The 55,696-nt window shown below is 69.5% G+C and carries 55 protein-coding genes (1 of these 55 cut by a window edge); 37 read left to right on the top strand and 18 right to left on the bottom strand.

The genetic code is table 11. The features are described 5' to 3' along the window. The 8 genes from VES41_RS03860 to VES41_RS03825 all read right to left on the bottom strand — a co-directional run. On the bottom strand, window positions 1–400 hold the beginning of the coding sequence (locus tag VES41_RS03860; RefSeq protein ID WP_324813232.1) for a ParB/RepB/Spo0J family partition protein. 560 nt of this gene lie to the left of the window's left edge; the window shows 400 of its 960 coding nt (coding positions 1–400); its start codon is at window positions 398–400; its stop codon lies off the left edge, out of view. A gap of 14 nt (window positions 401–414) precedes the next feature. Beyond that, window positions 415–972, bottom strand: a complete 558-nt coding sequence (locus tag VES41_RS03855) for an RBBP9/YdeN family alpha/beta hydrolase (RefSeq protein ID WP_324813230.1) — start codon at window positions 970–972, stop codon at window positions 415–417. A 49-nt stretch (window positions 973–1,021) separates the two neighbouring features. Continuing rightward, the gene (locus VES41_RS03850) at window positions 1,022–1,921 is read right to left on the bottom strand and encodes an AAA family ATPase (RefSeq protein WP_324813228.1); all 900 of its coding nucleotides are present in this window, start codon (window positions 1,919–1,921) and stop codon (window positions 1,022–1,024) included. A 9-nt stretch (window positions 1,922–1,930) separates the two neighbouring features. Beyond that, window positions 1,931–2,545, bottom strand: a complete 615-nt coding sequence (locus VES41_RS03845; protein WP_324813226.1) for a LysE family transporter — start codon at window positions 2,543–2,545, stop codon at window positions 1,931–1,933. A gap of 58 nt (window positions 2,546–2,603) precedes the next feature. Then, window positions 2,604–3,248: a 16S rRNA (guanine(527)-N(7))-methyltransferase RsmG gene (gene rsmG, locus VES41_RS03840; protein ID WP_324813223.1), complete on the bottom strand. Its 645-nt coding sequence runs from the start codon at window positions 3,246–3,248 to the stop codon at window positions 2,604–2,606. Then, window positions 3,245–5,221: a tRNA uridine-5-carboxymethylaminomethyl(34) synthesis enzyme MnmG gene (mnmG, locus tag VES41_RS03835; protein WP_324813221.1), complete on the bottom strand. Its 1,977-nt coding sequence runs from the start codon at window positions 5,219–5,221 to the stop codon at window positions 3,245–3,247. Before mnmG ends, rsmG begins: the two co-directional genes overlap by 4 nt. 206 nt (window positions 5,222–5,427) lie before the next feature. Continuing rightward, window positions 5,428–5,613, bottom strand: coding sequence for a hypothetical protein (locus VES41_RS03830; RefSeq protein ID WP_324813218.1), 186 nt, complete (start codon window positions 5,611–5,613; stop codon window positions 5,428–5,430). Between the two features lie 2 nt (window positions 5,614–5,615). Beyond that, the gene (locus VES41_RS03825) at window positions 5,616–5,801 is read right to left on the bottom strand and encodes a DUF1328 domain-containing protein (RefSeq protein WP_324813216.1); all 186 of its coding nucleotides are present in this window, start codon (window positions 5,799–5,801) and stop codon (window positions 5,616–5,618) included. Window positions 5,802–5,976: 175 nt separating this feature from the next. Between VES41_RS03825 and gstA the strand changes: the two genes are divergently transcribed. After that, window positions 5,977–6,585: a glutathione transferase GstA gene (gstA, locus tag VES41_RS03820; protein WP_324813214.1), complete on the top strand. Its 609-nt coding sequence runs from the start codon at window positions 5,977–5,979 to the stop codon at window positions 6,583–6,585. A 94-nt stretch (window positions 6,586–6,679) separates the two neighbouring features. After that, a complete protein-coding gene (locus VES41_RS03815; RefSeq protein ID WP_324813211.1) occupies window positions 6,680–7,783 on the top strand; it encodes an alkene reductase in 1,104 nt (367 codons plus the stop codon). On the opposite strand, the gene VES41_RS03810 is transcribed toward VES41_RS03815, so the two are convergent. Beyond that, entirely contained in the window at window positions 7,758–10,097 is a 2,340-nt protein-coding gene (locus tag VES41_RS03810; protein ID WP_324813209.1) for a heavy metal translocating P-type ATPase, read from the bottom strand. The genes VES41_RS03815 and VES41_RS03810 overlap by 26 nt on opposite strands. Window positions 10,098–10,209: 112 nt before the next feature. On the opposite strand from VES41_RS03810, the gene VES41_RS03805 reads away from it, so the two are divergent. Genes VES41_RS03805 through creC form a run of 4 tightly spaced genes read left to right on the top strand, consistent with a single transcriptional unit; the run spans window position 10,210 to window position 13,154 of the window. Beyond that, window positions 10,210–10,416, top strand: a complete 207-nt coding sequence (locus VES41_RS03805; protein ID WP_324813207.1) for a heavy-metal-associated domain-containing protein — start codon at window positions 10,210–10,212, stop codon at window positions 10,414–10,416. After that, entirely contained in the window at window positions 10,413–10,859 is a 447-nt protein-coding gene (cueR, locus tag VES41_RS03800) for a Cu(I)-responsive transcriptional regulator (RefSeq protein WP_324813205.1), read from the top strand. The genes VES41_RS03805 and cueR overlap by 4 nt, the downstream gene beginning before the upstream one ends. A gap of 40 nt (window positions 10,860–10,899) precedes the next feature. Then, on the top strand, window positions 10,900–11,688 hold the full coding sequence (gene creB, locus VES41_RS03795; protein WP_324813202.1) for a two-component system response regulator CreB: 789 nt from the start codon (window positions 10,900–10,902) through the stop codon (window positions 11,686–11,688). Then, window positions 11,685–13,154 (top strand): two-component system sensor histidine kinase CreC, encoded by a 1,470-nt coding sequence (creC, locus tag VES41_RS03790; RefSeq protein ID WP_324813200.1) that lies wholly within the window; start codon window positions 11,685–11,687, stop codon window positions 13,152–13,154. The genes creB and creC overlap by 4 nt, the downstream gene beginning before the upstream one ends. A gap of 15 nt (window positions 13,155–13,169) precedes the next feature. Here creC and VES41_RS03785 read toward each other — a convergent pair whose 3' ends face one another. Beyond that, on the bottom strand, window positions 13,170–15,635 hold the full coding sequence (locus tag VES41_RS03785) for a penicillin-binding protein 1A (RefSeq protein ID WP_414719016.1): 2,466 nt from the start codon (window positions 15,633–15,635) through the stop codon (window positions 13,170–13,172). 212 nt (window positions 15,636–15,847) lie between these two features. On the opposite strand from VES41_RS03785, the gene VES41_RS03780 reads away from it, so the two are divergent. Genes VES41_RS03780 through VES41_RS03770 form a run of 3 tightly spaced genes read left to right on the top strand, consistent with a single transcriptional unit; the run spans window position 15,848 to window position 19,485 of the window. Then, on the top strand, window positions 15,848–17,905 hold the full coding sequence (locus VES41_RS03780) for a VIT and VWA domain-containing protein (RefSeq protein ID WP_324813199.1): 2,058 nt from the start codon (window positions 15,848–15,850) through the stop codon (window positions 17,903–17,905). A 37-nt stretch (window positions 17,906–17,942) separates the two neighbouring features. Then, window positions 17,943–18,854 carry an exosortase Q gene (gene xrtQ / locus VES41_RS03775; protein ID WP_324813197.1) on the top strand — a complete coding sequence of 304 codons (912 nt, stop codon included), beginning with the start codon at window positions 17,943–17,945 and terminating at the stop codon, window positions 18,852–18,854. 37 nt (window positions 18,855–18,891) lie between these two features. Further along, window positions 18,892–19,485: a hypothetical protein gene (locus VES41_RS03770; RefSeq protein WP_324813195.1), complete on the top strand. Its 594-nt coding sequence runs from the start codon at window positions 18,892–18,894 to the stop codon at window positions 19,483–19,485. A 15-nt stretch (window positions 19,486–19,500) separates the two neighbouring features. Here VES41_RS03770 and VES41_RS03765 read toward each other — a convergent pair whose 3' ends face one another. Continuing rightward, the gene (locus VES41_RS03765) at window positions 19,501–20,457 is read right to left on the bottom strand and encodes a helix-turn-helix domain-containing protein (RefSeq protein ID WP_324813193.1); all 957 of its coding nucleotides are present in this window, start codon (window positions 20,455–20,457) and stop codon (window positions 19,501–19,503) included. A 194-nt stretch (window positions 20,458–20,651) separates the two neighbouring features. On the opposite strand from VES41_RS03765, the gene VES41_RS03760 reads away from it, so the two are divergent. The 19 genes from VES41_RS03760 (at window position 20,652) to VES41_RS03670 (ending at window position 40,293) form a co-directional block, all read left to right on the top strand. Continuing rightward, entirely contained in the window at window positions 20,652–21,866 is a 1,215-nt protein-coding gene (locus tag VES41_RS03760; protein WP_324813191.1) for an amino acid ABC transporter substrate-binding protein, read from the top strand. 15 nt (window positions 21,867–21,881) lie between these two features. Further along, window positions 21,882–22,769, top strand: coding sequence for a branched-chain amino acid ABC transporter permease (locus VES41_RS03755; protein WP_324813190.1), 888 nt, complete (start codon window positions 21,882–21,884; stop codon window positions 22,767–22,769). Then, a complete protein-coding gene (locus tag VES41_RS03750; protein ID WP_324813188.1) occupies window positions 22,766–23,683 on the top strand; it encodes a branched-chain amino acid ABC transporter permease in 918 nt (305 codons plus the stop codon). The genes VES41_RS03755 and VES41_RS03750 overlap by 4 nt, the downstream gene beginning before the upstream one ends. Before the next feature lie 31 nt (window positions 23,684–23,714). Next, window positions 23,715–24,464 carry an ABC transporter ATP-binding protein gene (locus tag VES41_RS03745; protein WP_324813186.1) on the top strand — a complete coding sequence of 250 codons (750 nt, stop codon included), beginning with the start codon at window positions 23,715–23,717 and terminating at the stop codon, window positions 24,462–24,464. Next, window positions 24,461–25,171 carry an ABC transporter ATP-binding protein gene (locus VES41_RS03740; RefSeq protein WP_324813184.1) on the top strand — a complete coding sequence of 237 codons (711 nt, stop codon included), beginning with the start codon at window positions 24,461–24,463 and terminating at the stop codon, window positions 25,169–25,171. The genes VES41_RS03745 and VES41_RS03740 overlap by 4 nt, the downstream gene beginning before the upstream one ends. Before the next feature lie 48 nt (window positions 25,172–25,219). After that, window positions 25,220–26,671, top strand: coding sequence for an aldehyde dehydrogenase family protein (locus tag VES41_RS03735; RefSeq protein ID WP_324813182.1), 1,452 nt, complete (start codon window positions 25,220–25,222; stop codon window positions 26,669–26,671). Between the two features lie 67 nt (window positions 26,672–26,738). Continuing rightward, window positions 26,739–28,088, top strand: coding sequence for a transglycosylase domain-containing protein (locus VES41_RS03730; protein WP_324813180.1), 1,350 nt, complete (start codon window positions 26,739–26,741; stop codon window positions 28,086–28,088). Then, entirely contained in the window at window positions 28,085–28,897 is an 813-nt protein-coding gene (locus VES41_RS03725) for a GNAT family N-acetyltransferase (RefSeq protein WP_324813177.1), read from the top strand. The genes VES41_RS03730 and VES41_RS03725 overlap by 4 nt, the downstream gene beginning before the upstream one ends. A 96-nt stretch (window positions 28,898–28,993) precedes the next feature. Further along, complete coding sequence (locus tag VES41_RS03720) at window positions 28,994–30,085, top strand: ABC transporter ATP-binding protein (RefSeq protein ID WP_324813175.1); 1,092 nt, start codon at window positions 28,994–28,996, stop codon at window positions 30,083–30,085. 70 nt (window positions 30,086–30,155) lie between these two features. Beyond that, window positions 30,156–31,445, top strand: coding sequence for an ABC transporter substrate-binding protein (locus VES41_RS03715; RefSeq protein ID WP_324813172.1), 1,290 nt, complete (start codon window positions 30,156–30,158; stop codon window positions 31,443–31,445). Window positions 31,446–31,608: 163 nt separating this feature from the next. Further along, window positions 31,609–32,526, top strand: a complete 918-nt coding sequence (locus tag VES41_RS03710) for an ABC transporter permease (protein WP_324813170.1) — start codon at window positions 31,609–31,611, stop codon at window positions 32,524–32,526. Between the two features lie 3 nt (window positions 32,527–32,529). Beyond that, window positions 32,530–33,438: an ABC transporter permease gene (locus tag VES41_RS03705; RefSeq protein ID WP_324813168.1), complete on the top strand. Its 909-nt coding sequence runs from the start codon at window positions 32,530–32,532 to the stop codon at window positions 33,436–33,438. A 22-nt stretch (window positions 33,439–33,460) separates the two neighbouring features. Beyond that, window positions 33,461–34,204 carry an aspartate/glutamate racemase family protein gene (locus VES41_RS03700; RefSeq protein ID WP_324813165.1) on the top strand — a complete coding sequence of 248 codons (744 nt, stop codon included), beginning with the start codon at window positions 33,461–33,463 and terminating at the stop codon, window positions 34,202–34,204. 83 nt (window positions 34,205–34,287) lie between these two features. Next, window positions 34,288–35,361: a flavodoxin family protein gene (locus tag VES41_RS03695; protein WP_324813162.1), complete on the top strand. Its 1,074-nt coding sequence runs from the start codon at window positions 34,288–34,290 to the stop codon at window positions 35,359–35,361. A gap of 126 nt (window positions 35,362–35,487) precedes the next feature. Further along, entirely contained in the window at window positions 35,488–36,387 is a 900-nt protein-coding gene (locus VES41_RS03690; RefSeq protein WP_324813160.1) for a pirin family protein, read from the top strand. Window positions 36,388–36,509: 122 nt separating this feature from the next. Beyond that, window positions 36,510–37,079: a Spy/CpxP family protein refolding chaperone gene (locus VES41_RS03685; protein ID WP_324813158.1), complete on the top strand. Its 570-nt coding sequence runs from the start codon at window positions 36,510–36,512 to the stop codon at window positions 37,077–37,079. Between the two features lie 228 nt (window positions 37,080–37,307). Beyond that, entirely contained in the window at window positions 37,308–38,036 is a 729-nt protein-coding gene (locus VES41_RS03680) for an endonuclease/exonuclease/phosphatase family protein (RefSeq protein WP_324813284.1), read from the top strand. A gap of 11 nt (window positions 38,037–38,047) precedes the next feature. Then, window positions 38,048–39,298, top strand: coding sequence for a cardiolipin synthase ClsB (gene clsB / locus VES41_RS03675; protein ID WP_414719018.1), 1,251 nt, complete (start codon window positions 38,048–38,050; stop codon window positions 39,296–39,298). Beyond that, entirely contained in the window at window positions 39,295–40,293 is a 999-nt protein-coding gene (locus tag VES41_RS03670; protein WP_324813154.1) for a lysylphosphatidylglycerol synthase domain-containing protein, read from the top strand. The genes clsB and VES41_RS03670 overlap by 4 nt, the downstream gene beginning before the upstream one ends. Here the strand turns inward: VES41_RS03670 and VES41_RS03665 are convergent. The 5 genes from VES41_RS03665 to VES41_RS03645 form a co-directional block, all read right to left on the bottom strand. Further along, window positions 40,275–40,901: an acyloxyacyl hydrolase gene (locus VES41_RS03665; protein ID WP_324813152.1), complete on the bottom strand. Its 627-nt coding sequence runs from the start codon at window positions 40,899–40,901 to the stop codon at window positions 40,275–40,277. The two genes, VES41_RS03670 and VES41_RS03665, sit on opposite strands and share 19 nt — an antisense overlap. Before the next feature lie 102 nt (window positions 40,902–41,003). Next, the gene (locus VES41_RS03660) at window positions 41,004–42,182 is read right to left on the bottom strand and encodes a metallophosphoesterase (protein ID WP_324813149.1); all 1,179 of its coding nucleotides are present in this window, start codon (window positions 42,180–42,182) and stop codon (window positions 41,004–41,006) included. A 66-nt stretch (window positions 42,183–42,248) separates the two neighbouring features. Beyond that, complete coding sequence (locus VES41_RS03655; RefSeq protein ID WP_324813146.1) at window positions 42,249–42,725, bottom strand: hypothetical protein; 477 nt, start codon at window positions 42,723–42,725, stop codon at window positions 42,249–42,251. A gap of 96 nt (window positions 42,726–42,821) precedes the next feature. Beyond that, window positions 42,822–43,307 carry a hypothetical protein gene (locus VES41_RS03650; protein ID WP_324813144.1) on the bottom strand — a complete coding sequence of 162 codons (486 nt, stop codon included), beginning with the start codon at window positions 43,305–43,307 and terminating at the stop codon, window positions 42,822–42,824. A 688-nt stretch (window positions 43,308–43,995) separates the two neighbouring features. Then, entirely contained in the window at window positions 43,996–45,630 is a 1,635-nt protein-coding gene (locus VES41_RS03645) for an AMP-binding protein (RefSeq protein ID WP_324813142.1), read from the bottom strand. A 300-nt stretch (window positions 45,631–45,930) separates the two neighbouring features. Here VES41_RS03645 and VES41_RS03640 point away from each other — a divergent pair, with 300 nt between their 5' ends. The 6 genes from VES41_RS03640 (at window position 45,931) to VES41_RS03615 (ending at window position 51,338) form a co-directional block, all read left to right on the top strand. Then, window positions 45,931–46,377 (top strand): CHRD domain-containing protein, encoded by a 447-nt coding sequence (locus VES41_RS03640; RefSeq protein ID WP_324813139.1) that lies wholly within the window; start codon window positions 45,931–45,933, stop codon window positions 46,375–46,377. Between the two features lie 96 nt (window positions 46,378–46,473). Next, window positions 46,474–47,595 (top strand): ABC transporter substrate-binding protein, encoded by a 1,122-nt coding sequence (locus VES41_RS03635; RefSeq protein WP_324813137.1) that lies wholly within the window; start codon window positions 46,474–46,476, stop codon window positions 47,593–47,595. Window position 47,596: 1 nt separating this feature from the next. Further along, complete coding sequence (locus VES41_RS03630; protein ID WP_324813135.1) at window positions 47,597–48,628, top strand: adenosine deaminase; 1,032 nt, start codon at window positions 47,597–47,599, stop codon at window positions 48,626–48,628. Further along, complete coding sequence (locus VES41_RS03625; protein WP_324813133.1) at window positions 48,625–49,455, top strand: ABC transporter ATP-binding protein; 831 nt, start codon at window positions 48,625–48,627, stop codon at window positions 49,453–49,455. The genes VES41_RS03630 and VES41_RS03625 overlap by 4 nt, the downstream gene beginning before the upstream one ends. Further along, window positions 49,455–50,294, top strand: a complete 840-nt coding sequence (locus VES41_RS03620; protein ID WP_324813130.1) for an ABC transporter permease — start codon at window positions 49,455–49,457, stop codon at window positions 50,292–50,294. Before VES41_RS03625 ends, VES41_RS03620 begins: the two co-directional genes overlap by 1 nt. Before the next feature lie 33 nt (window positions 50,295–50,327). Next, on the top strand, window positions 50,328–51,338 hold the full coding sequence (locus VES41_RS03615; RefSeq protein ID WP_324813128.1) for an isopenicillin N synthase family dioxygenase: 1,011 nt from the start codon (window positions 50,328–50,330) through the stop codon (window positions 51,336–51,338). 4 nt (window positions 51,339–51,342) lie between these two features. Here the strand turns inward: VES41_RS03615 and VES41_RS03610 are convergent, their stop codons facing one another. Further along, complete coding sequence (locus tag VES41_RS03610) at window positions 51,343–52,290, bottom strand: LysR family transcriptional regulator (RefSeq protein WP_324813126.1); 948 nt, start codon at window positions 52,288–52,290, stop codon at window positions 51,343–51,345. A gap of 148 nt (window positions 52,291–52,438) precedes the next feature. Between VES41_RS03610 and VES41_RS03605 the strand changes: the two genes are divergently transcribed. Genes VES41_RS03605 through VES41_RS03595 form a run of 3 tightly spaced genes read left to right on the top strand, consistent with a single transcriptional unit; the run spans window position 52,439 to window position 55,428 of the window. Further along, window positions 52,439–53,527, top strand: a complete 1,089-nt coding sequence (locus VES41_RS03605) for a TRAP transporter substrate-binding protein DctP (protein ID WP_324813123.1) — start codon at window positions 52,439–52,441, stop codon at window positions 53,525–53,527. 6 nt (window positions 53,528–53,533) lie between these two features. After that, window positions 53,534–54,106 (top strand): TRAP transporter small permease subunit, encoded by a 573-nt coding sequence (locus VES41_RS03600; RefSeq protein ID WP_324813121.1) that lies wholly within the window; start codon window positions 53,534–53,536, stop codon window positions 54,104–54,106. Further along, window positions 54,106–55,428, top strand: coding sequence for a TRAP transporter large permease subunit (locus VES41_RS03595; RefSeq protein WP_324813281.1), 1,323 nt, complete (start codon window positions 54,106–54,108; stop codon window positions 55,426–55,428). Before VES41_RS03600 ends, VES41_RS03595 begins: the two co-directional genes overlap by 1 nt. 36 nt (window positions 55,429–55,464) lie before the next feature. Here the strand turns inward: VES41_RS03595 and VES41_RS03590 are convergent. Next, a partial coding sequence (locus VES41_RS03590) for a methyl-accepting chemotaxis protein (RefSeq protein WP_324813118.1) occupies window positions 55,465–55,696 on the bottom strand: 232 nt, incomplete at its 5' end.

Genomic DNA, 55,696 nt, shown 5'->3' with positions numbered 1-55,696 from the left:
ACATCGCCGCGGCCGACTCGTCGGGCACGTCGCGCACCAGCACGGGCACCTCGGTCAGGCCGGCCAGGCGCGCCGCCCGGAAGCGCCGTTCGCCGGCAATGATCTCGTAGTCGGCGTTCTTGGCCCGCGCCGAATCCGCGTCGAGGCGGCGCACCAGGATCGGCTGCATGATCCCCTGCGCCTTGATGCTCTCTGCCAGCTCGTACAGGGCGCCCTCGTCCATGCGGGTGCGCGGCTGGTAGACGCCCGGCACCATGTTGTCGAGCGCCAGCGCGTGCGGCGTCTGTGCGGCTGCCGCGGCGCCCTCTGCCGACGTGCCGTCGTCGGCGCCGGCGCGCGCGGCCGGCCCCAGCAGCGCTTCGAGCCCGCGGCCCAGTCCCTTGGGTTTCTTCGTGACCATGTCTATTCCGTTCCTCAGTTCTTGTCGGTGGCGGACGCCGCGAGCAGTTCGTCGAGCAGCCGGCGGCCCTCGGGCCAGTCGCCCAGGCCGGACTCGGCGTTCATGTGGCCCAGCGGCCCGGCGTCCACGAAGCGCGCACCCCAGTCTCGGGCCATGGCACGCGAGCGGGCTGCGGCGCAGTAGGGGTCGTCCGTGGCCGCGACCATGCAGGCGGCGAACGGCAGGCGACGGCGCATGATGGGCGCCCAGCCGGGGATCATCTGGCGCAGGTCGTCACGCTCGGTGTCGCCGGGCGCGACGAGCAGCGCGCCGCGCACGCGGTCGACCAGGCGCGAATGGGCGGCCCAGGCGGCCACGAGGATGCAGCCCAGGCTGTGCGCCACCAGGGCCACCGGGCGGTCGGCAGCAAGCACCGCCTCTTCCAGCTGGATCTGCCAGTCGCCGCGCAGCGGACGCATCCAGTCGTGCTGCTGCACCCGCTGGTCGCCGTACAGCGCTTCCCAGCGGCTCTGCCAATGATCGGGCCCGCTGTTCTGCCAGCCTGGCAGCAACAGCACCTGGGTGTCGCGCATGTGCTATTTAATTTGTAGCAAACTTTGTCGATGCAGCAAGGCGTACCGGCTACTCGCGCGGCGCACCGGGCTGTGCCGGCGCGACTTCCGGCCCCGCCGCGTCCGCCATCGCTGCATCCGCGGGCGCGGCTGGCGGCACGGCCGCCCTTGCAGGCTCCGCGGCCTGTGCCGGTGGCATCTTCCGGATCATTTCCTGCGCGAAGGCGACGAAGGCCTGGCTGCCGCGCGCCGAGGGATCGAAGACCAGCCCGGGCAAGCCGTAGCTGGGCGCCTCTGCCAGGCGGACATTTCGCGGAATGACCGTGTCGAAGACCTTCTCGCCGAAGTGCGCCTTGAGCTGGTCGCTGACTTGTTGCTGCAGCGTGATGCGGGGATCGAACATGACCCGCAGCAGCCCGATGATCTGCAGGTTCTTGTTCAGATTGGCATGCACCTGCTTGATGGTGTTGACCAGGTCGGTGAGGCCTTCGAGCGCGAAGTACTCGCACTGCATCGGCACGATCACGCCGTGCGCTGCGCACAAGCCGTTGAGCGTCAGCAGGCTCAGGCTGGGCGGGCAGTCGATCAGGATGAAGTCGTACTCGGCGCCGACGGTGGCCAGGGCGGTGCGAAGGCGCTTCTCGCGCCGGTCGAGTTCGACCATCTCCACCTCGGCGCCGGCCAGCTCGCGATTGGCGCCCAGGACGTCGTAGGCGCACCCGGCCTCGACCAGGCGCTCCGGTCGCACCCTCGCCTCGGCGACCGAGGCGGATTCCAGGAGGACGTCGTACACGCTCAGTTCGAGCTGGCGCTTGTCCACGCCCGAGCCCATGGTGGCATTGCCCTGGGGATCGAGGTCGATCATCAGGACGCGCTGGCCCTGGGTCGCCAACCCGGCTGCCAGATTGACGGTGGTGGTGGTCTTGCCGACGCCGCCCTTTTGATTCGCGATGCAGAAGATGCGAGCCATGGCCGTCCGTCAGCTCGAGGCCGCCAGCTTGATGCCGAAGCCGAGCAGGAACACGCCCGCCAGCTTTTCCAGCGCGCCGGAAATACGGGGATTGGCGCGGATGCGTTCGGCCAGGAAGTGCGCCAGCAGTACCACCGTCAACGCATACAGGAAGGTCAGCACGGCAATGGTCAGCGCCATGACCGCGAAGGTCTGCAGGCCCTGGTGCTGCGCCGGGTCGATGAACAGGGGGAAGAAGGCCATGTAGAAGACGATGGCCTTGGGATTGAGCAGCGTGATGATGAAGGCCTGGCGGGTGTATTGGCGAGGCCGGATGTTGATCACCGGCGCCGCGCCCGGCCTGGCGCGGATCATCTTCAGCCCAAGCCATGCAAGGTACGCTGCCCCGAGCCACTGGACCGCATGAAAGGCAGCCGGGTAGGCTGCCAGCAGTGCGGCCACTCCGGCGACTGCCGCCCACATGAGGCATTGGTCGCCGACGATCAGGCCCGCGGTGGCCGCCATGCCGGCGCGAATGCCGCCCTTCCCGGTCGAGGTGATCAGCGCAAGATTCCCCGGCCCCGGAATGGCAAGGAAGAGAACAATGGCGGCGACGAACGCGCCGTAGTCAGCGATGCCGAACATGGGAAGGGACCAATTGTGTGAGAGCGTCGAGTCTACGCGAGCACGCCGCCGTGGCCGGTCAATTCGGCGCTTTTCTTGCCCACACGATGCAGCGTTCGGCGTCCAAACCCGGCACCGACAGTTGTTCCACGTGAAACACATCGACTCCGGAAGGGAGCGCCTCGATTTCGTCGGTCGGCACTTTCCCCTTCATGGCCAGCCAACAGCCGTCCGGCGCCAGGAGATGCGCGGAGCCATCGACAAAATCAGCCAGCGAGGCGAAAGCCCGGGAGCAGATCACGTCGAAGCGGCCGCCCATCGTTTCCACGCGAGCGTGCCGTCCGTTGAGGTGCGGCAGGTTCAGTTCTGCCGACACCTGGCGGATGAACGCAGCTTTCTTTGCGACCGCGTCCACGCAGGTGACCGACAAGTCGGGACGGACGATGGCGATGACCGCGCCCGGGAGGCCTGCGCCCGACCCCACGTCCAGGACGCGGGTGGCAGCGGGGCACTGCCGCTCAAGCGACGGAATCACCGACAAGCTGTCCAGCAGATGGTGCGTCAGCACCTGTTCAGGAGACCGCAGCGCCGTCAGGTTGTAGACCTTGTTCCACTTGAGAATCAGGTCCGCGTAGGCCTGCAGACCGCGGCATTGGTCATCGTCCAGCGTCAGGCCCAGGGCCTCCGCCCCCTGCCTCAGCAGGGCGTCGCGCGCCCCGCTCATCGGGCGCCGACTTCGGTCGTGCCTGCGTCCGCGTCCTGCGCCAGCGATTCTCCGGTGAAGGCGCGATACCCGCCCTTGCGCAGATGAATCATCAGCAGCGATACCGCAGCCGGCGTCACCCCGGAAATGCGCGAGGCCTGGCCTAGCGTTTCCGGGCGATGCTTGGCCAACTTCTGCCGGACCTCGAAGCTGAGTGCCGAAACCTGCGAATAGTCCAAGTCCTCGGGCAACTTCAGCTTCTCGAAATGGGCCGCGCGCCCGACTTCGTCCTGCTGGCGGTTGATGTAGCCAGCGTACTTGGCCGCAATCTCGAGTTGTTCGACTTCCACGCCGCCCAGACCTTCCCCGTCCTGCACGGCGAAGCGCCCGCCGTCCAACGACATCAGGTCCGAGTAGCTCACGCCAGGGCGGCGGAGCAGGTCCGCCAGGTTGTACTCGCGCTCGATGGCCTTGCCCAGTACCCGCTCCGATTCGGCCGCGGGCAAGTTGCGCGGATTCACCCAGATCGACTTCAGCCGCTCTGTTTCACGTGAAACACTGTCGCGCTTGCGGGAGAAGGCATCCCAGCGGGCGTCGTCCACCAGGCCCAGCTTGCGGCCGATTTCGGTCAGCCGCATGTCGGCGTTGTCTTCTCGCAGTTGCAGCCGGAATTCGGCCCGGCTCGTGAACATCCGGTACGGCTCTGTCACGCCCTTGGTGATCAGGTCGTCGACCAGGACACCGAGGTAGGCCTCATCCCGCTGCGGAACCCAGGGCCCTTCCCCGCGCACCTGCAATGCTGCATTGATCCCGGCAAACAACCCCTGGGCCGCCGCCTCTTCATACCCGGTGGTCCCGTTGATCTGCCCCGCGAAGAAAAGGCCCCGGATGGCCCGGGTCTCGAAGTGACTGGTCAGGCCGCGCGGGTCGAAGTAGTCGTACTCGATGGCGTAGCCCGGCCGCAGAATGTGGGCCTGCTCCAGCCCGGGAATCGAGCGCACCAGCGCGTACTGGATGTCGAACGGCAGGCTGGTGGAAATCCCGTTCGGGTAGTACTCGTTCGTGGTCAGCCCCTCCGGCTCCAGGAAGATCTGGTGGCTGTCCTTGTCCGCGAACCGGTTGATCTTGTCCTCCACGCTCGGGCAATAGCGCGGGCCCACGCCCTCGATCTTGCCGGTGAACATGGGGCTGCGGTCGAAGCCGGAGCGAATGATCTCGTGCGTGCGCTCGTTGGTGTGCGTGATCCAGCAAGGCCGCTGCTCCGGGTGCATCGCAGCGCGTCCCATGAAGCTGAACACCGGCATGCTTGCCGTGGCGCCGCCCGGCATGCCGTCGCCCGGCTGCTCGGTGCACCGCGAAAAGTCGATGCTGCGGCCATCCAGCCGCGGCGGCGTCCCGGTCTTGAGCCGCCCCTGCGGCAACCGGAGTTCCTTCAGGCGCGCCGACAGGCTCACCGCGGGCGGGTCTCCCGCACGTCCGGCCTGGTAGTTGTCGAGCCCGACGTGGATGCGACCGTCCAGGAAGGTGCCGGCCGTCAGCACGACCGCGCGCGCGCGAAACGCGATGCCGACCTGCGTCACCGCGCCGACGACGCGGTCGCCCTCGACCATGAGATCGTCCACCGCCTGCTGGAACAGGCTCAGGTTGGGCTGGTTCTCCAGCATGCGGCGAATCGCTGCCTTGTACAGCACGCGATCGGCCTGGGCCCGGGTGGCGCGCACGGCCGGGCCCTTGCTCGAATTCAGGATACGGAACTGGATGCCCGACTCATCGGTCGCAAGTGCCATCGCACCGCCCAGGGCATCGACCTCCTTGACCAGATGGCCCTTGCCGATGCCCCCGATCGACGGGTTGCAGCTCATCTGCCCCAGCGTCTCGATGTTGTGAGTCAGCAAGAGGGTGCGCGCACCCATGCGCGCCGAAGCCAGGGCGGCCTCGGTACCGGCATGTCCACCGCCTACGACGATGACATCGAATTCTTCGGGATAAAGCATTGGAAAAAGGCGCGATTGACGACGCTGCGCTGCGGTTCGGGGGAACCGGCGATTTTAACGCCGCCCCGCCCTCCCGCGCTTGCAGGTGAGGCGATCACCCTTTTCTCCAGGCCCACGCCGAGGCGCATGCCCACTGACCGGGGTGCTATGCTTTTTGTAGCAGTCCGGTCCGCGCCCCAGCCCCTGCGCGGGGCCCCGGGCGTCGCTCAACCGTGCGGCTGAGGGGAAACCCGCCGCACGCCGGCCTGGCGCATGGCCTGGGCGGCGCGGCGGTCGATCACCTGCCAGTTCGCGCGCGTTACGCGCAGCACCCGCTGCACGAGTTGCGCCGGGGATGCCACAGCGCGCAGGCCCCGCCCGGAAATGTCGTTCATGGTCAACAGCGGCGGCATGGTCAGTCGATCATCTTCTTGGCCGCGCCTACGCCCAGCATCGCGAGCACCACGAAAATCAGGGCCAGCACCAGGAACAGGCCGAACAACAGCTTGGCCACGCCGGCCGACGCGGCGGCCACGCCCGTGAAACCAAGTGCACCTGCGATCAAGGCAATGATCGCGAACACGATCGCGTACTTGAGCATCCGTCTCTCCTTGTTTGTGCGGCGAAAGGCCGCAACTGATGAGGCGCTAGCGTAGGCACCGGCATGGCTTCCCCGCATCGGTCCCCGGCCCAATGCCCCGTAGGACAACGCCATCAAGCCAACTCGCCTAGCATTGCGCTGGACAACAAACAACCCACAACACTGGATCGATTCCATGAAGCTCTACTACTCCCCCGGCGCCTGCTCCCTGTCCCCGCACATCGCGCTGCTCGAATCGGGCCTGGCGTTCGAGCCGGTGCTCGCCAGCACCAAGAGCCACAAGCTGCAGGACGGCACGGATTACTACGGCATCAACCCGCTGGGCTACGTGCCGCTGCTCGAGTTCGACGACGGCACGCGTCTGCGCGAAGGCCCCGCCATCGTGCAATACATCGCCGACCAGGCGCCTGACAAGAAGCTGGCACCGGCCAACGGCACGCTCGAGCGCTACCGCCTGCAGGAGTGGCTGACCTTCATCGGCACCGAGGTGCACAAGGGCTTCTCTCCCCTGTTCAACCCGGCCACGCCGGAGGAATACAAGACCATCGCCCGCGACCGCCTGGTCTCGCGCCTCAAGTGGGTCGACAGCCGCCTCGAAGGCATGCAGTTCCTCATGGGCGACCAGTTCACCGTTGCCGACGGCTACCTGTTCACCGTCACCAACTGGGCCAAGCCGATGAACATCGACCTGTCGCCCTACCCGAACCTCCTGGCCTGGCGCGAGCGCGTCGCCGCCCGCCCGGCCGTGCAGGCCGCCATGAAGGCCGAGGGCCTGCTCAAGTAGGCATCTGCGCCATGCCGCGGACCCGCGCCGCGGCATCCCCCGGACCAGCGCCTGCCGCAGGCCCTGGTCCTTCTTCATTGCCGACCGACATTCCATGCCCACTCTCTTCGACCCCGTCCGCGCCGGTGATCTCCAGCTGGCCAACCGCATCGTCATGGCGCCGTTGACGCGCAACCGCTCGCCGCGCGCCGTTCCGCAGGACATCTCCGCCACCTACTACGCGCAGCGCGCCAGCGCCGGCCTGCTCATCACCGAGGCCACGGCCATCAGCCACCAGGGCCAGGGCTATGCCGACGTGCCCGGCCTGTATGCGCAAGACCAGCTGCAAGGCTGGAAGCGCGTGACCGACGCCGTCCATGCCAACGGCGGCAAGATCGTCACCCAGCTGTGGCACGTGGGCCGCGTGTCGCACAACGAACTGCAGCCCGACGGCGGCGCGCCGGTGGCGCCGTCGGCCATCGTCGCCAAGACCAAGACCGTGCTGATCCATGACGGCGTCCCGACCTTCGTCGAGACCTCCATGCCGCGCGCCCTCGCCCTCGACGAACTGCCGGGCATCGTGGACGACTACCGCCGTGCCGCGCAAGCCGCGGTGCACCAGGCCGGCTTCGACGGCGTGGAGATCCACGGCGCCAACGGCTACCTGCTCGACCAGTTCCTCAAGACCGGCAGCAACCAGCGCAGCGACGCCTACGGCGGCAGCATCGAGAACCGCGCCCGCCTGCTGCTGGAGGTGACCCGCGCCGTGGCCGAGGCAGCCGGTGCCGGCCGCACCGGCATCCGCCTGTCGCCGGTGACGCCGGCCAACGACGCCAGCGACGCCGATCCGCAGCCGCTGTTCGAGTACGTGCTGCGCCAGCTTGCGACGCTCGGCCTGGCCTATGTCCACATCATCGAAGGCGCCACCGGCGGCCCGCGCGAGATCCCCGAGCGCCCCTTCGACTATGCCGCGCTCAAGGCCGCGTATCGCGACGCCGGCGGCCAGGGCGCCTGGATGGTCAACAACGGCTACGACAAGGTGCTTGCCGAGAAGGCACTGGCCGAAGGCGCCGACCTGGTGGCGTTCGGCAAGCCCTTCATCTCGAACCCGGACCTGGTGCGCCGCCTGCGCGAAGACGCGCCGCTCAACGCGTGGGACAAGAACACCTTCTACGGCGGCGGCGCCAAGGGCTTCATCGACTATCCGGCGCTGGCCTGAGGCCGCGCGGCGCGGCGCCGGCCGCCGCGCCCTCCCCGCCGGCGCGCGGGCGCCAGCGCCGCAGCAGCAGCGCGTTGGTCATGACGCTCACGCTCGAGAGCGCCATCGCCGCGCCGGCCACCACCGGGCTGAGCAGCCCGAACGCGGCGAGCGGAATGCCGGCCACGTTGTAGGCGAAGGCCCAGAACAGGTTCTGCCGGATCTTCGCCACCGTGCGCGCCGACACCTCGAGCGCGTCGGCCACCAGCGCCAGGTCCCCGCGCATCAGCGTGATGCCGGCCGCCTCCATGGCGACGTCGGTGCCGTTGGCCATGGCCATGCCGACGTCGGCCGCCGCCAGCGCCGGCGCGTCATTGGCCCCGTCGCCCACCATCGCCACCACGCGGCCCTCGGCGCGCAGCGCCTGCACGACGCTCGCCTTGTCGCCCGGCAGGACCTCGGCGCGCACCTCCCCGGCCGCGATGCCCACGCGCGCCGCCATCGACTCGGCCGCGCGCCGGTTGTCGCCCGAGATCATCACCACCCGCAGGCCGCGCTCGCGAAGCCTTGCCACCGCGGCCGCCGCGCCCGGCTTGGGCTCGTCGGCGAACGCCAGAAGGGCCATCAGGCGCGGCGCGGGCGCATCGCCGGTGCCGGCCGGCGCCCGGTCGATCCGGCCCGCGCTTGCAGTGTCGAAGCGCAGCAGGGCCGACACCGTCGCGCCCTGCGCCTGCAGCGGCGCCAGCATGCCGGCGTCGGGTGCCGCGCCCAGTTCCTCGCACCAGCGCAGGCTGGCCAGCGCCCAGCGCGCACCGTCCTGCCCCGCCTCGTCCATCACCCGGCCGGCCATGCCGCGCCCTTCCACCGCGCGAAGGTCCGCCGCACTGCGCGGCAGCACGCCCTGCGCGGCGGCAGCGTCCAGCACGGCCCGCGCCAGCGGATGGCTGCTGCCCGCCTGCAAGCCGGCCGCAACCGCCAGCAGCGTCGGCGCGTCACCCGCGTCCGGCGACACCGGCAGCAGCGCCGTCAGGCGCGGCCGGCCCAGCGTCAGCGTGCCGGTCTTGTCGAACGCCACCGTGTCCACGCGGTGCGCCGTCTCCAGCGCCTGCGCGTCCTTGATCAGGATGCCGGCGCGCGCCGCCACGCCGGTACCCGCCATCACCGACACCGGCGTGGCCAGCCCCAGTGCGCACGGGCAGGCGATGACCAGCACCGCCACCGCATGCACCCACGCCGTCTCGGCATTCGCGCCGGCGAACCACCAGCCCGCCAGCGTGAGCATGGCCACGCCCAGCACCACCGGCACGAAAACAGCGGCCACCTTGTCGACCAGGCGCTGGATCGGTGCCTTGGCCGCCTGCGCGTCTTCCACCAGCCGGATGATGCGTGCCAGCACGCTCTCGGCGCCGACGGCCTGCACCTGCACCAGCAGCCTTCCCTCGCCATTGATCGAGCCGCCGGTCACCATGTCGCCCTCACCCTTGGGCACCGGCAAGGGCTCGCCGGTCAGCATCGCCTCGTCCACCGACGACCGCCCTTCCAGCACGCGCGCATCCGCCGGCATCCGCTCGCCCGGCAGCACCACCAGCCGGTCGCCGGCCAGCAGCTCGCCCACGGGAACGTCGGCCTGCTTGCCGGTGCGCGCGTCCACCAGGTGCGCCAGTTCGGGCCGCAGCGCCTGCAGCGCCCGGATGGCCGAAGTCGCCTGCCGCCTGGCGCGCGCCTCCAGCCACTTGCCCAGCAGCACCAGCGAGATCACCACCGCCGAGGCTTCGAAGTAAAGGTGCGGCGCATGGCCGGATGGCGCGCGCGCCCACAGCCACAGCGACAGGCCGAAGGCGGCGCTGGTGCCGAGCGCGACCAGCAGGTCCATGTTGCCGGTGCCGGCACGCAGCGCATGCCAGCCGGCGCGGTAGAAGCGCGCGCCCAGCCAGAACTGCACGGGCGCGGCCAGCAGCAGCTGCGCCCATGGCGGCAGCATCGCGTGCACGCCGAGCGGACCGAGCAGCATCGGCGCCAGCAGCGGTGCGCTCAGCAGCAGGCCCGCGGCGACCGGCCCGAAGCCGGCCCATGGCGACTGCCCGGCATCGTCCTCGGCGGCGGCCGCGGCATCGCGCGGCTCGTAGCCGGCCTCGCGCACGGCACGGCGCAGGCGGGCCTGGAGGTCGTCGGCCGGCTGCGCCGTCACGCGCGCCGACTCGGTGGCCAGGTTGACCGAGGCCTCCTGCACGCCCGGTACCTTGCGCAAGGCACGTTCGACCCGCGTGACGCACGAGGCGCAGGTCATGCCGCCCACGCCCAGGTCCATTTGCACGGAAGCAGTACTGGTGTTCATGTCCGTCAGCGTAGTCCTTCACATGATGTGAAGGTCAAGCCCCGGCGCGACATAGTCCATGCATGCCTCAGGGGCTTGACTCTCACACCGTGTGAAGGTTGACACTGCACCCATGAGCACAACGAACCATCACGAATTCCGCGTCACCGGCATGAGCTGCAACCACTGCGCCAACGCCATCCGCCAGGCCGTGACCGACCTCGACCCGCAGGCGCGGGTGCACGTCGACCTGGCCGGCGCACAGGTGGCGGTCGACAGCGCGCAGCCGCGCGATCCGGTGGCCGCCGCCATCGCCGACGCCGGCTACATCGTCCAATGACAGCCCCCGCGCCGGGCGCAGACGCCAATCTGCTGATCGGCGAAGCCGCGCGGCTGTCCGGCATCTCCGCGCGCATGCTGCGCCACTACGAGCAGCTCGGCCTGCTCGGCGACGTGCGTCGCAGCGACGCCGGCTACCGGCGCTACAGCCTGGCCGAGGTGCACACCCTGCGCTTCATCAAGCGCGCGCGCGACCTCGGCTTCTCGATGGAGCAGGTGGCCGAACTGGTCGGCCTGTGGCGCAATCGCCGCCGCACCAGCGCCAGCGTCAAGCGGGTCGCGCAGGCGCACCTGGACGAACTCGAGCAGCGCATCGCCGAGATGCAGGCGATGCAGCGCACACTGGCGCACCTCGTGCACTGCTGCCACGGCGACCAGCGCCCCGACTGCCCGATTCTCGACGACCTGTCGCGCCTGCCCGCCGGCAGCAGCGCGGCGCCGTGAATCCGGCCCGCCGCGGCGGCGCGCCGCTACCATCCGGCCCATGTCCTTCCAGCAACGCGTCCTGATCGCCGAAGACGAGTCCGGCATCGCGGACACCCTGCAGTACGTCCTCAAGAGCGACGGCTTCGTGCCGGTCTGGTGCGCCACCGCGCAGCAGGCCCTGGAGAGCTTCGCCGCCGCGCCGCCGGCCATCGCCATCCTGGACGTCGGCCTGCCCGACATGAACGGCTTCGAGCTGTTCAAGCGCCTGCAGGCGATGAACCGCGCCGCCGGCGGGCCCGAGGTGCCGATGCTGTTCCTGACCGCGCGCAACGACGAGATCGACCGCGTCGTCGGCTTGGAGCTGGGGGCGGACGACTACATCGCCAAGCCCTTCTCGCCGCGCGAGTTGCTGGCCCGGGTGCGCACCATCCTGCGCCGCAGCGCGCTCGCGTCGCCGGCCGGCGCCGCGCAGCCTGCTCCGGCAAGCCCGCCGCCTGCCGCCGCGCCCGCCGTGCACGGCCACGGACAAGAGCCCCGCCCCGCGCCGCTGGCGGTCGACGACGAGCGCCGGCAGATCCGCTACTACGGCCAGGTGCTGGACCTGTCGCGCTACGAGTACGGCCTGCTGCGCCAGCTGGTGCAGCGCCCCGGCCGGGTGTTCACGCGCGACGAGTTGCTGGCCCTGGTGTGGGACCAGGCCAGCGAAAGTTTCGACCGCACCGTCGATGCGCACGTCAAGACGCTGCGCGCCAAGCTGCGCGAGATCGCCCCCGGCGTCGAGGCCATCCGCACGCTGCGCGGCATGGGCTATGCGCTGGCCGAGGATCTGCCGGCCACCGCGCAATGAGGCCGCGCACGGCCGCCTCCGGCGCCACGTCGCGCCGCACCCGCATCTTCATCGGCATCGTGCTGGTGTACTGCGCCGGCATCGCCCTGCTGCTGTACCGCGTGGTCGGCGACATCGATCCGCGCTACCGCGAGTCGGCCGAGGAGTCGCTGGTCGAGGTCTCGCAGCTCATGGCCAGCCTGGTCGAGCAGGACGTGATCGCCGGGGCCATCAACACCGGCCGGCTCGAGCCGCTGTTCCGCTCGGCCTATGCGCGCGAATTCTCGGCGCAGATCTACGGCCTGCACAAGACGCGTGTCGAGCTGCGCATGTACGTCACCGACCGCAACGGCCACGTCGTCTTCGACTCCACCGGCCGCGACACCGGCGCGGACTACTCGCGCTGGACCGACGTGCGCCGCGCGCTGAACGGCGAGTACGGCGCGCGCACCACGCGCGACATCGCGTCCGACCCGCGCACCTCGGTCATGTACGCGGCGGCCCCGGTGCGCTGGGGCGACGAGATCGTCGGCGTGGTCAGCGTCGGCAAGCCGGTGCAGAGCTTCGGCCAGTTCGTGCAGGACGCGCGCAGCCGCACGCTGTGGGTGGGCGCCGGCTCGGCACTCGCCCTGCTGCTGCTGGCGCTGATCATGTCGGTCTGGCTGGTGCGCCCGTTCGGGCTCATCTCCGACTACTGGCGCTGGCTGCGCCGCCAGCGCGACCTGACCTTCGGACGCATGGCACGGCGCGCCGCCGACACCCTGCGCGGCGGCCTGCGCGAGATGCGCGACGCCCTCACCGGGCGCAGCTACGTCGCCGAGTACGTGCAAACCTTCACCCACGAGATCAAGAGCCCGCTGTCGGCGATCCGCGGCGCCGCCGAGCTGCTGCAGGAAGCCGGCATGAGCGAGGCCGAGCGCACGCACTTCCTGGCCAACATTGCCAACGAGACGCAGCGCATCCAGGACATCGTCGACCGCATGATGCAGCTGACCGCACTGGAGACGCAGCGCGCGCTCGACCGCAGCGAGAACGTCGCGCTGGCCGAGTTGCTGCACGAGGTGGCGGCCGCCGCCCAGGGCGCCGCGGCCAAGCGGCAGATCCGCCTGCACGTGAATATCGACAGCCAGGCGTGGGTCGAAGGCGATCCGTTCCTGCTGCGCCAGGCGGTTTCCAACCTGCTCGACAACGCGATCGACTTCTCGCCCGCCGGGGCCGAGGTGGCGCTGGCCCTGCACGCCGGGCCGCGCGAGGCGCGCCTGACGGTGCGCGACCACGGCCCCGGCATACCCGACTACGCGCGCGACCAGATCTTCGAGAAGTTCTACTCGCTCGCGCGCCCGCACAGCCACAAGCGCAGCACCGGGCTGGGCCTGGCCTTCGTCAAGGAAATCGCCACGCTGCACCGCGGCCGCATCGAGTTGGCGAACGCACCGCGCGGCGGCACCATCGCCACGCTCACGTTGCCGCTGCGATCGCCGGGCTGAAAACGCGCCGCCGCGTCAGCGGAAGAAGTCGAGGATCCGGTTGCGCTTCTGCGAATCCGCCGGCGGCGGCGCGATCACCGCGGCCTCGGCCGGCACGCTGCCGCCGAAGCCGGGCACCGTCCCCGGCGCCACCATCTGCCCGCTGGTGGCCGCCGGCGCGCTATCCATGCCCAGGCTCGCGACCGCGCGGCCCGGCGTGAAGTCGTCGTAATACCACTCGCCGTCGATCATGGCCACGCCTTCGGGCGGCTTCGACTTCGCCACCGGCACGCCCTTGAGCACCGCCTGCATGTAGGCCGTCCACACCGGCAGGCTCAGGCTGCCGCCGGTTTCGCCGCGCACGCCCAGCTGGCGCGGGTTGTCGTAGCCGATCCAGGCGATGCCAACCATGTCCGGCTGGAAGCCGGCGAACCAGGTGTCGTACGAATCGTTGGTGGTGCCGGTCTTGCCGTAGATGTCGTCGCGGCGCAGCGCCCGGTAGGCGCGCGCGCCGGTGCCGTTCCTGATGACGCTCTGCAGCAGCGACCGCATGATGAACGCGTTGCGCTCGGGGATGGCGCGCTTCGATTCATCCAGCGTCGGCGCCGCCGCCTCGAACAGCACCTGCGAATTGCGCTCGACCACCTTGGTCACCACGCTCGGATCGACCCGATAGCCGCCATTGGCGAACACGCCGTAGGCCACGGCCATCTGCATCGGCGTGACCGAGCCGGCGCCCAGTCCCATCGGCAGGTAAGGCGGCTGCCTGTCGGCGTCGAAGCCGAAGTGCGTCACCCAGTCCTGCGCGTAGTTCGTGCCGATCGCCTGCAGCACGCGGATGGTCACCAGGTTCTTGGACTTCTGCAGCGCCTCGCGCAGGCTCATCGGCCCCTCGAACTTCCCGTCGAAGTTCTTCGGCTCCCACGGCTGGCCGCCGGTTGTGGCGCGGTCGAAGAAGAGCGGGCCGTCTTCCACCATCGTCGACGGGGCGAAGCCCTTTTCGAGCGCGGCCGAGTAGATGAAAGGCTTGAAGCTCGAGCCCGGCTGGCGCCAGGCCTGGGTGGCATGGTTGAACTGGTTGCGCGAGAAGTCGAAGCCGCCGACCATGGCCTTGATCGCGCCGTTGTTCGGATCCAGGCCGACGAAAGCGCCCTCGACCTCGGGCAGCTGCACCACTTCCCAGTCGCCCTTGGGGTTCTGCATGATGCGCAGGATGGCGCCACGCTCGATGCGCTGGCGCGCGTCCGCGCGTGACGACAGGCCGCCGCGCACCAGGCGCAGGCCGTTGCCCTCGATGCGCACGGTGGTGCCGTCGCGCCGCGCCACCTCCAGCGCGCGCGGCTCGGCCTTGAGCACCACCGCCGCTTCCACCTGCTCGTCGCCGGGGTGCGCCGCCAGCGCGTCGTCGAGCGCGTCGTCCAGCGCGTCAGGCTCGGTCGGCAGCGATACCGTCTGTTCCGGCCCGCGCCAGGGCTGGCGCCCTTCGTAGTCGAGCAGCCCGTTGCGCATCGCCGAATAGGCCGCCGCCTGGTCCTTCGAATCGATCGAGGTGGTCACCGTCAGGCCGCGCGTGTAGGCGCTGTCGCCGTACTGCGCCACCATCTGCTGGCGCACCATCTCGGCCACGTATTCGGCGTGCAGGCGCGGCATGCCGGCGTCGGTGCGCAGCTTGAGCTTTTCCTGCCGGGCCTGTTCGGCCTGCTCGGCGGTGAGGAAGCCGAGCGACGCCATGCGGTCGATCACCCACAGCTGCCGGCTGCGCGCGCGCCGCGGATTGGCCACCGGGTTGTTGGCCGTGGGCGCCTTCGGCAGGCCGGCCAGCATCGCCGCCTCGGCCGGCGTCACCTCCGCCAGCGGCTTGCCGAAGTACGCCTCGCAGGCCGCGGCGAAGCCGTACGCGCGCTGGCCGAGGTAGATCTGGTTCAGGTAGATGGTGAAGATCTGGTCCTTGGACAACTCGTCTTCCAGGCGCAGCGCGATCAGTGCCTCGCGCAGCTTGCGGCTGAAGGTGCGCTCGGGCGTGAGGTACATGTTGCGCGCCACCTGCTGCGTGATGGTGGACGCCCCCTGGCGCAGGCCGTGGCGCAGGTTCGACAGGATGGCGCGCGTCAGGCCGATGCCGTCGATGCCGCCATGCTCGTAGAAGCGGGCGTCCTCGGCGGCGAGCACGGCATTGCGCATCACTTGCGGAATCTGCTCGAGCGGCATCAGCTGGCGCCGTTCCTCGCCGAACTCGCCGATCACCTCGCCGTCCGCCGTCAACACGCGCAGCGGCAGCTTGGGCTGGTAGTCCGCCAGCTGCCGAACGTCCGGCAGGCTCGGATAGACCAGCGCCACTGCCACGCCCACGGCCAGCACCCCGGCCAGCAGCAGGCCGCCGACGATCAGCGCGGCCCAGCCCCAAACACCGTGCGGCGCGCGCAGGCGGTCGGCCCAGGTCTTCCTGCCTGCGCGGGCGCGCCGGTTCGATGAGTCGGATTTCGGTTTGTCTTGTCGGGGCACGAATGCATTCCTCGCCTAGCTTGGATGAGGCCCGATCATCCGGGCCGCGCTGAAGACAGTATGAAGCCCCGGGCGCCGCCACTTCACACAGACTTCACACAGGCCGACATCGCCTCCGGATCTCTTCCTACGGCCTTCGCACACGCACGCAACAGTGCCGCCATGCCGCCACGCGCATCCCGTGCGTCGGCACAACAAGAAGAGGTCCCGTCATGCCCGATGCGCGCCGCGCCCGCCGACTCTGGATGGTCACCGTGTTGCTGGCCCTGCTGTGTTTCATCCTGTTGCTGGCACGCCCGGTGCACGCCCAGGAGGCGCCGCGCCAGAAGACCGAGAGCCCCTATTTCCTGGTGCGCGGCGGCGACCCGGCGCTGGACCGCCTGCCGCTCAAGGCCACCGACGTGGACGTGCGCATCGCCGGCGTGATCGCGCAGGTGCGCGTGGTGCAGACCTACCGCAACGAGGGCACCCGCACGCTCGAGGCCAGCTACGTCTTCCCCGGCTCGACCCGGGCCGCGGTGGACGGGCTCACGGTCCGGCTCGGCGACCGGGTGGTCGAGGCCGCCATCCGCGAGAAGCAGCAGGCGCGCCGCGACTACGACGAGGCGCAGCGCCAGGGCCGCACGGCCGCGCTGCTGGAGCAGCACCTGCCCAACGTATTCCAGATGAAGGTGGCCAACATCCAGCCCGGCGACGAGGTGCGCGCGGAGCTGCGCTACAGCGAGCTGCTGGTGCCGCAGGCCGGCGACTACCAGTTCGTGTTCCCGACCGTGGTCGGGCCGCGCTACAACAGCCCGGCGTCGGCGCAGGCCGCCGCGCCCTGGGTAGCCCAGCCGATCCTGCGCGCCGACGCGGCGCCGCCGGCGGACTTCCGCCTGCAACTGGCGCTCGACGCGCCGCTGCCGATCCGCGAACTGCGCAGCCGCACCCATGCGGTGGCGGTGCAGCACGAAGACGGGACGCGCCATGCCCGGCTGGTGCTCGGGCCGGACGCCCATGCGGCCAACCGCGACTTCGTGCTCGACTACGCCCTGGCGGGCAACGCCGTGCAGTCCGGCGTCATGCTCTACCCGGGCCAGGGCCCGGACGCCGAGAACTTCTTCCTGGCCATGGTGCAGCCGCCGGGCGCGGTGGCGGCCCGGGCCGTGCTGCCGCGCGACTACGTCTTCGTGGTGGACATCTCCGGCTCCATGCACGGCTTTCCGCTCGACACGGCCAAGGCCATGCTGGAGCGGCTGATCGGCGGCCTGCGGCCCAGCGACACCTTCAACGTGATGCTGTTCGCCGGCAGCCGCCGCATGCTGTCGCCGCACTCGGTGCCGGCCACGCGCGCCAACATCGAGCAGGCGCTGGACGTCCTGTCGGGCGCCAGCGGCGGCGGCAGCACCGAGTTGATCCCGGCGCTGCGCGAGGTCTACCGCCAGCCCAAGCCGGACAACGTCTCGCGCACCGTGGTGGTGGTCACCGACGGGTACGTGACGGTCGAGCGCGAGGCGTTCGACCTGGTGCGGCAGAACCTGTCCCAGGCCAACCTCTTCGCCTTCGGCATCGGCAGCGCGGTCAATCGCCACCTGATCGAGGGCCTGGCCCGCGCCGGCATGGGCGAGCCCTTCGTCATCACCGACCCGGTGCAGGCGCCGCGCGAGGCGGCGCGCTTTCGCCGCATGGTCGAGTCGCCGGTGCTGACGCAGGTGCACGCCAGCTTCGAGGACCTGGCGGTGGACCAGGTCACGCCGGCCCGGCTGCCCGACGTGCTGGGCGAGCGTCCGCTGGTGATCTTCGGCAAGTGGCGCGGCGAGCCGCGCGGGCAACTGGTGATCGAGGCGCAGGGCGCCGACGGCCCGTGGCGCCAGGTCCTGTCCATCGGCCCGGACGACCTGCAGCCGGACGCCACCGCGCTGCGCAGCCTGTGGGCGCGCCACAGGGTCGCGCAACTGGAGGACCAGCAGTCGCTGCAGGGCGGAGACGCGTTGCGCGAGCCGATCACGCAACTGGGCCTGCGCTACGGCCTGCTCACCGCATACACCAGCTTCGTGGCCATCGACCGCGTCATGCGCCAGCCGGCGCGGGGCGGCAGCACCCGCGTCGACCAGCCGCTGCCGCTGCCCCAGGGCGTGAGCGAGCTCGCGGTGGGCGGCAGCGGCGCCGGCGTCGAACTGCCCGGCACGCCCGAGCCCGAGATGCTCGGCGCCGTCGCGGTGGTGCTGTCGATGCTGGCCATGCTGCGCCGGCGCGCACGCCGCCGCGACGAGCGCCGCTTCACGCACTGACCCGCCCACACCAATACATCAACGACAAGAGATCACCATGACGCTCTCGCACCTGGCCCAGCGCCACCCTCGCCTGTTCGACGGCATCATCCGCATCGACCGCATACCGCCGGCCAGCTGGCTGGCATTGCAGGCCGCGGCCCTGCTGCCCGCCTGGGCCTGGATGGCGCGCCGCGCCGGCGACGGCGCCGACGACCCGCTCGGCCTGCTCGCATTGGCGGCGCTCGCGGTGCTGGTCTGGCAAACGCGCCATTCGCTGCGCGCATCGCCCGCGCTCGGCTGGCTGGCGCTGGCCGGCGCCGGCACGCTGGCGGCCACCGTGCTGCGCAACGGCGTCGGCGCGATGCCCGCGCTTCCCCCGCTGGCCAGCACGCTGGTGGCGGTGCTGGCGGTGGCCGCGGGACTGCTGGCGCTACTGCCGCGCCGCATCGCGGCGGCGCCGGTGCTGGGCCTGGCCGTGCTGGCCCTGCCGCTGCTGTCGTCGCTGCAGTTCTATGCGGGCTATCCGCTGCGCCTGCTGTGCGCCGAGGCCAGCCACCGTCTTCTGTCGCCGCTGCTCGATCAGGTTCGGCGCGAAGGCGCCAGCCTGTGGGTGAACGGCCACCTCGTGATCGTGGACGCACCCTGCTCCGGCGTGCAGATGGCCTGGTTCGGCTATTTCGTCGCCTGCGCCGCCGCACTGTGGTCCGGGCGCGGCTCGCGCTCCTTCCTGGCGCGCCTGCCCGCCGTCGGCCTCGTCGTGCTGGGCGGCAACATCGTGCGCAACACGCTGCTCATCGGCCTCGAGGGCGCGGGGCTGGCGCCGTCGCGGCTGCTGCACGAAGCGCTCGGCCTGCTGCTGCTGGCCGGGGTCTGCCTGGCGGCTGCCCGCGTCATGGGCCGGCCTTCCGATCCATCGCGCCGGACCCGCCCCGTCACCATGCAGCCGCGCGGCCACGCCGGCGCATGAGCCCGACACCCGCCATTCGCATCCAGGACTCGACGACATGACACTCCCCCGATTCGCGCCGCTGGCCTTCGCGCAGGGCCTGTTCGCCAACCGCTTTCTTCATCGCGCCGCCCACAAGGCGCTGTTCGCCGCCACCATGGGGCTGTGCCTGACCTGGTCGGCGGTACACGCGTGGCGCGCACCGCAGGGCGCCGGCCCGCGCCCGGTCGCCAGCGTCGAATGGCCTCGGCAGTGGGATGGCGTGCCCGTGCGGCCGCTCGCGCTGGGCGACGTGGAACAACGCTTTGCCGAGCGCTTTCCCGGCACCATGGCGCGCCTGACCGACGGCAGCCGCACGCTGGTGCTGCGCCGCGTCGACACGCCCACGCGCATGCTGCATCCGGCCGCCGACTGCTATCGCGCGCAGGGCTTCGGCGTGGCCGACGAACGGCTGGTGCAGGACGCGCAGGCGCGTCGCTGGCACTGCTTCACCGCGCGTCGTGCGGGCGCCTCGCCGCTGTCGGTGTGCGAGCGCATCGAGGACGCGACCGGCCAGGCATTCACCGACGCGTCGGCCTGGTACTGGTCCGCGCTGGCCGGCCGATCGACCGGACCGTGGCGCGCGGTCACGGTGGCCGGGCCGCTCACCTGAGGCGGGCGCGGGGCGCTATGCCACGCCGCCGCGCCTGAACATGCTCGGGCTGTGGCCGGTGTACTGCCGGAAGGCCCGGCTGAAGTGCGACAGGTTGGAGAAGCCGCAGGACAGCGCGATGTCGGTGATGCCGCGCTGCGCCTGGGCCGGATCGCGCAGCGCCTGTTCGCAGGCCGCCAGCCGCCGTCCCTGGATGTAGGCGTGCAGCGTGCCGTCCTCGTCGCCGAAGGCGTTGTGCAGATGCCGCTTGCTGCAGTTGAGCGCGGTGGCGATGCTGTCGATCGACAGTTGCGGATCGCCCAGGTGCCGCCCCACATGCGCGCGGATGCGGTCCCGCAGGGCCTCGCGCTGGGTCTGCGCGGTCGCCTGGCCAGCCAGTTCCATCAGCGACAGGCGCACCAGCTGCAGGATCATCTCGCCGGCGCCGCGCGCAGCCGCCGCACTCATGTTCGGCAGTTCCTGGTAGGTGCTGCGCATCGCCTCCAGCGCCACGCGCGAGATGCCGGAGGCGCCGCCGACCCGGCGCGCCATGAGCGTGTCCAGCGGCAGGCCGGGCAGCGCCAGTTGCGCCTTGGGCACCATCACGATCAGGTGGTCGGTGCGCTCGGGATTGGCCACCATGTAGGCGCTGGTGGTGTCGTAGATGGTCCACCCGCCGTCGCGCACCGCGGCCTCGCGCCCGCGCTGCTCCACCGCGGCGCTGCCCTGCCAGGGCGCAACGATCTTCAGATAGGCCTCTTCGCTGTGGCGGGCCAGGTCGGCGCTGCGCAGCACGCGGTGTCGGGTGGCCTCCAGCCGCGTCAGGATCACGTCGCCGGCGCGTGACGCGGCGATGTGGCCCTCGAACTCGCCGTCGTCGCCATACAGGTCGCTCTCCAGCCCGCCGAAGTGGCGCCAGATCCATTCGCGCCATTGCGGCCCGCGCTCGCGCGGCGGGATCGGATCGGTGCTCAGCTGCGTGGTGGGCGCCATGGTCACGGGCTCCTGGGTGGAACGGGCATGCCCGGGATTGTCCGGCGCGTGTGGGGCCGCGGCGGCGCAGGGTTAACCCCGAGCGGCGTGCACGCTGCGTCAAGCGCTTGTGCGCCCGGCGCAAAGCAGCCGCGGCACGCCCTTCCTACGATCGCTTCGACCGGTCCATCAAGCCCGGAACGAGGAGACACGTCATGACCGATTCCAACGCCCGCCAGCACCCCACCCGCCGCCGCTGGCTCCAGGGCACGGCCGTCACGCTGGGTGCCGCCGGCGTGGCGCCCGGGCTGCTGGCCCAGAGCGGGCCGGTGCGCATCGGCTATGCCATCGCGCGCACGGGCCCCTGGGCCGCCGGCGCGCAGGTCAGCCAGGAACCCAACTACCTGTTGTGGGCCGAGCAGGTCAATGCGGCCGGCGGCCTCGACGTCAAGGGCGCCAGGCGCCCGGTCGAGCTGCAGGGCTACGACGACCGCAGCGAGACCGAGACCTGCGTGCGCACCTACCAGAAGCTGATGGGCAGCGACAAGGTCGACCTGGTCCTGCCGCCATGGGGCTCGGGCGCGAATTTCGCCATCGCGCCGCTGGCCAACCGCATGGGCTATCCGTTGCTCGCGCCCACGGCGCTGTCGCGCAAGCTGATCGACATGCACCTGCCGTACTTCTTCTCGCTGCTGCAGCAGCCCGACAAGATGATGGGCGCGCTGGTCGACATGCTGGTGGCGCAGAAGGTCAAGACGATCGCCGTCGTCTACATGGACGACCTGTTCGGCCTGGAGAACTTCGCCGCGCTGAACAACGCACTCAAGGCCACGTCCATCCAGGTGCTCGAGCGCAAGAGCTATCCGCTGGGCGTGAAGGACCTGGGGCCGGTGCTGCGCGGCATCCAGGACCTCAAGCCGGATGCCTTCATCGGCATCACCTACCCGCCCGACACGCTGCTGGTCAGCCGCCAGTCGCGCGAGATCGGCTTCAACCCGCCGTACTTCTACGCGTCGGTGGGCACCGCGTTCCAGCTCTACCGCAACGTGATGGCCGCCAACACCGAGGGCGTGATCGGCATGGGTTCGTGGAACGTGAAGACCAGCGCGGGCGCCAAGGCGTACTTCGACGCGCACGTGAAGAAGTTCAACAAGGAGCCGGACCGCTGGGCCAGCGGCCACTGCTGGGCGGGTCTGGAGATCCTGCAACAGGCGGTGGCGCGCGCCGGGCTGGACCGCAAGGCGCTGCGCGACCTGATCGCGAAGAACGAGTTCGCCACCATCCTCGGGCCGATCCGCTTCGAGGGCAGCGAGAACGCCTCCATCCCCGGCACCGTCAGCCAGTGGCAGGGCAATGACTTCGAGGTGGTGTGGCCGCGCAACCGCGCGACGGCGACGCTGATCGCGCCCAAGCCGGCCTGGAAGAGCTGAGCCTTTCGCCTCTCCATGTCCTTCACTTCCTGGGCCGAGCTGATCGCCGGCGGCCTGATCACCGGCGGCATCTATGCGCTGGTGGCCATCGGCCTGAACCTGCAGTACGGCCTCATGCGCATCATGAACATCTCGCACGGCGAGTTCCTGATGCTCGGCGCCTTCCTGACCTGGTGGGCGCACGCCGCGCTGGGGCTGTCGCCGCTGCTGATGATGCCCGTCGCCTTCGTCGTGCTCGGCACGCTCGGCGTCGTCATCCATGCCTTGTGCTTCCGTCGGCTGGCCGCGCGCGCGCCCAACGTGGATGTGTTCGAGGCACGCAGCCTGATGGTCGGCTTCGGCCTGATGTTCGCCGTGCAGAACGCGGCGCTGCTCGCATGGGGCGGCGACCTGCGCGGCTACGAGTACCTGGCGCAGCCGGTGCAGCTGGGCGGCATGCGGTTCACCGCCAACAAGCTGCTGATCTTCGGCGTGTCGCTGCTGCTCAGCCTGGCGTTCATCGCGCTGCTGAAGTTCACGCTGCTGGGCAAGGCGGTGCGCGCGCTGATGCAGTCGCCCACCGGGGCGCAACTCGTGGGCATCGACACCAGGCGCCTGCACCCGCTGATGTTCGGCGTCGGCCTGGGACTGTCGGGCGTGGCCGGCGCGCTGCTGTCCACCACCTACGACATCAACCCCTCGATGGGCGAGCCCTACACGGTCACCGCGCTCATCGTCATCACCCTGGGCGGCTTCGGCTCGATCGTCGGCAGCCTTGCCGGCGGACTGATGCTCGGCGTGGTGGAGGCGCTGGGCATGCACTTCACCAGCCCTTCCCTCAAGATGCTCCTGTCCTATGGCGTGTTCATCGGCGTTCTGCTGTGGCGGCCCAACGGCCTGTTCTCGCGGGGGCGCCAGTCATGAAGAACAACATCGCCGCCGCGCTGGCCGCCGCGGCCCTGCTCGCGGCCATCGCCCTGCCATGGCTGGCCAGCGAGTTCGTGCAGTCGCTGGCGCTGGCCTGCCTCATGTACATCGCGCTGGCCGCCAGCTGGTCGACCTTCTGCGGTGCGACGCGCTATCTGTCGCTGGCCACTTCGGCCTTCTTCGGGGTCGGCGCCTACACCAGCGCGGTGCTGCTGGACGTGCTGCCCTGGCCCCTGGTGGTGGCCGGCGGCGCGGCGGTGGCGGCGCTGGTCGCCCTGGTGATGGGCGCGGCCGTGCTGCACCTGCGCGGCACCTACTTCGCGGTGCTCACCTTCGGCATGACCGAGCTGATCCGCCACGCCGTCACGTTCGTGGAAAAGCAGGTCTCGGGCACGGTGGGCCGGGTGCTGGCCGTGGTGCCCGCGGAAGACACCGTGTACTACACGCTGCTGCTGATCGCCGCGTTGTCGATCGCCGTGGCGGTCGGCGTGCGGCGCAGCCGCTTCGGCCTGGCCCTGGCCGGCATCGGGGCCGACGAGCAGCGCGCCCAGACCCTGGGCGTGGACACGCGGCGCGCCAAGATCGCCGGCTTCGTGCTGACCGCCGTGTTCGCCGGCGCGGTCGGCGCGGCCATGGCGGTGCGCTGGACGTACATCGAGCCGGCCGCCGTGTTCAGCCCGTTCATCGGCTTCCAGACCGTGCTGATCGCGCTCATCGGCGGTGCTGCCAGCGTGGGCGGCCCGGTTGCCGCCGCCATCGTCTTCAGCCTGCTGGCCGAGACGCTGCGCCTGCAGCTGCCCTACGGCTACATGCTGGTGCTGGGCCTGCTGCTGGTGCTGTGCGTGCTCTACCTGCCGGGCGGCCTGGCGTCGCTGTGGCAGCGGCGCGCGGGCCGGGAGGCCGCGCGATGAGCCGCCGCCCCGCCGCCGCGGAGGTCGCCCCGTGAGCGAGATGCTGCTCCACGCCGACAAGGTCTCGGTGCGCTTCGGCGGTCTCACCGCGGTCGACGCGGTGGACTGCACGCTGCACGCGGGCGAGCTGGTCGGCATCATCGGCCCCAACGGTGCGGGCAAGACCACGTTCTTCAACGCCATCTCGGGCGTGCAGCCGCCCACGTCGGGCAGGCTCTTCGTCGGCGGCGACGAGCTCACCGGCCACGCGCCGCACCACTTCGCCGCGCACGGCGTGGCGCGCACCTTCCAGACGCCGCGCGTGTTCGCCGAGATGAGCGTGCGCGACAACGTCCGCTTCGGCATGCAGTTCGCCGGGCGCGGCCGGGCGCCCGCGCCGGGGCTGGCGAACGAGCAGGAGATCCTCGCCATGCTTGGTCTGCAGGCGCTGGCCGGCGAGGCGGCCGGCAGCATCACGCCATCGCAGCAGCGCCTGCTGGAGATCGGCATGGCGCTGGGCACCCGCCCGCGCGTGCTGCTGCTCGACGAGGTGGCGGCCGGCCTGACGGAGGCCGAGGTCGACGCCATGGCGCGCCGCATCCGGCGCCTGCGTGACGAGTGGCGGCTGACCGTGGTCTGGATCGAGCATGCGGTGGGCACGCTGCTGCGCTACGTCGAGCGCGTCGTCGTGCTGCACCAGGGCCGCAAGATCGCCGACGCCGCGCCGGAGCAGGTGATCCGCGATCCCGGGGTGATCGAGGCCTACCTCTGCGACGAGCTGGCCGGAGGCGCCGCGCCATGAGCACCAACGCCTCCCTCGATGTCCGGCAACTCGGCGCCGGCTACCACGGCTTTGCCGTGCTGCGCGGACTCGACCTGCGCGTGGACCCCGGCATCACCGTCATCGTCGGTCCGAACGGCGCGGGCAAGACCACCTTGCTGCGTGCCCTGGCCGGCCTGATGCCGCGCACCGGCGAAGTGCTGCTGGACGGCGGCGCCCTGCCCGGCGGCAATGCCACGGCCTGCGTGCGGCGCGGCCTGGCGCTGGTGGCAGAGGGCCGCCAGCTGTTCGCGCAAATGACGGTGCGCGAGAACCTGGAACTGGGCGGATGGCTGCAGCCGCCGGCCGATCGCGCGCGGCGCCTCGCGCAAGCCTTCGCCGACTTCCCGCGACTGGCCGAACGCGCCGGCCAGCTGGCCGGCACCATGAGCGGCGGCGAGCAGCAGATGGTGGCGGTGGCGCGCGCCATGATGAGCGCGCCGCGCCTGCTGATGCTCGACGAGCCCTCGCTCGGGCTGGCCCCGCGCATGGTCGACGAACTGCTGGCCATCGTCTCCCGCATCGCGCGCGAACAGGGCGTCACGGTGCTCATGGTGGAGCAGAACGTGCGCAAGGCGCTGCAACTGGCCGATCGCGGCTACGTGCTCGAACGTGGGCGCATCGTGGCCGAGGGCAGCGGCGCCGATTTGCTCGGCTCCGACGCGATTCGCCAGGCATACCTTGGCTGACGCCTTGGCTTCGCCCGGCCTGAACGACTGATTTGTTTGGAGGTAACCATGACTTCGATTTCGATGCTGATCGACGGACGGACGAAAGGCGCCGCTGGCGGAGCGACGTTCGAGCGGCGCAATCCGCTCGACGGTGCGGTGGCGACGACGGCGCCGGCGGCCACGGTGGAGGACGCGCGGGCTGCGGTGGACGCTGCCGCGCGGGCGTTTCCGGAATGGTCGGCGCTGGGGCCGGGCGCGCGCCGGGCGCTGCTGCAGAAGGCGGCACAGGCGCTGGAAGCCAAGGGCGCGGCCTTTGCCGATGCGATGGCGCGCGAGACCGGGGCCTCGGCCATGTGGGCCGGCTTCAACGTGCACCTGGCGGCCGGCATGCTGGCCGAGGCGGCGGCGCTGACGACGCAGGTCAGCGGCGAGGTGATTCCCTCCGACGTGCCCGGCAGCCTGGCCATGGCGCTGCGCCAGCCGGCCGGCGTGGTGCTCGGCATCGCGCCATGGAACGCGCCGGTGATCCTGGGCGTGCGCGCCATCGCGGTGCCGCTGGCCTGCGGCAACACGGTGGTGCTCAAGGGCTCCGAGATCAGCCCCGCGACCCACGGGCTGATCGTCGAGGCACTGCAGGAAGCCGGGCTGCCGCCGGGTGTGGTCAACTTCGTGACGAACGCGCCGGCCGACGCTGCCGCGGTGGTCGAGGCGATGGTGGCGCACCCGGCAGTGCGGCGCGTCAACTTCACCGGCTCGACCCGCGTGGGCCGGCTCATCGCGCAGACCTGCGCCAGGCACCTGAAGGCGACCGTGCTCGAATTGGGCGGCAAGGCGCCGCTGCTGGTGCTCGACGATGCCGACCTGGACGCGGCGGTGGCCGGCGCCGCCTTCGGCGCCTTCGCCAACTCCGGCCAGATCTGCATGTCGACCGAGCGCATCGTGGTGGACCGCAAGGTCGCCGACGAGTTCGTCGCCAGGTTGGCGGCCAAGGCCGCGGCGCTGCCACTGGGCGATCCGCGCGAGGGGCCGGCCGTGCTCGGCTCGGTGGTGGACATGGCCACCGTGGAACGCTGCAACGGACTGATCGACGACGCGCTGGCCAAGGGCGCGGTGCTGGTCACCGGTGGCAAGGCCGACAGCACGCTCATGCCGGCCACGCTGCTCGACCAAGTCACGCGGGACATGCGCATCTACCACGAGGAAAGCTTCGCGCCGGTCAAGGCCATCGTGCGCGTCGACGGCGTCGACGAGGCGGTCCGCGTGGCCAACGACAACGAGTTCGGGCTGTCGGCCGCGGTCTTCGGGCGCGACACGGCGCGCGCGCTCACGGTGGCCCGGCGCATCGAGTCCGGCATCTGCCACGTCAACGGCCCGACCGTGCACGACGAGGCGCAGATGCCGTTCGGTGGCGTCAAGGGTTCGGGCTGGGGCCGCTTCGGCGGACGCGCCGGCATCGAGGCCTTCACCGAACTGCGCTGGGTGACGATGCAGGCCGGCGAAAGACACTATCCGTTCTGACCGCGCGCCAGGCGGCCACTGAAGCACGCTCCGGGCACGGCAGAATGCGCGTGTCTGGGAGACGTGCTTGAAAAAATACCTGCGCCTTGCGATCTACACGCTGCTTGCCCTGGTCCTGACGACAGTCGTGGCCGTGGCGCTGATCGTCAGATTCGCCCTCGCCCCATCGGCCGGCGAATGGTCCGAGCGGGTCAGGATCCTCGGTCCGCTGGAGGTCGAGCTGGGCATGCCCACCGTGCTGCGACTGGTCACGGTGTCGTGGTTCGGGCCCTGGCTGGCCGGCTACTCGGTCGACACCCGCTTCGGCCCGGTGCTGCTGGACTGGGAATCGGCCAGCGGCTCGCTGCAGATGAACTGCTCGCCCTGCCACTGGGACCAGCCGGCGCTGGGCGACAAGCCGGTGCAGCTCAAGTCGCTGGCCATCACCGCCCGGCGCGACGTCGACCTGATCACCGGCACGCTGCGCGCCACGCCGGCCGGCAGCCGCGCCAGCGGCGGGGCGGCCGACCTGCGCGGGCGCTGGACCGGCCGCCTTTCGCAGAAGGGGCTGGCGATGACCTTCGATCTCGCGTCGGCGCCGATCGCGCAGTGGTACCAGGTGCTGGCGCCCACGCTGCCCGAACTGCAGCGCGCACGCATCAGCGGCACCGCCACGGCGCAGGCCCGGCTGTCGCTGCCCGAATACAGCTACGGCGTCACCCCGCGCCTGACGGACTTCAGCGTCGAAGGGCTCGACGTGCAGCGGCTGCTGCAGTCGCGCGCCGCGGCCTGCGCCCCGGCGACCAGCCTGCCCGAAGGCAGCTGGGTGGCCAAGGCGGCGGTGGGTGCGCTCGACCCCGAGTACCACGACCATGCCGGCTACCGCCCGGCCAGCCTGGCGGTGGCCTCCGATGCCGCCGCCAGCGCGCCCGTCGCCGACAAGCCGCCGAAGGGCAAGGGCAAGCGGCCCCAGCCGCCGAAGGCTGCGGCACCCGCCGCGACAGCCGAGCAGGAAGCACCGCCGACGCTGGACGAACGCGTGGTCCGCCTGCTCCTGACGCCGCTGCCGCGCGCCGGCGAACAGCGCCTGCGCGAACTGCTGTACGTCGCCGAGCTCGAGCACACCCTGGGCAAGACCGGCGTGCTCGACCGCTACCTGGAGATGGCACCCTGGGGCAGCGGCCTGTGCGGCGCCGAGGCCGCCGCCCGCCACTATTTCAAGCGCGGCGCCAACGGGCTGGCGCCGGCGCAGGCCGTGTGGCTCGCCACCTTGCTCGACGACCCCGCCGGCCGCGTGGCCCGCTGGCAGGCCGACGGCCGCATCGACCGCGAGCGCGCCCGGCAGGTCGTGCAAGGCATGCAGAACATCAACGGCGGCCAGCGCGCCGCGCTGTACAGCGGCCTGTCCGGCGCGCGCTTCGCGGCACCGGCGCCATGACGCTCGGCCCGGCATCCGCGGCCCTGACGCCGCAGGACGTGGCGGCCATCGAACGCGCCACGCTCTCGGCCGTGGTCCCGTCGCGGCAGGAGATGGTCCATGACGATGCCGGCACGTCATGGCTGCTGCCGATCGACCCCGGCACCGTCGGCCGCGCCCACAGCGCGGTGCCGCTGTCGCATGCCCACGGCCCGCGCGATCCGCTCGCCCTGGTCGCGCAGGTGGAAGCACGCTACGCCGCGCACAACCAGCCCGCCCGCTGGCGGCTGGCCGACGTGCCGGCGCTGGCCGGGCTGCAGCAGGCGCTGCAGGCGCGCGGGTACGTCGCCGGCAAGCCGACGCTGACCCAGGTGGGGCAGCTGCGGCAGATGCGCGATGCCCTGGCCGCGCCGGCCGGCAATGACGCGGTGGCTGTGCGCCTGGCCAGCGCACCCGACGCCGCGTGGGCCGACGTCTTCCTCGGTCCCGGCTTCGACCCGGTCGACGGCCGCAGCCGGGTGCAGGCCCTCGGCCGCGCCAGTGGCGGCCGCTTTGCCAGCGCCGGCGTGAACGGGCGGACCGTGGCGGTCGGCGCGCTCTCGCTCGCACCAGGATGGGCCAGCGTGCATGGCATGCGCACCGAACAGGCCTCGCGCCGCCGCGGCCTGGCGGCGCGACTGCTGCACGCCATGGCCGAGGCGGGCATGGAGGCGGGCCTCTCCCGCGTGTTCCTGCAGGTCGAGGAAGGCAATGCCGGCGCGCTCGACCTGTACCGCCGCGCCGGCTTCGTGACGGCCTGGCGCTACCGCTACTGGCAACGGCCGGACTGACCGGGCAGCCACCCACATCGCCACGCCCCAGGCTGGTGCACGCCGGCGGACGCGGCCGCTGGCGGCCCGATGGCACATGTCTTGCGATGCGTGCCCATGGACGCTGCCACGCCCCTGGCCATCGAAATCGTCGCCTTGACCAAGCGCTATGCGATCGGCATTGCGCCGGCGGTCGACCAGATCGACCTGCGCATCGCCAGCGGCAGCTATTGCTGCCTGCTCGGGCCCTCGGGCTGCGGCAAGAGCACCACCTTGCGCATGATCGCCGGGCACGAGTCGGTCACGCAGGGCGACATCCTCCTGGAGAACCGCAACATCACCCGCCTGCCGGCGGCCGCGCGCGGCACGGCCATGATGTTCCAGAGCTTCGCCCTCTTTCCGCATTTGTCGGCGCTCGACAACGTGGCGTTCAGCCTGAAGATGAAAGGCGTGGCCAGGGCCGAACGGCAGCGCCGCTCGGCCGAACTGCTCGAGCGCGTGGCCATGGGCCACCTGGCGCAGCGCAAGCCGGCCGAGCTGTCCGGTGGCCAGCAGCAGCGCGTCGCGCTGGCCCGGGCGCTCATCACCGAGCCGCGCGTGCTGCTGCTCGACGAGCCTCTGTCGGCGCTCGACCCGTTCCTGCGCGTGCAGATGCGCGCCGAACTGCGCCGCTGGCAGAAGGAGTTGGGGCTCACCTTCATCCACGTCACGCACTCCCAGGAAGAGGCGATGGCGCTGGCCGACACGATGGTCGTCATGAACCACGGCCTGATCGAACAAGTCGGCTCGCCGCACCAGGTCTACAACCATCCGTCCTGTGAATTCGTCGCCCGTTTCATGGGCGGCCACAACGTGCTGCAGACCGCCGACGGCCCGATCGCGGTGCGGCACGACCACATGCAGATCGCATCGGCGTCGGCTTCTGGCGAGCCGCCCGGCCTGCCGGCGCGCATCACCGACATCGAATACCAGGGCACGTATGCGCTGCTGGGCCTGGCCCTGGACGACGCGCCGCCGGCCATGCGAGCGGTGTCCGTCCTGCTGCCGGAAAGCCGGTTCCTGTCCCAGCCGTTCGAGCTCGGACAGGCCGTGCGCCTGTCCTGGGACCCCGCGCAGGCGCGGGCGCTCGGCCCGGGCGCGCAGCGTCCGGCGCCGCGGCCGCCGCAGTCCGCATCGCTCAAGTTGCGCCGCGACGCGCTCGCCGCATAGGCCCGGACGCGCCGGCCGTTTCCCATTCACACCCGATAGACCCAAACCGCTCACCACTGGAGGCTGATGTATGTCCGAGAGAGTTTTCGATGAATCGCTGGCACAACCCCTGAACTGCGGCCTGCGCCGGCGCACCCTGCTGCAGGGAACCGCCGGGATCCTGGCCAGCGGCATCGCGCCGTTCGTGCACGCACAGGAGAAGATCGTGCTGCGCTACCTGGGCACCGCGGTGAACCAGGACAAGGCGATCGCCGAGAAGTTCAAGGCGGACACCGGCATCGAGATCCAGTACGTGGCGGTCACCACCGACGACGTGACCAAGCGCGCCGTGACCGCGCCCAACAGCTTCGACCTGCTCGACACCGAGTTCTTCTCGCTCAAGAAGATCGTGCCTACCGGCAACATCAAGGGCATCGACACCAAGCGGGTGAAGAACGCCGACAAGATCACCTCTCTGTTCACCACCGGCACCGTGGCCGGCAAGGCGGTGGGCGACCAGGGCACGGCGCCGAAGAAGGTGATCTTCCTGGAGGGCGAGAAGAGCAAGGCCTTCGCCAAGGCGCCCACGCAGTGGATGACGCTCATTCCCACCACCTACAACGCCGACACGCTGGGCATCCGGCCGGACCTGATCAAGCGGCCCATCGGCTCGTGGGCGGAACTGCTCAACCCGGACTTCAAGGGCAAGGCGGCCATCCTGAACATCCCGTCGATCGGGATCATGGACGCGGCGATGGTGGTGGAGGCCAAGGGCATCCATACCTACAAGGACAAGGGCAACATGACCAAGGCCGAGATCGACATGACGATCAAGACCCTGATCGAGGCCAAGAAGGCCGGCCAGTTCCGCGCGCTGTGGAAGGACTTCAACGAGAGCGTCAACCTGATGGCCTCGGGCGAGGTGGTGATCCAGTCGATGTGGAGCCCGGCCGTCACCGCGGTGCGCAGCAAGGGCATCGACTGCGTGTTCCAGCCGCTCAAGGAAGGCTACCGCGCCTGGGCCTCGGGCTTCGGCCTGCCGGCCACGCTGTCGGGCCGCAAGCTCGATGGCGCCTACGAGTTCATCAACTGGTTCCTCGACGGCTGGGCCGGCGCCTACCTCAACCGCCAGGGCTACTACAGCGCCGTGCTCGAGACCGCCAAGGGCAAGATGGAAGCCTACGAATGGGCCTACTGGATGGAAGGCAAGCCGGCCGAGAAGGACATCAAGAGCCCGCAAGGCGACGTGATCGCCAAGGCCGGCGCGGTGCGCGACGGCGGCAGCTACGAGCAGCGCATGGGCGGCATCGCCTGCTGGAACGCGGTGATGGACGAGAACGAACACATGGTGAGGAAGTGGAACGAATTCGTGGCGGCATGAACTGTTGAACCGTTGAACACCCCCAGGCTACCCTGCTTCGCAGGTCCGCCACCCCCCTCCAGGGGGCGCCAGCTGCGGCCCGGCAGAGCCGGTTCCGCGCTGGCCCCGAACGGGCTTCGCTTCGCTTGCCTGGCGCTGCGCTGCTGATGACTACCGACCCTCTATGAATTCGCCTGCCAGTTCCGGACACGCGGCGCCCGAGCCTCTGCACACCATCGCCGCCTGGTGGCAGGCGGCGCCGTTCGCGCTGGTGTTCGGGCTGTTCTTCCTGCTGCCCATCGCGCTGGTGGCGATGGTCAGCCTGTGGAACTTCAACGAGTACGAGCTGATTCCGGCGCTCACGCTGCGCAACTACCTGAGCATCTTCGAAGGCTGCTCGCGGCTGACCGACAGCGGCGACCTGTGCGTGACGCTGTCGACCTACCTGAGCACGCTCAAGTTCTGCCTGCTGGTGTGGGCGATCACGCTGGTACTGGGGTTCTCGGTGGCCTACTTCCTGGCCTTCCACGTGCGCTCGTCCACCGTGCAGACGGTGCTGTTCGTGCTGTGCACGGTGCCGTTCTGGACGTCCAACGTCATCCGCATGATCTCGTGGGTGCCGCTGCTCGGGCGCAACGGGCTGGTCAACCAGACGCTGATGTCCATCGGCCTGATCGACCAGCCGCTCGAATGGCTGCTGTTCTCCAGCTTCTCCGTGGTGCTGGCCTTCGTGCACCTCTACACCATGTTCATGATCGTGCCGATCTTCAACAGCATGATGCGCATCGACCGCGCACTGCTCGAGGCGGCCAGCGACGCCGGCGCCTCGGGCTGGCAGACTCTGTGGAACGTGGTGGTGCCGCTGTCGAAGACGGGCATCCTGATCGGCTCGATCTTCGTCATCACCATCGTCATGGGCGACTTCGTCACCATCGGCGTCATGGGCGGCCAGCAGATCGCCTCGGTGGGCAAGATCATCCAGGTGCAGACGTCCTACCTGCAGTTTCCGCTGGCCGCCGCCAACGCGGTGATCCTGCTGGCGGTGGTGCTGATGATCATCTGGGCCCTGACCCGGCTGGTCGACATCCGCAAGGAGCTGTGACCCGTGCCGCGCCTGAGACCCCATCACATCCGCGAGCCGCGGCCGGCCGGTTTCTGGCCGCTAGCGATCGTCTTCGGGCTGTTCGTGCTGTTTCTCTACGGGCCGATGATCACGATCTTCGTGCTCAGCTTCCAGGGCCCCGACGGGGGCCTGACCTTTCCGCTGCGCGGTGTGTCGCTGCACTGGTTCCGCCAGCTGGCGCAGGGGCTGGGCACGGTGGACATCGGCGCCGCCTTCCGCCGCTCGCTGCTGCTGGGCGCGGTGGTGATGCTGCTGACCGTGCTGCTGTCGGTGCTGGCCGGCCTGGCCTACCGCAAGAAGCTGCGCGGCGGCGACGCGCTGTTCTTCGTGACCGTGGCCAGCCTGATCATGCCGTCGATCGTGGTGTCGCTGGGCATCGGCCTGCAGTTCCGCCTGCTCGACACCGGCCTGAAGGCGCTGCTGGCCGCCATCGGCGCCGAAGGCTCGCTCGAAAGCTACGGCACGGCACTGGGCCTGCTCACCTCGGCGCTGGGCGCGCACCTGACCTGGACGCTGCCGTTCGGGCTGCTGATCATGTTCGCCGTGTTCAACCGCTTCAACCCGGCCTACGAGGAGGCCGCGCGCGACCTCGGCGCCACGCCCTGGCAGGCCTTCCGCCATGTCGTGCTGCCGCTGATCGGGCCGTCCATCGTCGGCATCGGCATGTTCGGCTTCACCCTGAGCTGGGACGAGATCGCGCGCACCTCGCAAGCCATCGGCGACGTCAATACGCTTCCGCTCGAACTGCAGGGCCTGACGTCCACCGTGACCACGCCGGCCATCTACGCGCTGGGCAGCGTGACCACCGTGGTTTCCCTGCTGGTCATGGGCGGCACGCTGGCTGCCGTGGCATTGTTGAGGCGCCGCGCCACGGCGCGCCCGCGTCATTGAATCGCACGGGAGGGTCTTGCACATGCGTTCGCTGCTGGTCATCAACCCCAACACATCGTCGAGCGTGAGCGGCCTGTTGCAGCACCACCTGCAACACGCGCTGGCCCAGGGCGTCGCGGTGCAGGCCCTCACCGCACGCTTCGGCGCGGCGTACATCAACTCCGAGGCCAGCTACGCGGTGGCCCAGCACGCGGTGCTCGATGCCTGGGCCGTGGCGCTCAGCCGCGACGCGCGGCCGGACGCCGTGCTCATCGGCTGCTTCGGCGACCCGGGCCTGTTCGCGCTGCGCGAAGGCGCCGGCGTGCCGGTGAGCGGCCTTGCCGAGGCGGCATTCGCCGCCGCCGCGCGGCACGGGCGCTTCGCCATCGTCACCGGCGGCGAGCGCTGGCGGCCCATGCTGGAGCGGCTGGCCTGCGCCCTGGGCCAGGACTGCGCGCTGGCGGGCATCCACACGGTGGCGCCCAGCGGCGCCGACCTCGCGGCCGACCCCGAGCGCGCGCGCAAGCTGCTCACGCGCGCCTGCCTGGACGCCGCCCACCGCTTCGGCGCCGACGCGCTGGTCCTCGGCGGCGCGGCCCTGGCGGGCATGGCGGCGGACATCGCGCCATCGGTGCCGCTTCCGCTCATCGACAGCGTGCAGGCCGGCGCCGAATGGGCCGGCCAGGTGCTGCAACGCGCGCAGCCCGCTTCGGCCCCCGAGCCGGGCTCCGGCAGCTTCGGCGTCGCCTGGCACAACACGTCCTGGGAAATGACCGCCCTGCGCTGACGGGGCGCCACGCGGCACCGGCCTACGCCGATGCAGGACGCGGGCGCATCCGCCGCGCCGCGCCGGCGGCCTAGATTGCCGGCATGCCCTCCAACGTCCGCAAGGGCCAGGCGCCGGCCCCGCTTTCGCGCGCCGCCTTCCACGAGAGCTTCCTGGGCGCATTCCGCGACCCGGCCTTCCAGCGCGAGGCCGACGCCCTGGCGCGTATCGAGGTCATTGCCTGGGAGGCCTACCAGGAAGGCCGCAAGGCGCCGGTGACGAGACGGGCCGGCGAAGGCTATGCCGATCCCGACTACGAGCTGTCGGTCGACTGGCTGGCGGCGAAGGAGCGCATCGACAGGGCCCAGGCCGCCTGGGCCGACAAGGCAACGCCGTCGCGGGTCCTGCTCATCAACGGCTCGCCGCGCAACGACGGCACCTGCCCGGGCGAGATCTCCAAGACGCACCGCCTGGTGCAGCTGGCGCGCGAACAGGTGGAGTCGGCCGGACTCCACGCCGACGTGCTCGACCTGAGCCTCCTGACCTCCACGTACGGGCTGCACATCCATCCGTGCAAGGGCTGCGTCTCGACCGCAATGCCGCTGTGCCACTGGCCGTGCAGCTGCTACCCCAACCATTCGCTGGGCCAGACCGGGGACTGGATGGCGCAGGTGTACGAGCAATGGGTGGCGGCGCACGGCGTCATCATCTTCACGCCCACTCACTGGTACCAGGCCACCAGCGCGCTCAAGTTGATGATCGATCGCCTGGTGTGCGCAGACGGCGGCAACCCCGATCCCACCAGCACGCACGGCAAGCACCCGGACGAGGCCAAGGCTCTGGAGGAGAAGGGTTGGCCCTATCCCAAGCACCTGGCCGGTCGCGTCTACGGCGTGGTGGTGCACGGCGACGTGGCCGGCATCGAGAGCCTGCGCCGGAACCTGGACGACTGGCTCGACTGGATGGGCCTGATCGACGCAGGCACCCAGGCCCGTCTTGACCGCTACATCGGCTACTACAAGCCGTACGCCAGCAGCCACGACGAACTGGACCGCGACGAAGACGTGCAGGAGGAAACCCGCAACGTGGCACGGGCCGTCTCGCGCGCCGTCGAACTGCTGCGCGCCGGCGCGCTGCCGCAGCCGGCGCGCGACCTGCCGAGGCCCCGGCCCAAGTAGGCCGCCGCCGCGCCGCATCTTGCCCATGGCGCCGGCACGGTCGGCGGCCCGGTGCGACCATCGATTTCCCTTGGCCTGTGCCCGCGCACCACTGACGCGCCACGCCATCCACATGGAGCCCCACGCATGAACGACAACCCACGCCAACCGGCGCATCACTCCCTCGCAGACGTCGCGGTGCCGCGCGGCATCGACCACATCGTCGCCGGCGTCTCCACCAGCGACGGCGACGGCGTCAAGCTCACCCGGGTGCTGCACCAGCCCCTGCAACAGCGGCTCGATCCGTTCCTGATGCTCGACGCCTTCGGCACCGACAACCCGGGCGACTACATCGGCGGCTTCCCGAACCATCCGCACCGCGGCTTCGAGACGGTCACCTACATGATCGCCGGCCGCATGCGGCACCGCGACAGCAAGGGCAACGAAGGCCTGCTGCAAAGCGGCGGCGTGCAATGGATGACCGCGGGGCGCGGCCTGGTGCACAGCGAGATGCCCGAGCAGGCCGAAGGGAGCATGGAAGGCTTCCAGCTGTGGCTCAACCTGCCGGCCAAGGACAAGATGCGCGAGCCCTGGTACGGCGACATCCAGAGTGCGCAGATTCCCGAGTACCGCGCAGACGGCGAGGTGCTGGTGCGCGTCATTGCCGGCCACAGCAACGGCGTCGCCGGCGCCGTTCAGCGCGAGCACACCGAGCCGCTGTACGTCGACGTGATGCTGCCGCCGGGCACCGAGTTCCGACAGGCGCTGCCGCCCGAACACAATGCGTTGATCTATGTCTTTCGCGAATCCGTGTTCATCGGCAGCAGCGAGATTCCCACCAAGCGCATGGCCATCCTCGACAACGCGCCCGAAACCGATGGCGTGGTCGTGCGGGCGCCGGCCACCAACCACAGCCCTGCGCGCATGCTCCTGATCGCCGGACGGCCGTTGCGCGAACCGATCGCGCAGTACGGGCCGTTCGTCATGAACACGCGCGAACAGGTGACCCAGGCGGTGCACGATTTCCAGAACGGCAAGCTGGGCTGATCCGCGCCCTTCACCCTTCTTTACCAACGCTCATCGCACGCTCACAGACGAGAAACTTCGGGCGACCACACTGCATCCCAAGGGTTCCAGTTCGGCACCCCTTCTCCAGGAAAGGAAGCTCCATGTTTCAACGTTCCCGCCATCTGTTTGCCGTCGGCCTGATCGCCGGCGCCACCGCACTCGCCGCCTCGGCCCAGACCGCGCCCGACACCTCGGCCACGACCGCCACGCCGGCCACGGCCGCCCAGCCTGCCCACCCGGGCATGAAGAAGGAGCGCGACCCGGCCAAGCGTTTCGAGAAGATGCAGCAGCGCCGCACCGAACGGCTCGCCGCACTCAAGGACAAGCTCAAGCTTGAGGCGGGCCAGCAATCCGCGTGGGACAGCTTTGCCCAGGCACAGCAGCCGCCGGCACCGCCGCAGGCCGACCAGCGCATGAAGCGTGAGGACTTCGCCAAGCTCACCACGCCGCAGCGCCTTGACCTGATGCAGAAGCGCCAGGCCGAGCGCCAGGCCCGGTTCGAGCAGCGCGCGACCGCCACCCGCAGCTTCTACGCGGCACTCACGCCCGAGCAGCAGAAGACCTTCGATGCCGAGTCGCTGCGCTTCGGCCCCGGCGGCGGTCCCCGCCCCGGCCATCCGCACGGCCCGCATCACGGACACGGCCAGCCGCCGGCGCCCGAAAAGAGCTGAGGTCCCCGCGGGCGGGGCAAGCCCGCCCATCCACCCCGTGCCGGCGGGCCTCGTAGGCCGCCGGCCGTTTCATGTGTAGGACGCCCGTTGTCACGCTCCGCGTTCCTCGAACTCCGGGACTGTCCTACAGGCAGCGCGGCGGCGTGCCACTACAACCGGGGGGTGCACGCCACCACGCCCCAAACCTCTCCCGCCGCAGGCCAAGCGTCATCCTTGTCCATCAAGGTGATGACCGTCAACACGCACAAGGGCTTCACGGCGCTCAACCGGCGGTTCATCCTGCCGGAACTGCGCGAAGCCGTACGCACGGTCGGGGCCGACGTGGTGTTCCTCCAGGAGGTGCTCGGCACGCACTCGCGGCACGCGAGCCGTGTGCATGGCTGGCCCGAGGCGCCGCACTACGAATTCCTGGCCGACAGCATCTGGCCGCAGTTTGCCTACGGGCGCAACGCGGTCTATCCGCGCGGGCACCACGGCAATGCGCTGCTGTCGAAGTTTCCGATCGTCCACGATCGCAATCACGACGTGTCCATCGAAGGCCCGGAACGCAGAGGCCTGCTCCACTGCGCCTTGCAACTGCCGGGACGGCCGGTCCAGGTGCACGCCATCTGCGTGCACCTGGGCCTGGCGGAGCACCACCGCGCGCAGCAGCTCGAACTGCTGTGCCGCATCGTGCAGGACGAGGTGCCCAAGGACGCGCCGCTGATCGTCGCGGGCGACTTCAACGACTGGCGTGGACGCGCGCACAAGGTGCTCGAAGATGCGGTCGGCCTGCGCGAGGTGTTCCTCAAGGCCTATGGCCGCGCGGCACGCACCTTCCCGGCGCACTTCCCGGTCCTGGCGCTCGACCGCATCTACGTGCGTAATGCCTCGATCTATGCCCCGCTGGCGCTGCCGCGGCGGCCATGGGCGCACCTGTCCGACCACGCGCCGCTGGTCGCGGAGATCAACCTGTGAGCCGGCGCGTGATCGGCCACGGCCAATGGGTGCCGGGCAACCGCGTCGACCTGCTGGAAAACGGCGAGGAGTTCTATCCGCGCCTGTACGAAGCCATCGGGCAGGCCAAGAAGGAAGTGGTCATCGAGACCTTCATCCTGTTCGAGGACCCGGTGGGCAAGGAATTGCACGCGGCGCTGGTCGCCGCCGCAAAGCGCGGCGTGCGGGTCGACGTGCTGGTGGACGGCTTTGGATCGCCCGATCTGTCCGTCGAATTCCTCAAGGAACTCAAGGATGCCGGCGTCAACCTGCGCGTGTTCGACCCGGGAACGCGCCTGCTCGGCCAGCGGCTGAACCTCATCCGGCGCATGCACCGCAAGATTGCCGTCATCGACGCGGAGCGCGCGTTCGTCGGCGGCATCAATTTCTCGCACGACCACCTGCGCAGCTTCGGGCACATGGCCAAGCAGGACTACACGGTCGAGTTGACCGGCCCGATCGTCACCGAGATCCACCGCTTCGTGCTGCATGCGATCGCCGTCGGCGCGAAAGGCTCGCGCTGGTTCCGCCGCCGCCTGCGCGAGACGGAGCCGTCCAGCCTGCCTGACGCCGGCCCGGCCGAGGTGATGTTCGTCACACGCGACAACCGACGGCACACGGACGACATCGAGCGCCACTACCGGGCCGCCATCCGCAGCGCGCGGCACCGCATCGTCATCGCCAACGCGTACTTCTTTCCAGGCTACCGGCTGATCAAGGCTCTGCGCCGCGCGGCGCGCCGAGGCGTCGACGTCCGCCTGATCCTGCAGGGCGAGCCCGACATGCCGATCGTCAAGACCGCGGCCAGCCTGCTCTACCACCACCTGCTGCACGCCGGCGTGAAGATCTACGAGTACTGCGAGCGGCCGCTGCACGGCAAGGTCGCGCTGGTGGACGACGTATGGAGCACGGTCGGCTCGAGCAACCTCGATCCGCTCAGCCTGTCGCTCAACCTCGAGGCCAACGTGATGGTGCGCGACCGCGCATTCAACGAAGAGCTTTGGCGCAATCTCGACAACCTGATGAGCAACTCGTGCAAGAGCATCGAGACCGGCGAGTTGTCCACGGAATGGAGCGGCTGGCGGCTGGTGCGCAGCTTCTTCGTCTTCCACTTCCTGCGCTATTACCCCAGCTGGGCCGGCTGGCTGCCGCGCCATGTGCCGCGCATGCAGCCGCCGGAGGCGCAATGGCCCCAGTTGATCCAGGTCGAAAAAGGCGAGGACAGCCAACCGGGACGGGCATGACCGCCGCGCCAGCCGCCGAGCCGGGCCATTCGCACAAGGCCTGGTGGCGCTGGGGCCGGCGCATCGTCCTGCTGGTCTTCTTCCTGGCCGTGGCCGCGCTGCTGGTGCGCCAGGCGCGCACCATCGACTGGAGCGACGTGCTGCAGGCGATCGGCCAGCTGCCGTTGCACACGGTGCTGGCGGCCATCGGCGTGACCGCCGTGAGCCACGCCATCTACAGCACCTACGACCTGTTCGGCCGCAGCCTGACAGGCCACACGCTGCGCGCCCGCACGGTGATGGGCATCGCCTTCATCAGTTATGCCTTCAACCTCAACCTGGGCTCGATGGTGGGCGGCATCGCTTTCCGCTTCCGCCTGTACGCGCGGATGGGGCTGGCGCCGAACCAGATCACGCGCATCGTGGCCATGAGCCTGCTGACCAACTGGAGCGGCTACCTGCTCGCGGCCGGCATCGCCTTCTTCTTCTGGCCGCCGGAACTGCCGCCGGGCTGGAAGCTCGACAGCGGCGGGCTGCGTGTGGTGGGCGCGGTGGCGCTGGGCGTGGCTGCCGCCTACATCGCGCTGTGCGCCTGGGCCCACGGGCGCCACTGGATGGTGCGCGGCCACCGCATCGAGCTACCGGGGCTGCGCATGGCCCTGCGCCAGGTGCTGCTCGGCGCCGTCAACTGGTGCGTGCTGGGCGTCGTCGTGTGGCTGTTGCTTCAGGGCCGCGTCGACTATCCCCACGTGCTGACCGTGCTGCTCTGCGCCGTGGTGGCCGGCCTCATCGTGCGTGTGCCCGGCGGGGTCGGGGTGTTGGAAACCGTGTTCGTCGCGTTGCTGGACTATCGGGTGCCGCAAAGCGAACTGCTGGCGGCCCTGCTGGCCTACCGCGCCGTCTACTACCTGCTGCCGCTGGCGCTCGCGGCCGTGGCCTACGCCGCCACCGAGGTGCATGCGCGCCGCCTGCGCGCGGCGGCACGCGCCAAGGCCGCTCAGAAGCGGTACGCGTAGCGCAGCCGCAGGAAGGTCTCGCCCGGGTTCGGCAGCCGGATGTCGGCGTTCGAGAAATGCTGGATCCGCAAGCCCAGCTCGTGCTGCCCATGGTCACCGAGGCTCAGCCCCATGCCGATGGCTTCGGTGAACTGGAAGCGGGTGCTGAACTGCCGCTCGGGCGTGTGATAGAGCCGGTCCATCAGGCTGCCGCCAAGGCCCAGTTCGCCGTACCAGGGCGAGCGGCCCTCGTCGAAGCGGTAGCGCCAGTACAGCGCCGCGCCGACCTGTGCAAAGTTGGTGTGGCTGTCGAAATCGTCCTGGGCGTTCCAGTTGTTCAGGAACAGGTCCCAGTAGAACGAGTGCGCGCCGCCGGCCGGCAAGGCGTCCAGTTTCCAGGGCAGCAGCACGCCGATCCCGGCCACCCAGGTGCCGACGTCGAGATCGGCCACCGGAACGCCGCCAGCGTCGAAATAGACGCCGCGTGCCTGGTCACCGAACGCGAGCGCGGTGCCCGGCGCCGCGACCGAAACCGCCAGAAACAGCGCCAGCCACCAGGGCCGATTGCGCAAAGTACCTGCGCGCTGCGCAGGAAGGGCTTTTTCGTTCCAGTTCTTTTTCTTCTTCATGAAACTAGCGAGTAACGACTGACACCTATTGCACCGCTTTGACGGCCGAGTCCGTGTCGGATTTCGCCTTCCGGTGACGCCGGACAGCGCAGCACGGCTGACTCAGGGCGGCGCCACCACCAGCCGCACCAGCGTGATTTCCGAAGGCGCGCCGAAACGCTTTGGCGGGCCCCAGTAACCCGTGCCGCGGCTGACGTAGATCCACATGTCCTGCAGCCGGTGCAGGCCGGCCGTGAACGGCTGCTGAAGCGGCACGAAGAAGTTCCAGGGGAAGAACTGGCCGCCATGCGTGTGGCCCGACAACTGCAGCTGGTAGCCGGCCTGCGCGGCCGCCTCGGCCGAGCGCGGCTGGTGCGCCAGCAGCAGGCGGGTCGCCACTTGCGGCGGCGCGTCGAGCAGCGCGGCGACCGGGTCGCTGGCGTGCGCCGCGTCGAAATGGGCGGCGGTGAAGTCGGTAACGCCGGCGACCACGAGGGCGCTTTCGTTCACCTCCTCGTCCGTCTGCGCGCCATAGGGGTCGCGCGCCTGCAGCACCACGTGCTCGTTCATCAGCACGTTCAGGCCCAGGCGCCGCAACTCGGCAACCCAGGCGTCGGCGCCGGCGTAGTACTCATGGTTGCCGGTCACCACATAGGTGCCGTGGCGGGCCTTGAGCCGCGCCAGCGGGGCGATGTGCCGCCGCAGGTCGCCCACGCTGCCGTCGACCAGGTCGCCGGTGATCGCGATCATGTCCGCGCCCAGCCGGTTGACGGACTCGACGATCCGCTCGATGTAGCGCACGCGAATCGTCGGCCCGACGTGGATGTCGCTGAGCTGCGCGATGGTGAAGCCGTCGAGCCCGGCCGGAAGCCGGTCGATCGGCACGTCGACGCGGCGCACCGCCGCCGTGCGCCTCGCATTGAAATAGCCGATCAGCGTCACGAGGCTGGCCAGCAGCACGGCGGCGCCGGCGCTGAGCACGCGGCGCGACTGCATGGCCTGGCGCGACCCGTCGCCCAGCGCGGTCCACAGCCAGTCGCCCAGCAGGAACACTTCCCTGAACAGCGCGAACACCAGCAGCGAGGAAAACCACCCCATCGAGATCAGGCCGACCCACTGCAGCCAGACCGGCATCCGCCGGCGCCGCGCCAGCAGGGGCAGCGGCATCGTGAAGGCGGACACCAGCAGCAGCACGGCCAGCACCGGCCAGGCCGCCGTGAGCTGCGCCACGCCTGGCAGCAGGCGCAGCGCCAGCAGAACGTGCAGCAGCGCGACGAGGACGGTGGCAGGAAGAATTCGCATGGATCAGGCACCCGGGTCCGTCAGTATGCTGCAGCGCAGCAGACTTTGCTGGCGGCAGATGCGCTGCTACTGGGTGCTGGCGGTGGAGACGCCGGCGCCGGCCGGCCATTCGAAGACGCTGTGCGTCGAACTGCCGGCATTGACCAGGATCTGGCGCGAAAGGACCTTACCGTCGAAGGCAGCCTCGACCGTGTAGCGGCCCGGGTCGAGGCGCACGACCATGATCGGGCCGCCCGAGAGCACCTGGTCGAGCACCACTTCGCCATTGTCCTTGCGCACCGTCACCTTGACGTTGGCGGCAAAGTCCGCACGCTGGCCTTCGGCCATGGCGAATTCGAACGAAGCAGGCCAGCGCGGCTCGACCGTGCGCATCAGCTGGGCTTCGTCGCTGCCGATGCCGCCACTCATGTATTCCACGCCGTGGCTCATCCGGATGGGCGGGTTGTAGGTGGTCGCGTGCGCGGCAGCGGCCAGCAGCAGCATGGTGAATGCGGCAATCGGCGGCGTGCGGGTCAGAAAGCGGGCGGTGGGGGTACGGGCCATGGCCGTCAGCCTTTCTTTGTGACGTGGCCAACACGGCCACGGCAAGGACTTTGACTGTACAGGCTTAGGGCGGGCTTAACGCCCGCGCTACGGCGCCTACAGCGCCGCCTGGGCGCGCACAGGCTCGCCCAGGTTGGACGGCCACACGAACAGCGCGTGCGCGGCGCCTCCCTGGAGCACCGTGACGCGCTGGATCAAGGTCAGCCCGTCGAGCGTCGCCTCGACCGTGTAGGTGCCCGGGCGCAGCCTTGCCAGCAGATAGGGGCCGTCGGCGCGAACGTCCATCAGCTGGAAGTCGTTGTAGGCGTCGCGCACCCGAAGGCGCACGCCGGCAACCGCGCTGCGGTCGCCGCCGGCACGTTGGTTGATGGCGAACTGGAAGCTCGCCGCCCAACGCGGCGCAACCATCTCCATGAAGGCGGATTCGTCGTGGCCGCTGCCCCCGCACATGTATTCGATGCCTTGCGCAGACATCTGGATCGGCGGATTGACCAGCGGCACCGCGGCGTGGGCAATGGCGCAGGCACCCCAAACGGCCACGGACGCGGCCAGCGGCCGCCAGGAAAAGGAAATTCGGTTCATCGGGCGGTTCGGATTGAAAGCAGAAGTGGTCGACCAGGACCCAAAGCAAAAGCCGGGCGCGCTAGGCCTACGAACTTTGTAACGGAAAGGGTTACGTCTTGACGACAGGGCAAACCCTTCACTTGTCCACGCCGAACCGCGGCGGAACGGCCGATCGGCCGCAGCGTCTTTGCGACGCCTGTTTATCCAGTGGTGCGTGCCACTTGTACCTATCTCTTGTTCTTAAGGTATTAATTCAAATTAGTAGTAGTAGTAGAGGGCGCGCCGCGCTGTGGAAATCAACCTTTTTTCCAATGATTTCAGTCACTTGGGCGTGCCTGACCACTGTGCGTAGCCACGCTTTCGCGATGTACCCGCCAGGCGAACAACTCCGGCCGGCAAGGCGCGCCTGTGGACAAGCACCCGCTTGTCAGAAAAATGTCCCCAGAGTTGTGCTTTGACAGCCCGCCGCAGACCCGTTAAAGGGGATTCCGGGCGTGAGAAACCCACTGATGAATTTTTAAGCAGTCTGTTGATTGATGAGGAAAATCAACGACTTGCGATGGCCTTACAGAAAACTCCTGAACTTATTCACAGAGTTACCCAAGGTTTGTGGGGAGAAGCGCGCAGACGCGCGCCTGGCCACCGGAAGGCAAAAAAAAAGCGCGCGGGCCTTTCAGCCCGCGCGCTCGTTGGTGGGTTCGGTCGTTCAGACGTTGCGGAGGTCGCGCCGGAGGATCTTGCCGACCGTGGATTTGGGCAGGGCATCGATGAAACGCACCAGCTTGGGCGCCTTGTAGCCGGTCAGCTCCTTGCGGCAGAACTCGATCACGTCGGCCTCGGTGAGCGTGGCGCCGGGCACCTTCACCACAAAGAGCTTGACCGCTTCGCCGGTCTTGTCGTCCGGCACCCCTATGCACGCGCATTCGGCGACGCCGGGGCAGGCGCTGGCAATCGCCTCGACGTCGTTCGGATAGACGTTGAAACCCGAGACGATGATCATGTCCTTCTTGCGGTCCACGATCTTGAGAAACCCGCGCTCGTCGAACACGCCGATGTCACCGGTACGGAAGTAGCCGTCGGGGGTGAAGGCCGCGGCGTTGGCTTCCGGCTTTTCCCAATACCCGCTCATGACGTTCGGCCCCTTGACGCAGATCTCGCCGGCGCTGCCGATGGTCACTTCATGGTCGCTGTCGTCGAGCAGCTTGACGTCGCTCGATGGCATGGGAAGTCCGGTCGTGCCCGTGAATTCGGCAACCGCGGCCGGGTTGAACGACAGGACCGGGCTGGTCTCCGACAGGCCGTAGCCCTCGCGGATGAAATGCCCGGTGACGGCCTTCCAGCGGTCGGACACGGTGCCGATGATCGCCGAGCCGCCGCCGGCGGCCAGGCGCAGGCGCGACCAGTCGACCTCGGCGAGCTTGGGCTGCATGGTCAACCCGGCATACAGCGTGTTGACGCCGGTGATGACCGAGGGGCGAGCCTGGCGCAGCGTTTCGACGAAGCCGTCCATGTCGCGCGGGTTCGCCACCAGCCAGTTCTCGGCGCACACGTCGAAGTAGCTGATGAAGTTCACCATCAGCGCGAAGATGTGATACAGCGGAATGGCCGTGACAACCACTTCCTCGGCCTCGCGCAGGGCCGCCGGCATGAAGGCGCCGAACTGCGCGACGTTGGACAGCAGGTTGCCATGCGACAGGCACGCGCCCTTGGACAGGCCGGTCGTGCCGCCCGTGTATTGCAGGAACAGCAGGTCGTCGGGGGATTGCGCCACCGGCGTGTGCTGCTGCCCCTCGCCTTCGGCCAGCGCGTCGACCATGCGCACGGCGCCGGTCAGGCGCGCATCCACCGGCGGGCTGGGCAGCTTGCTGTCGGCCGACAGGTCCAGGCCGACCGTGACCACCGTATGCACCGGCGTGTTGCCCACGATCTCGGCCAGGGTGGGCGTGGAGCCGTTGTAGGCCACGATGATCGTGGAGCCCGAGTCCTTGAGCTGGTGCTCGAGCTCGCGCGGCGTGTAGAGCGGATTGACGTTCACCTGCACCGCGCCGGCGCGGATGATGCCCAGCATCGCGACCGGGAAGGCCAGGATGTTCGGCGTCATCACCGCTACCCGGTCGCCCTTCTTGACCCCCCGCGCCTGCAGCCAGGCCGCGAAATTGCGCGACAGGCGGTCGACCTCGGCGTAGGTCAGCGTCTGGCCGAAGGACCGAAAGGCCGCCTTTTCGGGGTGGCGCTTCATGGCCGCCTCCATCATGGCGGTGACGCTCGGATACCGGTGGGGTGGAATTTCGGCCGGAATGCCGTAGGTCTTGTAGGTGGCGAGCCAGGGGCGGGGTTGCATGGGAGGTCCTCCTTCATCTTTCCTGCGGTGTCTCTGCCGCAGGGTCTCGGTCATTGAATCGTTGGCGCCCGAAAGCGTCGTGGTTGCGCAATTCGCGGACGAGATTCTGCCCACAACCGTGACCGGGCAGTCGCGAGACCACGGCCTGGCGAGTGGGATTGCGGCGCTGCGGCGCGGCGAGCCAACCCGGGCGGGTTTGCCGGCCCCAGCCGGCCGCACACGAATTCGGGGCGATGGCCGACACGCCAACGCGCCGTGCGGGACCTAAGCTGCGGCGTCACTTATTGAAGGAGTTTCACTATGAACCGTTGCGGCATTTTCCTGCGCGCCTCTCTGGCCGCGGGCGTTGCGGCCGCCGCGCTGACAGGCTGCGGGATGATGAGTTCGTCGAACACGGCGACATTCAGCGGCACCTTGAACGGCGCGAGCGAAGTCCCGCCCAACATGACCAGCGGCAGCGGCACGGCCCAGGCGACGCTCAACAAGGACACCAACCTGCTCAAGTACAAGATCACGTACACGGGCCTGACCGGTCCGGCTACGGCGGCGCACTTCCACGGCCCGGCACCGGCCGGCGCCAACGCCGGCGTGGTGATCCCGTTCGCCAAGCCCGCCAGCCCGATCGAGGGCGAAGTCACGCTCACGCCGGCCCAGGCCGCCGACCTGCTGGCCGGCAACTGGTACGCCAACGTCCATACGGCCGCCTACGGCGCCGGCGAGATCCGGGGGCAGATGCTGCCGAGGTAATGCGCTAAAAATTCGATCAAAACCTTCTGAATATTGACCGATAGAGATTAATTCCCGGCGCTAACCTGCGAGCGATCCGACCACAAAGGACGCTCCATGTTTTTGCTACGAATCGCGCGCCGCGCCCGCCTGGTGGCCTGCCTGGCCATCGGGCTGGCCTCCTCGCTGGGCCTCATCGCGCCGTCCGCCGCCCAGACGGCGGACGCGCCGCTCAAGCCCGTCACCATCGCCCTGGGCACCCAGGTCGTCAACGTCACCTATCCCTGGCTGACACTGCCGATCGCATTGGGCTACTGGAAGGCCGAAGGCTACGACGTCAGGATCGTGACGACCGGCGGCTCGCTGCAGGGCATCCAGCAGATGATGGCCGGAGGCGTCGACTTCGCGCAGGTGAACTCGACCGGCCTGATCCAGGCGAACGCCGACAACAACGTCGCCGTGCGAGGCCTGATGGGCACCGGCGTGATCGACTGGGGCATCGGTGTGCCGCAGGACAGCCCGATCAAGTCCGTGGCCGATCTCAAGGGCAAGAAGATCGGCATCTTCAGCCTGGGCACCGGCGGCATGCCGCTGCTCAAGGGCTACCTGCGCGCCAACGGCATCGATCCGCAGACCGACGTGCAGATCATCGCCACCGGCGCCGGCGCACCCGCGCTCGAGGCGATGCGCTCGGGGCGGGTGCAGGCGCTGATGTTCTGGGGCTCGGCGCTGACCGGCTTCGAGAACGCCGGCGCCAGGCTGCGCATCCTGTTCGACCCCGCCTGGCGTTCGCTGCCGGACTTCACCTTCGCCACCATGCAAAGAACGATCGACGCCGATCCGGCGATGGTCGAGGCGATATCGCGCGGGGCCGCCAAGGCGACGCTGTTCGCGCAGACCAACCCCGACTGCGCACGGCAGATCCACTGGAAGGCTTTCCCCGGCACCAAGCCCACGGGCGCCGACGAGGCGACCCTGGCCAAGTGGGACCTGGCATTGCTCAAGACGCAACTCGAGACGATGGCGGACGCCCAGCGCATGAACGGCGCCAAACTGATCGGCTCGATGAGCCCGGCTGCCTACGGCCGCATGCAGGACCTGATGCTCAAGGACGGATTGATCAAGCGCACGCTGCCGCCCGAGTCGATGCTCCATCTCAAGCCCGGCTTTGCCGAGGCCATCAACCGTTTCGACCACGACGCCGTCATCGCCGCCGCGAAGGCCTGCAAGGGCTTGTGAGATGACGCCCGAGCAATTCGTGGCGGGCCTTCCCAAGGCCGAGCTGCACATGCATATCGAGGGCTCGATCGAGCCCGACCTCTTCCTGCGGCTGGCGCGGCGCAACGACGTGGCCATCCGCTGGGACAGCGAGGACGCACTGCGCGCGGCCTACCACTTCGAAGACCTGCAGGACTTCCTCGATCTCTACTACGACGGCTGCCGCGTGCTGGTGCAGGCGTGCGACTTTCACGACGTGACGTACGCCTACCTGGCGCGCGCGCACGCCGACCGGGTCACGCATGCCGAGATGTTCCTCGGCCCGCAGGGCCACACGAGCCGCGGCGTTCCGCTGGCGACGGTGATGGAAGGCGTGCTCGCCGCAATGGCGGCGGCACAGACCGACCTTGGCATCACCTCGGGGTTGATCGTGGTCGCGCAGCGCCACCGCAGCCAGGACGAGGCGCTGGCGCTGCTGGAGGCATTGCAGCCTTGGTATGACCGGCTGCTCGGCTTCGGGCTGGGTGGCGCCGAGGTCGGCAACCCGCCGTCGAAGTTCGCGGAGTTCTTCCGGCGCTGCCGGGACCGCGGCTTCAAGGCGGTGGCCCACGCGGGCGAGGAAGGCCCGGCCGCCTACGTGCGCGAGGCCGTCGAACTGCTGCAGGTGCAGCGCCTGGACCACGGCAACGCCTGCCTCGACGACCCCGACCTCGTCGGGATGCTGGCGCAGCGGCGCATACCGCTGACGGTGTGCCCGCTGTCGAACCTCAAGCTGCGTGTGGTGTCGTCGATGTCTCGGCATCCGCTCAAGCAGCTGATGGACGCCGGCCTGTGCGTGACGGTCAATTCCGACGACCCCTCGTTCTTCGGAGGCTACGTGAACGAGAACTACCTGGCCTGCCAGCGCGCGCTCGGTCTCGGCCTCGACGAGCTCGCAGGCCTGGCCCGCAACAGCTTCGAGGCGGCGTTCATCCCCGCCGGCCAACGGCAATCGTCGCTCGCGTCGATCGACGCCTGGCTCGCCCAAGCGCGCGGCGCGCAGGCCTGCACATGAGCGCCGTCCTCCAGTTGCCGAGCCAGCGCAATGCCAGGCCGGACGACCCCACCGTGACGCCGGCATTCCGTTTCGACGGGCTGCACAAGACGTTCAAGTCCAAGGACGGCTCGGACGTCGTCGCCCTGCACGACGTGAGCTTCAGCGTGCGGCCCGGCGAGTTCGTCACCGTCGTCGGGCCCAGCGGATGCGGAAAGAGCACGCTGCTTCGCATCCTGGCCGGGCTCGAGCGCGGCAGCCGCGGCACCGTCGAGCTGGGCGGCCGCCGGCATGCCGGGCCCAGCCGGGAGATCGGCGTGGTGTTCCAGGCGCCGGTGCTGCTGCCCTGGCGCAACATCCTGGACAACGTTCTGGTGCCCGCGCAGATCCAGGGGCGCGACCGTGGCACGGCCCGCGAACGCGCGCGGCACTACTTGCAGCTGGTCGGCCTGGCCGGCTTCGAGACCAAGTATCCCGGCGAACTGTCCGGCGGCATGCAGCAGCGCGTGGGCATCGCGCGGGCCCTGGTCAACGACCCGATGCTGCTGCTGATGGACGAGCCGTTCGGCGCGCTCGATGCCATGACGCGCGAGACCATGAACGTCGAACTGCTCAAGCTGCGCGAGCGCACCGGCGCCACCATCATGCTGGTCACGCACAGCATTCCGGAGGCGGTGTTCCTCGGCGACCGTGTCGTCGTCATGTCGCCGCGCCCGGGCCGCGTCACGCAGGTCATCGACGTGGACCTGCCGGCCGCCCGGTCGCTGGACCTCATCAACACAGAGCGGTTCGGCGCCTACGTGTCCGAGATCCGCTCGAACCTGAACGCCAGCGGAGGGCTCGACTGATGAGCACCAGCGGAGCCGAAATCGAAGCCGGGTCGCAGGCCGACCCGCCCACCCCCTGGATGACGCCCGGCCGTCGCAGGGTACTGATGCTGGCTGTCCTGGTCGCCGTACTGGCGCTGTGGCACCTGTGCGTGAGTGCATTCGCCGTTTCCCACCTGATCTTCCCCGGGCCACTGGGCGTGGCGCGCGCCGTCTACGACGTGCTGGCCTCCGGCGAGATCTGGCCGCACCTGTGGATCACGCTCTACGAGATCCTGGCCGGCTTCGCGCTGGGCGCGCTGGCCGGCTTCGTGCTCGGCGCATTGATCGGGCAGAGCGCCGTGCTGGAGGCGGTGCTGTATCCGTACGTGGTGGCATTCCAGACCGTGCCGAAGGTGGCGGTGGCGCCGCTGTTCGTGCTGTGGTTCGGCTTCGACACCGCATCGAAGGTCGTCATCACCGCCACCATCGTCTTCTTCCCGGTGCTGGCCAACACCATCGTGGGGCTGCGCTCGGCGCCGCGGGACCAGATCGACCTCATGCGCGCGTTCACGGCCTCGACCTGGCATGTGTTCCGCATGGTTCGGCTGCCGCATGCGCTGCCCTATGTGTTCGCGGGGCTGGACATCGGCATCGTGCTTGCCGTCATCGGCGCGATCGTCGGCGAGTTCGTCGGTGCCCAGGCCGGGCTGGGCTATCTGATCCTGCAGAGAAACTTCTCCATGGATGCGGCCGGCATGTTCGCCATCCTGATCGTGCTTTCGCTCATCGGCATCGTGCTGCACGGGCTGATGAAGGCGATCGCGCGGCGCGTGATTTTCTGGGCCGATGCATTCACCGACCTGTCCCGCGGCACCTGAGACATCCCAACAGCACAAAAGGAAAAGTGCACCATGACTCCCACCGAACAACAGCTCTACGCCCCGCGCCGGGCTTCCGCCGAGGAAATGCCGATACTCGACCTGGGCCCCTGGCTGGCCGGCGGCCCGATCGGCCCCCTGGTCGAACAGTTCAAGGCGGCTTGCACCAACACCGGCTTCTTCTACGTCAGGAACCACGGCGTGGCGCAAGAGACCATCGAGCGCGTGTTCGATGCCACCCGCTCCTACATGTCCCTGCCGATGGAAGAGCGCCTGAAGGACAAGATCGACGAGCGCTTCCGCCGGGGCTTCATGCCGATGGGCGTGACTCAGCACCCGGGCCACAAGCCGGACCTGAAGGAGAGCTATGAACTCGGCCTGGACCTTCCATTGACCGACCCCGATGTCGCCGGCGGGCGGCCCCTGCACGGGCCGAACCGCTGGCCGGCGGACAAGCCCTGGCTCGAGTCCGCAGCCATGGCGTATTTCAACGCGACCATCGCGCTCGGGCTCAACCTGCTGAAGATCTTCGCGGTTGCGGTGGGTAAGGAGGAAGGCTTCTTCCTGCAGTACGCGAAGAAGCCGATGGTCCAGGCCCGGCTGTTCCACTACCCGCCGCAGGCATCGTTCACGAATCTCGAACTGGGTGCCGCCGCCCACACCGACTACGGCATGCTGACACTGCTGGCGCAGGATCCGATCGGCGGCCTCGAGCTGTGCACGCGAAGCGGCGAGTGGGTGGCGGCGCCCTATGTCGAAGGCACGCTGGTCGTCAACCTGGGCGACCTGGTGAAGGTATGGACCAACGACGTGTATGTCTCGAACCCGCACCGCGTGGCCAACCGTACCGGCAAGGAGCGCTATTCGGTGCCGACCTTCTTCAACCTCGACTACGACACGCCGGTCGCCTGCCTGCCGGAGTTCATGCCTGCGCAAGGCGGGCCCAGGCACGCGCCGATCAAGTCGGGCGACTACCTCGTGAGCCGCTTCTCGGCCGTGCAGAAGTACAAGACGCCGGCCGAGCTCGCGGCCGCCGCAGCCTGAGCGCTCAGCCGGCCGGCCGCTTCGCTGGCGGCGCGGCGTGCCGTTCCGCCGCCTCGAGCTCAGCGGTGAGTTCCGACAGGAAGGTGGCCACCGGGATGGGCAGGTTCCGTCCCCGGTGGACACACAGGGCCAGGCGCTGCGGCCGCGCGCGCGGGTCCTTCAGCGGGATGTAGGCGCCGGCGCGTGGGCGGGCGAGCGGGTCTTCCAGCGGCGTGGTCGTGAACGTCAGGCACATGCCTTCGGCCGCGACGTTGCGCATCAGCTCGTACGAATTGGTCTCGAGCGTGATGCGTGGCCGGATCTTCGCCTTGGCCAGCATCTCGTCGTACTGCTGCTTGGCCCACAGGGAGGAGTCTAGGGAGGAGAAGCCGTACTCGGCGCAATCGGACAGGCGCAGGGCCTTGAAGCGCTCCAGCGGGTGCCCGCTCGGCACCAGGACGAACAGCGGCAGCAGGCGCGAGTAGACGACCGAGAGGTCCTTGAACGCGATGTCGCCGAAGGTGAAGCACGCATCGAGGTCGTCCGACAGGACCATTTCCGCCAGCCGCGGGCTTCCGGCCACCTGCACGCTGAACGAGATGCCCGGGAAGCGCTTGGAGAACCGGGCGAAGAACTGCGGCATCAGGTCGCGCGTGAGCGACTCGGGCATGCCGAAGTTGACGTGGCCCCGCTTGAGCCCCTGCAGCGCCTCGATCTCCGAGTACAGCCGCCCGGCCTCCTTGCTCACGCTCTTGTAGTAGCGCATGAGGATCTCGCCGGCGGCCGTGAGCTTGACCTTGCCCCGCCCCTGGCGCCGCTCCAGCAGCGGCGCGCCGAGCGAATCCTCCAGCATCGTCAGCTGCCGGCTGATGGCCGACGCCGCAACGTAGAGGTTCTCGGAAGCCGCGCGGATGGAGCCGGTGCGCACGACTTCGGCGAAGTAGCGCAGCGAAGTGGTAGAGACGAGATTCAAGGGGCGGGAACCGTGGGCGTTGGTGGGATGAGTTGCGAATATATCGAGACGAAGGCAGGTGGCACGCCCCTTGCACGGCCTGAACTCCGGCAGGCCGGCCGTCCACGCGGGCAGCTGCGGCGCCGATCCACCACCAGGAGTACTTCGCATGTCTTCGTCCCGCCGCGCGCTTCTCAAGGGCGCCTCGATCGCCGGTGTCGCACTTGCCGTGCCCGCCGTCACCCAGGCGCAGCAAAGCTTCAACTGGAAGATGACCAGCGCCTACGGGAAGGGGGCGCCCTTCTACATGGAGGGCCCGGGCAGCGCGACCGACCTGGCCAGGCGCATCGAGGCGATGTCCGGCGGGCGCCTGAAGATCCAGGTCTACGGCGCCGGCGAGCTGATTCCCGCACTCGAAGGCTTCGACGCGGTGCGGGCCGGCACCGTGGAGATGAACCACGCCAACAGCTACTACTGGACCGGCAAGACCTTTGCCGCGCAGTATTTCTGCGCGGTTCCGTTCGGCCTGAACTTCCAGGGTATCAATGGCTGGCTGTACGACGGCGGCGGCCAGGAACTGTGGAACGAGGTCTATGCACCCTTCGGCATGGTCGCGCTGCCGTGCGGCAACACGGGCGTGCAGATGACCGGCTGGTTCAAGAAGGAGATCAAGTCGGCCGACGACCTCAAGGGATTGAAGATGCGCATTCCGGGCTTGGCCGGGCGCGTCTATGCCGCGCTCGGCGTCGACGTGAAGCTGCTGCCCGGCGGCGAGATCTTCCCGGCGCTCGAGCGTGGCGTGATCGACGCGGCCGAGTTCGTCGGCCCGTTCCTCGACCGCAAGCTCGGCCTGCAGAAGGCCGCCAAGTACTACTACACCACCGGATGGCACGAGAGCGCCACCGTCTCCGAACTGCTGATCAACAAGGCCGCGTGGGACAAGCTGCCCAAGGACCTGCAGGCCGTGGTGACCAATGCGTCTGCCGCCTGCAACGTCATCAGCGAAGCCTGGTGCCAGCGCAACAATGCCGAGGCGATGGACGACCTGGTGCGCAACCAGGGCGTGATCGCCAGGCCCCTGCCCGACGACGTCGTCCGCAAGCTGCGCGAAGCCACCGCGCAGGTGCTTGCCGAAGCCGTGGCCAAGGACGCCATGACGAAGAAAGTGCACGACTCGTACATGGCCTACCAGAAGAAGTACGCGGCCTGGGCGCGCTACAGCGAAGGCCCCTACCTCGACAAGATCCTGGACGTCTGAGCCGGCATGGCGACGACGAACCCTCCCGGCGCGGCGGGCGCCGGAACGAGCGCGGCGCTGCGCGGCATTGCCGCCGTCGACGCGCTGGTCGACCGCATCGGCCGCGCCGCGGCGTGGCTGACGATGGCCATTGCCCTGCTGATGGCCGTGGACGTGCTGCTGCGCTACGCCTTCAGCATTGGCTCGGTGTGGGCGCAGGAGCTCGAATGGCATCTGCTGTCGCCGCTCGTGCTGTTCGGCATGACCTATGCGCTGCAGAAGGGTGACCACGTCCGGGTCGACGTGCTCTATGCGCGGTATTCCCCGCGCTGGCAGGCGGCGGTCGACCTGCTGGGGGCCGTGCTCGCGGTGGCGGTGGCCGTGCTCGTGGTGCGCTACTCGCTTGCCTATGTCGGCCAGTCGTACGCCATCGGCGAAATCTCCGCCGACCCCGGCGGGCTGACGCACCGCTGGATGCTCAAGGCGCTCATTCCGATCGGCTTTGCGCTGTTCGCGGTGCAGGCCCTGGCGCAGGGCGTGGACGCGCTGCTGCGGGTGAGCGGCGCGGTGCCCGCGGCACGGCAGGCGGGCGACGCGTGATGGCGCCCGAATGGCTGGCGCTCGGCCTGCTGGGCGGCTTCTTCCTGATGCTGATGATCGGCATTCCGGTGGGCATCACCCTGGCGGCCAGCGGCTTCGTCTTCGGCTTCCTGGGCTTTGGCGAGACGCTCTTTCACCTGTTGCCCGCGCGCATCTACGGCGTGGTGGGCAACTACCAGTGGCTGGCCATACCGCTGTTCGTCTTCATGGGCGTGATGCTGGAGAAGTCCCGCCTGGCCGAAGACCTGCTGGACGTCATCGGGCACCTGGCCGGCGGGCTTCGCGGCGGCATGGCGCTGGGCATCATCGGCGTCGGCGTGCTCATGGGCGCCACCACCGGCATCGTCGGTGCCACCGTGATCACGCTCGGCCTGCTCACGCTGCCGACGCTGCTGCGGCGCGGCTACGACCCGGCCATCGCCTGCGGCGCCATCTGCGCGTCGGGCACGCTGGGCCAGATCATTCCGCCGAGCCTGGTGCTGATCCTGCTGTCGGACATCATGCAGCTGTCGGTCGGAACGCTGTTCGCCGCCGCGGTCATGCCGGGCCTGCTGCTGGCCGGCCTGTACGCGGGCTGGATCGTGCTGATGGGCATGCTGCGCCCGGATTCGATGCCGCCGGTGCCGCTGGAAGAGCGCAATGCCCTGTCGCGCCGCGACCTGTGGCTGCGCGTGTTCAAGGTGGCGCTGCCGCCGGTGGCACTGGTCGTGGCCGTGCTGGGCTCGATCATCGGCGGCGTAGCGGCGCCGACGGAAGCCGCGTCGATGGGCGCGCTCGGTTCGCTGCTGGTGGTGGCGCTTGCGCGTCGCCTGTCGCTCGACGTGCTGCGCGAGGTGATGCGCTCGACCACCCGCATCTCGGCGATGGTGCTGTTCATCCTGATCTGCTCGCAGGTGTTCAGCCTGGCCTTTCGCGGGCTGCACGGCGAGCAGCTCATCGAGGACCTGTTCGCATTGCTGCCCGGCGGCGTCAACGCCGACATCTGGTTCCTGATGGCGCTGATCTTCGTCCTGGGGTTCTTCCTCGAGTGGATCGAGATCAGCTACATCGCGGTGCCGCTTTTCCTGCCGATCTTCACCGCCGCCAACGTCGACCCGGTCTGGCTTGCAATGCTGATCACGGTGAACCTGCAAAGCTCGTTTCTCACCCCGCCTTTCGGCTGGGCGCTGTTCTTCCTGCGCGGCGTGGCACCACCGGAAATCACCACGCGCCACATCTACATGGGCGTGCTGCCGTTCGTGGGCTTGCAGGTGGCTGCGATCGTGCTCGTGTTCGCGTTTCCGGCCATCGCGACCTGGCTGCCGAAGGCGATCGGCTGGTGAGAAGGCGCAGGCGCCTTCCACGGGAGGCCCGCGCCTTCAGACCTTGAAGGTGCCCACCGCGTGGACCAGGCTTCCCGCCTGGTCCTGCAGCGCGCTGGCGGCCGCCGCGGCCTCTTCCACCAGCGCCGCGTTCTGCTGCGTGACCTGGTCCATCTGCGTGATGGCCTGGTTGATCTGCTCGATGCCCGAGGTCTGCTCCTGGCTGGCCGAGGCGATCTCGCCCATGATGTCGGTCACGCGCTTGACGCTCTCGACGATCTCTTCCATG

This window comes from Variovorax sp., from assembly GCF_035634955.1.
In the GTDB taxonomy this organism is placed as follows: domain Bacteria; phylum Pseudomonadota; class Gammaproteobacteria; order Burkholderiales; family Burkholderiaceae_C; genus Variovorax.
Note: the sequence above shows the minus strand (reverse complement) of the source record. Positions and strands in the feature narration are given on the sequence as shown.

Coding starts and splice junctions, on each gene's coding strand:
- VES41_RS03855 (WP_324813230.1), bottom strand. CDS start 972: ATGCGCGACACCCAGGTGCTGTTGCTGCCAGGCTGGCAGAACAGCGGG.
- VES41_RS03850 (WP_324813228.1), bottom strand. CDS start 1,921: ATGGCTCGCATCTTCTGCATCGCGAATCAAAAGGGCGGCGTCGGCAAG.
- VES41_RS03845 (WP_324813226.1), bottom strand. CDS start 2,545: ATGTTCGGCATCGCTGACTACGGCGCGTTCGTCGCCGCCATTGTTCTC.
- rsmG (WP_324813223.1), bottom strand. CDS start 3,248: ATGAGCGGGGCGCGCGACGCCCTGCTGAGGCAGGGGGCGGAGGCCCTG.
- mnmG (WP_324813221.1), bottom strand. CDS start 5,221: ATGCTTTATCCCGAAGAATTCGATGTCATCGTCGTAGGCGGTGGACAT.
- VES41_RS03830 (WP_324813218.1), bottom strand. CDS start 5,613: ATGCCGCCGCTGTTGACCATGAACGACATTTCCGGGCGGGGCCTGCGC.
- VES41_RS03825 (WP_324813216.1), bottom strand. CDS start 5,801: ATGCTCAAGTACGCGATCGTGTTCGCGATCATTGCCTTGATCGCAGGT.
- gstA (WP_324813214.1), top strand. CDS start 5,977: ATGAAGCTCTACTACTCCCCCGGCGCCTGCTCCCTGTCCCCGCACATC.
- VES41_RS03815 (WP_324813211.1), top strand. CDS start 6,680: ATGCCCACTCTCTTCGACCCCGTCCGCGCCGGTGATCTCCAGCTGGCC.
- VES41_RS03810 (WP_324813209.1), bottom strand. CDS start 10,097: ATGAACACCAGTACTGCTTCCGTGCAAATGGACCTGGGCGTGGGCGGC.
- VES41_RS03805 (WP_324813207.1), top strand. CDS start 10,210: ATGAGCACAACGAACCATCACGAATTCCGCGTCACCGGCATGAGCTGC.
- cueR (WP_324813205.1), top strand. CDS start 10,413: ATGACAGCCCCCGCGCCGGGCGCAGACGCCAATCTGCTGATCGGCGAA.
- creB (WP_324813202.1), top strand. CDS start 10,900: ATGTCCTTCCAGCAACGCGTCCTGATCGCCGAAGACGAGTCCGGCATC.
- creC (WP_324813200.1), top strand. CDS start 11,685: ATGAGGCCGCGCACGGCCGCCTCCGGCGCCACGTCGCGCCGCACCCGC.
- VES41_RS03780 (WP_324813199.1), top strand. CDS start 15,848: ATGCCCGATGCGCGCCGCGCCCGCCGACTCTGGATGGTCACCGTGTTG.
- xrtQ (WP_324813197.1), top strand. CDS start 17,943: ATGACGCTCTCGCACCTGGCCCAGCGCCACCCTCGCCTGTTCGACGGC.
- VES41_RS03770 (WP_324813195.1), top strand. CDS start 18,892: ATGACACTCCCCCGATTCGCGCCGCTGGCCTTCGCGCAGGGCCTGTTC.
- VES41_RS03765 (WP_324813193.1), bottom strand. CDS start 20,457: ATGGCGCCCACCACGCAGCTGAGCACCGATCCGATCCCGCCGCGCGAG.
- VES41_RS03760 (WP_324813191.1), top strand. CDS start 20,652: ATGACCGATTCCAACGCCCGCCAGCACCCCACCCGCCGCCGCTGGCTC.
- VES41_RS03755 (WP_324813190.1), top strand. CDS start 21,882: ATGTCCTTCACTTCCTGGGCCGAGCTGATCGCCGGCGGCCTGATCACC.
- VES41_RS03750 (WP_324813188.1), top strand. CDS start 22,766: ATGAAGAACAACATCGCCGCCGCGCTGGCCGCCGCGGCCCTGCTCGCG.
- VES41_RS03740 (WP_324813184.1), top strand. CDS start 24,461: ATGAGCACCAACGCCTCCCTCGATGTCCGGCAACTCGGCGCCGGCTAC.
- VES41_RS03735 (WP_324813182.1), top strand. CDS start 25,220: ATGACTTCGATTTCGATGCTGATCGACGGACGGACGAAAGGCGCCGCT.
- VES41_RS03725 (WP_324813177.1), top strand. CDS start 28,085: ATGACGCTCGGCCCGGCATCCGCGGCCCTGACGCCGCAGGACGTGGCG.
- VES41_RS03720 (WP_324813175.1), top strand. CDS start 28,994: ATGGACGCTGCCACGCCCCTGGCCATCGAAATCGTCGCCTTGACCAAG.
- VES41_RS03715 (WP_324813172.1), top strand. CDS start 30,156: ATGTCCGAGAGAGTTTTCGATGAATCGCTGGCACAACCCCTGAACTGC.
- VES41_RS03710 (WP_324813170.1), top strand. CDS start 31,609: ATGAATTCGCCTGCCAGTTCCGGACACGCGGCGCCCGAGCCTCTGCAC.
- VES41_RS03700 (WP_324813165.1), top strand. CDS start 33,461: ATGCGTTCGCTGCTGGTCATCAACCCCAACACATCGTCGAGCGTGAGC.
- VES41_RS03695 (WP_324813162.1), top strand. CDS start 34,288: ATGCCCTCCAACGTCCGCAAGGGCCAGGCGCCGGCCCCGCTTTCGCGC.
- VES41_RS03690 (WP_324813160.1), top strand. CDS start 35,488: ATGAACGACAACCCACGCCAACCGGCGCATCACTCCCTCGCAGACGTC.
- VES41_RS03685 (WP_324813158.1), top strand. CDS start 36,510: ATGTTTCAACGTTCCCGCCATCTGTTTGCCGTCGGCCTGATCGCCGGC.
- VES41_RS03680 (WP_324813284.1), top strand. CDS start 37,308: ATGACCGTCAACACGCACAAGGGCTTCACGGCGCTCAACCGGCGGTTC.
- VES41_RS03670 (WP_324813154.1), top strand. CDS start 39,295: ATGACCGCCGCGCCAGCCGCCGAGCCGGGCCATTCGCACAAGGCCTGG.
- VES41_RS03665 (WP_324813152.1), bottom strand. CDS start 40,901: ATGAAGAAGAAAAAGAACTGGAACGAAAAAGCCCTTCCTGCGCAGCGC.
- VES41_RS03660 (WP_324813149.1), bottom strand. CDS start 42,182: ATGCGAATTCTTCCTGCCACCGTCCTCGTCGCGCTGCTGCACGTTCTG.
- VES41_RS03655 (WP_324813146.1), bottom strand. CDS start 42,725: ATGGCCCGTACCCCCACCGCCCGCTTTCTGACCCGCACGCCGCCGATT.
- VES41_RS03650 (WP_324813144.1), bottom strand. CDS start 43,307: ATGAACCGAATTTCCTTTTCCTGGCGGCCGCTGGCCGCGTCCGTGGCC.
- VES41_RS03645 (WP_324813142.1), bottom strand. CDS start 45,630: ATGCAACCCCGCCCCTGGCTCGCCACCTACAAGACCTACGGCATTCCG.
- VES41_RS03640 (WP_324813139.1), top strand. CDS start 45,931: ATGAACCGTTGCGGCATTTTCCTGCGCGCCTCTCTGGCCGCGGGCGTT.
- VES41_RS03635 (WP_324813137.1), top strand. CDS start 46,474: ATGTTTTTGCTACGAATCGCGCGCCGCGCCCGCCTGGTGGCCTGCCTG.
- VES41_RS03630 (WP_324813135.1), top strand. CDS start 47,597: ATGACGCCCGAGCAATTCGTGGCGGGCCTTCCCAAGGCCGAGCTGCAC.
- VES41_RS03625 (WP_324813133.1), top strand. CDS start 48,625: ATGAGCGCCGTCCTCCAGTTGCCGAGCCAGCGCAATGCCAGGCCGGAC.
- VES41_RS03620 (WP_324813130.1), top strand. CDS start 49,455: ATGAGCACCAGCGGAGCCGAAATCGAAGCCGGGTCGCAGGCCGACCCG.
- VES41_RS03615 (WP_324813128.1), top strand. CDS start 50,328: ATGACTCCCACCGAACAACAGCTCTACGCCCCGCGCCGGGCTTCCGCC.
- VES41_RS03605 (WP_324813123.1), top strand. CDS start 52,439: ATGTCTTCGTCCCGCCGCGCGCTTCTCAAGGGCGCCTCGATCGCCGGT.
- VES41_RS03600 (WP_324813121.1), top strand. CDS start 53,534: ATGGCGACGACGAACCCTCCCGGCGCGGCGGGCGCCGGAACGAGCGCG.
- VES41_RS03595 (WP_324813281.1), top strand. CDS start 54,106: ATGGCGCCCGAATGGCTGGCGCTCGGCCTGCTGGGCGGCTTCTTCCTG.